Origin of the sequence: Mesorhizobium album (genome assembly GCF_033977205.1) — a bacterium.
Taxonomy (GTDB): Bacteria; Pseudomonadota; Alphaproteobacteria; order Rhizobiales; family Rhizobiaceae; genus Mesorhizobium; species Mesorhizobium album.
The window spans coordinates 1-54,408 of record NZ_JAVIIW010000011.1 but is presented as its reverse complement, the minus strand read 5'-3'; the positions used below and the strand labels follow the sequence as shown (position 1 = coordinate 54,408).

The 54,408-nt window shown below is 64.4% G+C and carries 58 protein-coding genes and 1 pseudogene (1 of these 59 only partly in view); 26 read left to right on the top strand and 33 right to left on the bottom strand.

Annotation, left to right across the window (positions count from 1 at the left end; all coding sequences use genetic code 11):
* Both RFN28_RS11685 and RFN28_RS11680 read left to right on the top strand, forming a co-directional pair.
* Window positions 1-1,116, top strand: the 3' portion of a protein-coding gene (locus RFN28_RS11685; protein WP_320287494.1) for a sensor histidine kinase. Its footprint begins 453 nt before the window's first position; only the last 1,116 of its 1,569 coding nucleotides appear in the window; the start codon falls outside the window, past its left edge; it ends in the stop codon at window positions 1,114-1,116.
* A gap of 25 nt (window positions 1,117-1,141) precedes the next feature.
* Window positions 1,142-2,308 (top strand): NAD(P)/FAD-dependent oxidoreductase, encoded by a 1,167-nt coding sequence (locus RFN28_RS11680; RefSeq protein ID WP_320287493.1) that lies wholly within the window; start codon window positions 1,142-1,144, stop codon window positions 2,306-2,308.
* 236 nt (window positions 2,309-2,544) lie between these two features.
* On the opposite strand, the gene RFN28_RS11675 is transcribed toward RFN28_RS11680, so the two are convergent.
* The 3 genes from RFN28_RS11675 to RFN28_RS11665 form a co-directional block, all read right to left on the bottom strand.
* Window positions 2,545-2,982, bottom strand: a complete 438-nt coding sequence (locus RFN28_RS11675; protein WP_320287492.1) for an SRPBCC family protein — start codon at window positions 2,980-2,982, stop codon at window positions 2,545-2,547.
* A 92-nt stretch (window positions 2,983-3,074) separates the two neighbouring features.
* Window positions 3,075-3,524, bottom strand: a complete 450-nt coding sequence (locus RFN28_RS11670) for an SRPBCC family protein (protein ID WP_320287491.1) — start codon at window positions 3,522-3,524, stop codon at window positions 3,075-3,077.
* A complete protein-coding gene (locus RFN28_RS11665; RefSeq protein ID WP_320287490.1) occupies window positions 3,521-3,841 on the bottom strand; it encodes an ArsR/SmtB family transcription factor in 321 nt (106 codons plus the stop codon). Before RFN28_RS11665 ends, RFN28_RS11670 begins: the two co-directional genes overlap by 4 nt.
* 167 nt (window positions 3,842-4,008) lie before the next feature.
* On the opposite strand from RFN28_RS11665, the gene leuD reads away from it, so the two are divergent.
* The 5 genes from leuD to leuB all read left to right on the top strand — a co-directional run bounded on the left by leuD (window position 4,009) and on the right by leuB (window position 8,136).
* Window positions 4,009-4,614: a 3-isopropylmalate dehydratase small subunit gene (gene leuD / locus RFN28_RS11660; RefSeq protein ID WP_278205772.1), complete on the top strand. Its 606-nt coding sequence runs from the start codon at window positions 4,009-4,011 to the stop codon at window positions 4,612-4,614.
* 72 nt (window positions 4,615-4,686) lie between these two features.
* Window positions 4,687-5,613: an Ivy family c-type lysozyme inhibitor gene (locus tag RFN28_RS11655; RefSeq protein ID WP_320287489.1), complete on the top strand. Its 927-nt coding sequence runs from the start codon at window positions 4,687-4,689 to the stop codon at window positions 5,611-5,613.
* Between the two features lie 340 nt (window positions 5,614-5,953).
* Window positions 5,954-6,337 carry a RidA family protein gene (locus tag RFN28_RS11650; RefSeq protein WP_320287488.1) on the top strand — a complete coding sequence of 128 codons (384 nt, stop codon included), beginning with the start codon at window positions 5,954-5,956 and terminating at the stop codon, window positions 6,335-6,337.
* Window positions 6,338-6,400: 63 nt separating this feature from the next.
* Window positions 6,401-6,751 carry a VOC family protein gene (locus tag RFN28_RS11645; RefSeq protein WP_320287592.1) on the top strand — a complete coding sequence of 117 codons (351 nt, stop codon included), beginning with the start codon at window positions 6,401-6,403 and terminating at the stop codon, window positions 6,749-6,751.
* A gap of 281 nt (window positions 6,752-7,032) precedes the next feature.
* A complete protein-coding gene (gene leuB / locus RFN28_RS11640; protein ID WP_320287487.1) occupies window positions 7,033-8,136 on the top strand; it encodes a 3-isopropylmalate dehydrogenase in 1,104 nt (367 codons plus the stop codon).
* Between the two features lie 73 nt (window positions 8,137-8,209).
* Here leuB and RFN28_RS11635 read toward each other — a convergent pair whose 3' ends face one another.
* The 3 genes from RFN28_RS11635 to RFN28_RS11625 form a co-directional block, all read right to left on the bottom strand.
* A complete protein-coding gene (locus tag RFN28_RS11635) occupies window positions 8,210-8,836 on the bottom strand; it encodes a DUF805 domain-containing protein (protein ID WP_320287486.1) in 627 nt (208 codons plus the stop codon).
* 74 nt (window positions 8,837-8,910) lie between these two features.
* Window positions 8,911-9,621: a DUF805 domain-containing protein gene (locus RFN28_RS11630; RefSeq protein WP_320287485.1), complete on the bottom strand. Its 711-nt coding sequence runs from the start codon at window positions 9,619-9,621 to the stop codon at window positions 8,911-8,913.
* 102 nt (window positions 9,622-9,723) lie between these two features.
* Window positions 9,724-11,577 (bottom strand): DEAD/DEAH box helicase, encoded by a 1,854-nt coding sequence (locus tag RFN28_RS11625; RefSeq protein ID WP_320287484.1) that lies wholly within the window; start codon window positions 11,575-11,577, stop codon window positions 9,724-9,726.
* Window positions 11,578-12,170: 593 nt separating this feature from the next.
* Here RFN28_RS11625 and RFN28_RS11620 point away from each other — a divergent pair.
* Both RFN28_RS11620 and RFN28_RS11615 read left to right on the top strand, forming a co-directional pair.
* Entirely contained in the window at window positions 12,171-13,205 is a 1,035-nt protein-coding gene (locus RFN28_RS11620; protein WP_040974685.1) for an aspartate-semialdehyde dehydrogenase, read from the top strand.
* A gap of 223 nt (window positions 13,206-13,428) precedes the next feature.
* Window positions 13,429-13,881: a GNAT family N-acetyltransferase gene (locus RFN28_RS11615; protein ID WP_320287483.1), complete on the top strand. Its 453-nt coding sequence runs from the start codon at window positions 13,429-13,431 to the stop codon at window positions 13,879-13,881.
* Here RFN28_RS11615 and RFN28_RS11610 read toward each other — a convergent pair.
* The gene (locus RFN28_RS11610) at window positions 13,878-14,285 is read right to left on the bottom strand and encodes an ACT domain-containing protein (RefSeq protein WP_320287482.1); all 408 of its coding nucleotides are present in this window, start codon (window positions 14,283-14,285) and stop codon (window positions 13,878-13,880) included. The two genes, RFN28_RS11615 and RFN28_RS11610, sit on opposite strands and share 4 nt — an antisense overlap.
* A gap of 240 nt (window positions 14,286-14,525) precedes the next feature.
* On the opposite strand from RFN28_RS11610, the gene RFN28_RS11605 reads away from it, so the two are divergent.
* The 4 genes from RFN28_RS11605 (at window position 14,526) to RFN28_RS11590 (ending at window position 17,084) form a co-directional block, all read left to right on the top strand.
* Window positions 14,526-15,431, top strand: coding sequence for a bestrophin family protein (locus RFN28_RS11605; protein WP_320287481.1), 906 nt, complete (start codon window positions 14,526-14,528; stop codon window positions 15,429-15,431).
* Window positions 15,432-15,634: 203 nt separating this feature from the next.
* Window positions 15,635-16,045: a DoxX family protein gene (locus tag RFN28_RS11600; protein WP_320287480.1), complete on the top strand. Its 411-nt coding sequence runs from the start codon at window positions 15,635-15,637 to the stop codon at window positions 16,043-16,045.
* Window positions 16,046-16,116: 71 nt separating this feature from the next.
* Entirely contained in the window at window positions 16,117-16,644 is a 528-nt protein-coding gene (locus tag RFN28_RS11595; RefSeq protein WP_320287479.1) for an SRPBCC family protein, read from the top strand.
* 176 nt (window positions 16,645-16,820) lie between these two features.
* The gene (locus RFN28_RS11590) at window positions 16,821-17,084 is read left to right on the top strand and encodes a YMGG-like glycine zipper-containing protein (RefSeq protein WP_040974682.1); all 264 of its coding nucleotides are present in this window, start codon (window positions 16,821-16,823) and stop codon (window positions 17,082-17,084) included.
* 79 nt (window positions 17,085-17,163) lie between these two features.
* On the opposite strand, the gene rpsP is transcribed toward RFN28_RS11590, so the two are convergent.
* The 6 genes from rpsP to RFN28_RS11560 form a co-directional block, all read right to left on the bottom strand.
* Window positions 17,164-17,562, bottom strand: coding sequence for a 30S ribosomal protein S16 (rpsP, locus tag RFN28_RS11585; protein ID WP_320287478.1), 399 nt, complete (start codon window positions 17,560-17,562; stop codon window positions 17,164-17,166).
* 106 nt (window positions 17,563-17,668) lie between these two features.
* Window positions 17,669-17,995, bottom strand: coding sequence for a chorismate mutase (locus tag RFN28_RS11580; protein WP_320287477.1), 327 nt, complete (start codon window positions 17,993-17,995; stop codon window positions 17,669-17,671).
* Window positions 17,996-18,001: 6 nt separating this feature from the next.
* Window positions 18,002-19,579 carry a signal recognition particle protein gene (gene ffh / locus RFN28_RS11575; RefSeq protein ID WP_320287476.1) on the bottom strand — a complete coding sequence of 526 codons (1,578 nt, stop codon included), beginning with the start codon at window positions 19,577-19,579 and terminating at the stop codon, window positions 18,002-18,004.
* A gap of 285 nt (window positions 19,580-19,864) precedes the next feature.
* Window positions 19,865-20,806, bottom strand: coding sequence for a glycosyltransferase (locus tag RFN28_RS11570; RefSeq protein WP_320287475.1), 942 nt, complete (start codon window positions 20,804-20,806; stop codon window positions 19,865-19,867).
* A 67-nt stretch (window positions 20,807-20,873) separates the two neighbouring features.
* Window positions 20,874-21,815 carry a CPBP family glutamic-type intramembrane protease gene (locus RFN28_RS11565; protein ID WP_320287474.1) on the bottom strand — a complete coding sequence of 314 codons (942 nt, stop codon included), beginning with the start codon at window positions 21,813-21,815 and terminating at the stop codon, window positions 20,874-20,876.
* 157 nt (window positions 21,816-21,972) lie between these two features.
* Window positions 21,973-22,575, bottom strand: coding sequence for a DUF1236 domain-containing protein (locus tag RFN28_RS11560; RefSeq protein WP_320287473.1), 603 nt, complete (start codon window positions 22,573-22,575; stop codon window positions 21,973-21,975).
* A 309-nt stretch (window positions 22,576-22,884) separates the two neighbouring features.
* Between RFN28_RS11560 and RFN28_RS11555 the strand changes: the two genes are divergently transcribed.
* The gene (locus RFN28_RS11555; protein ID WP_320287472.1) at window positions 22,885-23,682 is read left to right on the top strand and encodes a lytic murein transglycosylase; all 798 of its coding nucleotides are present in this window, start codon (window positions 22,885-22,887) and stop codon (window positions 23,680-23,682) included.
* Window positions 23,683-23,794: 112 nt separating this feature from the next.
* Here the strand turns inward: RFN28_RS11555 and RFN28_RS11550 are convergent, their stop codons facing one another.
* Window positions 23,795-24,382, bottom strand: a complete 588-nt coding sequence (locus RFN28_RS11550; RefSeq protein WP_320287471.1) for a hypothetical protein — start codon at window positions 24,380-24,382, stop codon at window positions 23,795-23,797.
* A 152-nt stretch (window positions 24,383-24,534) separates the two neighbouring features.
* Entirely contained in the window at window positions 24,535-25,758 is a 1,224-nt protein-coding gene (locus RFN28_RS11545; protein ID WP_320287470.1) for an argininosuccinate synthase, read from the bottom strand.
* A gap of 182 nt (window positions 25,759-25,940) precedes the next feature.
* Between RFN28_RS11545 and RFN28_RS11540 the strand changes: the two genes are divergently transcribed.
* Complete coding sequence (locus tag RFN28_RS11540) at window positions 25,941-26,582, top strand: LysE family translocator (RefSeq protein ID WP_320287469.1); 642 nt, start codon at window positions 25,941-25,943, stop codon at window positions 26,580-26,582.
* Between the two features lie 15 nt (window positions 26,583-26,597).
* Here RFN28_RS11540 and RFN28_RS11535 read toward each other — a convergent pair whose 3' ends face one another.
* From RFN28_RS11535 to RFN28_RS11515, 5 genes are all read right to left on the bottom strand, one after another.
* Entirely contained in the window at window positions 26,598-27,065 is a 468-nt protein-coding gene (locus tag RFN28_RS11535) for a hypothetical protein (RefSeq protein WP_320287468.1), read from the bottom strand.
* On the bottom strand, window positions 27,062-28,297 hold the full coding sequence (gene rlmN, locus RFN28_RS11530; protein ID WP_320287467.1) for a dual-specificity RNA methyltransferase RlmN: 1,236 nt from the start codon (window positions 28,295-28,297) through the stop codon (window positions 27,062-27,064). Before rlmN ends, RFN28_RS11535 begins: the two co-directional genes overlap by 4 nt.
* 253 nt (window positions 28,298-28,550) lie before the next feature.
* Complete coding sequence (locus RFN28_RS11525; protein ID WP_320287466.1) at window positions 28,551-29,057, bottom strand: invasion associated locus B family protein; 507 nt, start codon at window positions 29,055-29,057, stop codon at window positions 28,551-28,553.
* Window positions 29,058-29,331: 274 nt separating this feature from the next.
* Complete coding sequence (locus tag RFN28_RS11520; protein WP_320287465.1) at window positions 29,332-29,694, bottom strand: YkvA family protein; 363 nt, start codon at window positions 29,692-29,694, stop codon at window positions 29,332-29,334.
* Between the two features lie 288 nt (window positions 29,695-29,982).
* Window positions 29,983-30,276, bottom strand: coding sequence for a 4a-hydroxytetrahydrobiopterin dehydratase (locus RFN28_RS11515; protein ID WP_126097111.1), 294 nt, complete (start codon window positions 30,274-30,276; stop codon window positions 29,983-29,985).
* Between the two features lie 49 nt (window positions 30,277-30,325).
* Between RFN28_RS11515 and RFN28_RS11510 the strand changes: the two genes are divergently transcribed.
* On the top strand, window positions 30,326-30,844 hold the full coding sequence (locus RFN28_RS11510) for a low molecular weight protein-tyrosine-phosphatase (RefSeq protein WP_320287464.1): 519 nt from the start codon (window positions 30,326-30,328) through the stop codon (window positions 30,842-30,844).
* Here the strand turns inward: RFN28_RS11510 and thpR are convergent.
* Window positions 30,748-31,344, bottom strand: coding sequence for an RNA 2',3'-cyclic phosphodiesterase (gene thpR / locus RFN28_RS11505; RefSeq protein WP_320287463.1), 597 nt, complete (start codon window positions 31,342-31,344; stop codon window positions 30,748-30,750). The two genes, RFN28_RS11510 and thpR, sit on opposite strands and share 97 nt — an antisense overlap.
* Window positions 31,345-31,462: 118 nt before the next feature.
* Window positions 31,463-32,107 carry an arylesterase gene (locus RFN28_RS11500; protein WP_320287462.1) on the bottom strand — a complete coding sequence of 215 codons (645 nt, stop codon included), beginning with the start codon at window positions 32,105-32,107 and terminating at the stop codon, window positions 31,463-31,465.
* 76 nt (window positions 32,108-32,183) lie between these two features.
* Between RFN28_RS11500 and RFN28_RS11495 the strand changes: the two genes are divergently transcribed.
* From RFN28_RS11495 to RFN28_RS11480, 4 genes are all read left to right on the top strand, one after another.
* Window positions 32,184-32,882: an ABC transporter ATP-binding protein gene (locus tag RFN28_RS11495; RefSeq protein ID WP_320287461.1), complete on the top strand. Its 699-nt coding sequence runs from the start codon at window positions 32,184-32,186 to the stop codon at window positions 32,880-32,882.
* Window positions 32,882-35,422: an ABC transporter permease gene (locus RFN28_RS11490; RefSeq protein ID WP_320287460.1), complete on the top strand. Its 2,541-nt coding sequence runs from the start codon at window positions 32,882-32,884 to the stop codon at window positions 35,420-35,422. The genes RFN28_RS11495 and RFN28_RS11490 overlap by 1 nt, the downstream gene beginning before the upstream one ends.
* Window positions 35,423-35,668: 246 nt before the next feature.
* Complete coding sequence (locus tag RFN28_RS11485) at window positions 35,669-36,409, top strand: Bax inhibitor-1/YccA family protein (protein ID WP_320287459.1); 741 nt, start codon at window positions 35,669-35,671, stop codon at window positions 36,407-36,409.
* 117 nt (window positions 36,410-36,526) lie between these two features.
* A complete protein-coding gene (locus RFN28_RS11480; RefSeq protein ID WP_430677793.1) occupies window positions 36,527-37,102 on the top strand; it encodes a GNAT family N-acetyltransferase in 576 nt (191 codons plus the stop codon).
* Between the two features lie 102 nt (window positions 37,103-37,204).
* On the opposite strand, the gene RFN28_RS11475 is transcribed toward RFN28_RS11480, so the two are convergent.
* The 3 genes from RFN28_RS11475 to acnA all read right to left on the bottom strand — a co-directional run bounded on the left by RFN28_RS11475 (window position 37,205) and on the right by acnA (window position 41,899).
* Window positions 37,205-37,591, bottom strand: coding sequence for a DUF2794 domain-containing protein (locus RFN28_RS11475; protein ID WP_320287458.1), 387 nt, complete (start codon window positions 37,589-37,591; stop codon window positions 37,205-37,207).
* Window positions 37,592-37,995: 404 nt separating this feature from the next.
* The gene (locus RFN28_RS11470) at window positions 37,996-38,799 is read right to left on the bottom strand and encodes a DUF1223 domain-containing protein (RefSeq protein ID WP_320287457.1); all 804 of its coding nucleotides are present in this window, start codon (window positions 38,797-38,799) and stop codon (window positions 37,996-37,998) included.
* Window positions 38,800-39,208: 409 nt separating this feature from the next.
* A complete protein-coding gene (gene acnA / locus RFN28_RS11465; RefSeq protein WP_320287456.1) occupies window positions 39,209-41,899 on the bottom strand; it encodes an aconitate hydratase AcnA in 2,691 nt (896 codons plus the stop codon).
* 285 nt (window positions 41,900-42,184) lie between these two features.
* On the opposite strand from acnA, the gene ccmA reads away from it, so the two are divergent.
* From ccmA to RFN28_RS11440, 5 genes are all read left to right on the top strand, one after another.
* Window positions 42,185-42,793 (top strand): heme ABC exporter ATP-binding protein CcmA, encoded by a 609-nt coding sequence (gene ccmA, locus RFN28_RS11460; protein WP_320287455.1) that lies wholly within the window; start codon window positions 42,185-42,187, stop codon window positions 42,791-42,793.
* A gap of 223 nt (window positions 42,794-43,016) precedes the next feature.
* Window positions 43,017-43,682 carry a heme exporter protein CcmB gene (ccmB, locus tag RFN28_RS11455; protein WP_320287454.1) on the top strand — a complete coding sequence of 222 codons (666 nt, stop codon included), beginning with the start codon at window positions 43,017-43,019 and terminating at the stop codon, window positions 43,680-43,682.
* Entirely contained in the window at window positions 43,682-44,059 is a 378-nt protein-coding gene (locus RFN28_RS11450; protein WP_320287453.1) for an Imm50 family immunity protein, read from the top strand. Before ccmB ends, RFN28_RS11450 begins: the two co-directional genes overlap by 1 nt.
* Window positions 44,060-44,140: 81 nt before the next feature.
* The gene (ccmD, locus tag RFN28_RS11445; RefSeq protein WP_320287452.1) at window positions 44,141-44,314 is read left to right on the top strand and encodes a heme exporter protein CcmD; all 174 of its coding nucleotides are present in this window, start codon (window positions 44,141-44,143) and stop codon (window positions 44,312-44,314) included.
* On the top strand, window positions 44,311-44,889 hold the full coding sequence (locus RFN28_RS11440; RefSeq protein ID WP_320287451.1) for a DsbE family thiol:disulfide interchange protein: 579 nt from the start codon (window positions 44,311-44,313) through the stop codon (window positions 44,887-44,889). Before ccmD ends, RFN28_RS11440 begins: the two co-directional genes overlap by 4 nt.
* A gap of 47 nt (window positions 44,890-44,936) precedes the next feature.
* On the opposite strand, the gene RFN28_RS11435 is transcribed toward RFN28_RS11440, so the two are convergent.
* The 7 genes from RFN28_RS11435 to tesB form a co-directional block, all read right to left on the bottom strand.
* Window positions 44,937-45,743: an exodeoxyribonuclease III gene (locus RFN28_RS11435; protein WP_320287450.1), complete on the bottom strand. Its 807-nt coding sequence runs from the start codon at window positions 45,741-45,743 to the stop codon at window positions 44,937-44,939.
* A 101-nt stretch (window positions 45,744-45,844) separates the two neighbouring features.
* Complete coding sequence (locus RFN28_RS11430) at window positions 45,845-46,519, bottom strand: outer membrane lipoprotein carrier protein LolA (protein ID WP_320287449.1); 675 nt, start codon at window positions 46,517-46,519, stop codon at window positions 45,845-45,847.
* A gap of 130 nt (window positions 46,520-46,649) precedes the next feature.
* A complete protein-coding gene (locus tag RFN28_RS11425) occupies window positions 46,650-49,295 on the bottom strand; it encodes a DNA translocase FtsK (RefSeq protein WP_320287448.1) in 2,646 nt (881 codons plus the stop codon).
* Window positions 49,296-49,507: 212 nt separating this feature from the next.
* Complete coding sequence (locus tag RFN28_RS11420; RefSeq protein WP_320287447.1) at window positions 49,508-49,783, bottom strand: hypothetical protein; 276 nt, start codon at window positions 49,781-49,783, stop codon at window positions 49,508-49,510.
* A gap of 287 nt (window positions 49,784-50,070) precedes the next feature.
* A complete protein-coding gene (locus RFN28_RS11415) occupies window positions 50,071-51,417 on the bottom strand; it encodes an ammonium transporter (RefSeq protein WP_320287446.1) in 1,347 nt (448 codons plus the stop codon).
* Between the two features lie 33 nt (window positions 51,418-51,450).
* Window positions 51,451-51,789, bottom strand: coding sequence for a P-II family nitrogen regulator (locus RFN28_RS11410; RefSeq protein ID WP_320287445.1), 339 nt, complete (start codon window positions 51,787-51,789; stop codon window positions 51,451-51,453).
* Window positions 51,790-52,035: 246 nt separating this feature from the next.
* Complete coding sequence (gene tesB / locus RFN28_RS11405; protein WP_320287444.1) at window positions 52,036-52,899, bottom strand: acyl-CoA thioesterase II; 864 nt, start codon at window positions 52,897-52,899, stop codon at window positions 52,036-52,038.
* A 106-nt stretch (window positions 52,900-53,005) separates the two neighbouring features.
* Here tesB and RFN28_RS11400 point away from each other — a divergent pair, with 106 nt between their 5' ends.
* Window positions 53,006-54,262 (top strand): ubiquinone biosynthesis hydroxylase, encoded by a 1,257-nt coding sequence (locus RFN28_RS11400; protein ID WP_320287443.1) that lies wholly within the window; start codon window positions 53,006-53,008, stop codon window positions 54,260-54,262.
* A 42-nt stretch (window positions 54,263-54,304) separates the two neighbouring features.
* Here the strand turns inward: RFN28_RS11400 and RFN28_RS34845 are convergent.
* A pseudogene (locus RFN28_RS34845) lies at window positions 54,305-54,408 on the bottom strand (IS110 family transposase); the annotation flags it as partial.

Here is a 54,408-nt window from a genome sequence, read left to right as displayed (position 1 = left end):
ATTGCTGGCGGCGGCGAGGTGGGCTTGTCGCTCGGCCAGGTCGAGGAGGTGCGCAGAGCGCTTGCCGGCGTCTATGCCAGCGAGCTGAGACTGAGGATCCCCGACCAGCCGCCGCCGCCGCTCTATTCGGTGAGCCGCGGCACCAAGGTGCGCGTCTTCGTCGCCCTGCCGGTCGAAGTCGAAGGCAGGGTCGCCGGGGTGGTCTATCTCTCGCGGACGCCGAACAACATCGTCAAACATCTCTATGGCGAGCGCGGCAAGGTGACACTGGCGGCGATCACCATCGTCGGCGGCACGCTGCTGATCGCGCTGGTGTTCATCCGCACCGTCAGCCGGCCGATCTATGCGCTGATCGAGCGTACGAAACGCATCGCCGCCGGCGACCGCGAGGCGATGCGCCCGCTCGATCACCATGGCACGCGCGAGATGGCGGCGCTGTCGGCCGCCTTCCTCGACATGGCGCAAAAACTGCAGGCGCGCTCGGACAGCATCCAGACCTTCGCCACCCACGTCTCGCATGAACTGAAATCGCCGCTGACGGCGATCCAGGGAGCGGCCGAGCTTTTGAGGGATTCCGGCGGGACGATGGACGAAGATGAGCGGCGGCGTTTCTCTAACAACATTGTCACAGATGCCGGGCGGCTCAATCTCCTGGTGCGCCGACTGCTCGAACTGGCACGCGCCGAAAACCTCGCGCCGAGCGGCGAAAAGACGACGCTCAATGCGGCGCTGGCGCTGCTGCCGGTCGACACCAGGCTGAAGGTGCGCATCGAAGCGGGTAGCGAAGTCGGCCTCGGCATCTCCGGCGAGAACCTCGCCATCGTGCTTGCCAACCTGATCGACAATTCGGCAAGGCATGGCGCGAAGCAGGTCGCGATCGGTGCCGTGGGTGCGGGCGACAGGGTGGCAGTCCTTGTCGGCGACGATGGCGACGGCATTTCGGCCAGCAATCGGGCAAAAGTGTTCGAGCCATTTTTTACCACAAGGCGCGAGACCGGCGGCACGGGCATGGGGCTGGGCATCGTGCTGGCCCTCCTGAAAGCGCATGATGGCACGATCAGGCTGGTTGACAGCGAGCGCGGCACACGCTTCGAGATCGATCTGCCGGCCGCGTGAGGGCTGGCGAATTTCGGAGAGACAAGTGCGCTACGACATCGTCATCATCGGCGGGGCCATCGTCGGGTCCTCGGTCGCCTATTACCTGCGCGAAGAGGGCTTCACGGGCTTGATCGCGCTGATCGAGCGCGATCCGCAATTCTCCCATGCGGCGACGACGCTGTCCCTGGCCTCGATCCGCCAGCAATTCTCAATTCCGGAAAACATCCGCCTGTCGCAGTTCACGCTGAAATTGTTCCGGCGGCTGAAGGAGACCTTCGGCGCCGACGCCGATATCGGTTTCCGCGAGGGCGGCTATCTCATCCTTGCCGGCGAGGCCGGGCTGCCGATCCTCAAGGCCAACCACGAAGCGCAGATCGCCGAAGGCGCAGACATTGTTCTCGAGGACGCCGAGCAGCTGACGCGCCGCTTCCCGTGGCTGTCGACCGAGGGCATTTCCGCCGGCGCCTTTGGCCGGAGCGGCGAGGGCTGGTTCGATGCGCATGCGCTGCTGATGCTGTTCCGCAAGGCGCTGCGCGACAAGAAGATCGATTTCATCGCCGCCTCGGTCACCGGTGTCGTGCGCGACGGCAACCGCGTCATCGGCGTAAGCCTCGACAATGGTGAGACGCTGGAAGCCGGCATTGTCGTCAACGCCGCCGGGCCGAATGCCGGCAATGTGGCGGCCTTTGCCGGTCTCGCGCTGCCGGTCGAGCCGCGCAAGCGCAACGTCTTCGTCTTCGAGGCGCGGGAAAAATATGCCGACATGCCGCTGCTGGTCGATCCGTCCGGCATCTATGTGCGGCCGGAAGGCTCGGTCTACCTCACCGGCGGCGCCGAGCCGGAGGAAGGCGATCATGCTCCCGACCCCAAGGATTTCGAGGTCGAGTGGCCGCTGTTCGAAGAGGTGATCTGGCCGGTGCTCGCAACGCGCATCCCGGCCTTCGAGGCGATCAAGCCGACGCGCGCCTGGGTCGGGCACTACGATTACAACACGCTCGACCAGAACGGGGTGATCGGGCCGCATCCGGAGGTCGAGAATTTCCTCTTCGCCAACGGCTTCTCCGGCCACGGCCTGCAGCAGGCGCCTGCCGTCGGCAAGGCGCTCGCCGAGCTCATCGTGCATGGCGGCTACCGGACGATCGACTGCACGGCGTTCGGGTATGGGCGCGTTGCGGAGGGACGGGCGTTCCGGGAGCTGAATGTGATTTGAAGGTGGCAGGCGGAGCATCGCGTTCTGTCGAGTTCCCGCCCACCCCCCTCTGGCCTGCCGGCCATCTCCCCCGCAAGCAAGGGGGGAGATCAGCAGCTTCGGCGCCGAGCCTCTCCTACCACGTTCGAGATTGGCGGAACCCGTCGAGCGCACAATCTCCCCCCTTGCGGGGGAGATGGCCGGCAGGCCAGAGGGGGGTGCTGTCCCTCCGACATCTCGGCGATATTCTTCATAAACTAAGCTGCTACCAGTCTTCCTGCATAAGCCTGCAGCCACCCAAGCACCCGCGCCCAGCCGTCGGCATGCTCTGCCGCCGCATCTGCCAATCCGGCGAAACCGCCGTGGCAGATGGTGAGCCGCGTGCCGCAGGCGGTCGGCTCCAGCAGGTAGGCGACCGTGGTTTCCTTGCGGCCGAGCGTCGGATGATCCCAATCGTAGCGCCGAGTCTGGACGATCCGGCGCGGCGTCTCGATTTCGACGAAGGCGCCGTCGGCGGGCAGGCGCCTGCCGTCGGCCGTCCTCACGATGACGCTCCAGGTTCCGCCGACGCGAAGATCGGCGGCCCAGCCGGTCATGCGGTAGGTGTCGGGGGAGCCCCACCAGCGCTCGACCTCGTCCGTGACGAGGGCGGCGAGAACCCGCTCGGGAGCGGCAAGGATCTCGGCTGAAGCCATGGCCGTCTCGCCATTTGCCATGGCCTGCGGCCAGGAATGCCGGAGCATCATAGCGACCTCTCAGATAAAAGTTTCGGAATCGAAACGAGGCTTCAGACCTTTGACGGCGGGCGCTCGAAACCCTTGCCGGTCTCGAGCAAGCTCTTCAGGCTCGCCAGCACCAGCGGCCAGCCCTTGGCAACATTCGGGATAAGGCTGTGCGGTCCGTCGGCCTCGTGGGTGACGGCGAGCTTCATCAACTCGCCATCCTGCTCGATGGTGAAGGTGCAGCGGGTGTAGCCGTCTTCCTTCACCTCGGGCATCCATTCGTTGCGCCATTTGATGACCAGGCGTTTCGGTGGGTCGATTTCCAGGATCTCGCCCGAGTCGGCGACGCGGCCGTCGGGGAAGATCAGCTTCCAGCTCGAGCCTACCTTCCAGTCGCTCTCTTGGTAGGAGCAGAGGAAGAACTGCCGATTGAATTCCGGATCGGTCAGGGCCGTCCAAAGCTTTTCGGGCGTGGTGCGGATGTAGGTGACGTAGACGAAGGTGTTGTCGCTCATGGCTCTTCCCTTTCAAGCCGCTTCTTCAGGTCGCTCAATGCATCCAGCCGATGGCGCTCGAACTTGCCGATCCAGCGCTCGGCGATCTCGTTGATCGGAACGGGGTTGAGGTAGTGCTCCTTCTCGCGCCCGTTGCGGACGGTGGTGACGAGGTTCGCTTCCTCCAGGATCGCCAGATGCTTGGTCACCGCCTGACGCGTCATGTCCACCCGTTCGCAGAGCGCGTTCAGCGTCTGCCCGTTCCTGGCATAGAGGCTGTCCAGCAATTGCCGGCGGGTCGGGTCGGCCAAAGCGCGAAAGACGGCATCCATGCTCATGGCTTTAATATGCAACCATTTGGTTGCATGTCAATGGGCGACGCAAAAGTTTTCGGCACCGGCCGTGGATGCCCAAGCGCGGCTGCCAACAGTCGCCTTTCATTTGCCCGCCGCTTTGTGTAAAGCGTGCGCCAGCAATTCCCGCAGAACCGAGACGGGCAAGGACCATGGACAAATTCACCAAGCTCACCGGCGTCGCCGCGCCCATGCCGATCGTCAACATCGACACCGACATGATCATCCCGAAGGATTATCTGAAGACGATCAAGCGCACCGGGCTTGGCACCGGCCTGTTCGCCGAGATGCGCTACAAGGAAGACGGCTCGGAGAACCCGGATTTCGTGCTCAACAAGCCGGCCTATCGCAAGGCGCAGATCCTGGTCGCTGGCGACAATTTCGGCTGCGGATCGAGCCGCGAGCATGCGCCGTGGGCGCTGCTCGATTTCGGCATTCGCTGCGTGATCTCGACCTCGTTCGCCGACATTTTCTATAACAATTGCTTCAAGAACGGCATCCTGCCGATCACAGTCAGCCCGGAAGACCTGGACAAGCTGATGGACGACGCCTCGCGCGGCTCGAACGCCACGCTGTCGGTCGATCTCGAGGCGAAGGAAATCCGCGGGCCGGACGGCGGCGTGGTCAAATTCGATCTCGACGACTTCAAGCGCCATTGCCTCCTGAACGGCCTCGACGATATCGGGCTGACCATGGAGAAGGCCGGCGCCATCGCTTCATTCGAGAAGAAGAACGCCGAGCTGCGCCCCTGGGCCTGATCGGCATGGCGTGAATAGACAGGCCCGGCCATTCCAGGCCGGGTTCGTGGCGGCTGAACGGGAGGAACAGTCATGACACGCTTGCTTCTGGCCGGCGCCTCGGCGGCAATTCTTCTGGCCATCACCGGCGCCAATGCGCAGACCAGCGCGCCGGCCACGCAGCAGGCGCCCGCGGCTTCCGATCAGCCGGCCGCCGATCAGGGAGCGACCGACCAGGCCGCTTCTGACGAGGAAAAGCAGGGCCCTATTCCCTTCGAAGGCGGGCAGTTCACCATTACGCAGCCGGAACAGGATGGCGAGAAGGTGCTGGCGTATGACGGCAAGCAGCTCGCCAGCAACTACGACGTCTTCTTCGAGAAGATCGTCGAGGTCGGCGGCGTCAAGGTTGCGCTGTTCGATGTCGGCGATGGCGGCAACCAGTGCGGACCGGCCAGCGTGATCGCCTGGAAGCCGGAGGGCGGCGAGATCCAGACCACCACCGTCGAGCAGGACGAGTGCGGCGCGCCGCCGGCGGCAGCCTCCGACAGCGCCATCTACTACGTGCCCTACCTCCTGCCGGGCGAGACCAGGCCGGCGCTGCAATGGTCGCCAACAGGCGGCCTGACCACCTCCGGCAACCTCACCTACACGCCGGAACCGGGCACCGACTGGAAGGATATCGATCCGTCGAAATACGACAACGTCATCGACGCCTTCCACAACGAGGCCGTCTACAAGGCGGCCGAAGCGCTGCTCGGCAAGGACATGCCCGATATGGCGACCAGCCTGCTGGTCGGCGGCGGCACCGAAAAGACGGCGTCCGGCGCCTTCTACGCCACCGGCTGCGTGCCGCATGACTGCGGCGGCAACGACGGCTTCATGGCGGTCGATCCGGTCAAGCACAAGCTCTATTTCGCCCGCCGCGGCGACAATGGCGAACCGCAAGCCTGGCCCGACGTGAAGAGCTGGCCGGCCGACATCAAGAAGGCGCTGGACGAAGCGCAGAGCTCGGGGAATTAGGGTTTCTGCACGGCGGCGGTCATCGCGGCTTCGTCATCCACGGGCGGAGCGACGCGAAGCGGAGCGCAGACCCGAGGATCCATGCCGTGACGGTTGCCGTAGAGTGCATCCGAGCAGAATTCTGCCTGCTGGCGGCGCTTCGGCGTAACGGCATGGATTCCAGGGTCTGCGCGCGTCGCTTCGCTCCTTGCTCCGCCCTGGAATGGCGACGGCAGGGAGGCTCCGGCCAATCTCCGAGGGCTTGGGCCGGCCATCCTGACAACAGTCCGCCCGGCTTGGCCCACGACCGATCCGCGCTTCTCCTGCTAGATGCATGCCGACAAATGCAACGAGGCACTCCATGCGCAAGCTCATCTCCACCGGCTCCCCCTTCGAGAAAACCGCCGGCTATTCGCGAGCGGTGGTGCAAGGCGACTGGTGTTTCGTGTCCGGAACGACCGGCTACGACTATGCCACCATGACGATGCCGGAGACGGTCGAAGAACAGACGCGCAATTGCCTTGCAACAATCGCCAAGGCATTGCGCGACGGTGGCTTCGACATGGCCGATGTGGTGCGGGCGCATTACTACATCACCGACCAGGCCTATGTTGACGCGGTCTTCCCGATCCTCGGCGAGGTGTTTGGCGACATCCGCCCGGCGGCGACGATGATCGTCTGCCAGCTCAACAAGCCGGAGATGAAGATTGAGATCGAGGTGACGGCGCTCCGGCGCACGGCCTGATGCCAGTCCCAAAAGTGCGAAGCGGAGCAACAACGACACGGTTAGAGCAAGGATTAGCCGATGGTGAAGGTCAGGCGTATCGTCGCCAATATCGCCACTCAGGACATCGCGGCGGCGAAAAGCTTCTATCATGACGTGCTCGGCCTCGATGTCGTCATGGACCTAGGCTGGATCGCCACTTATGGCTCGCAAGAGACAATGACTGTCCAGATCAGCTTCATGGCGCAAGGCGGCTCGGGCACGCCGGTGCCGGATCTGTCGATCGAGGTCGACGATGTCGATGCGGCGCTCGACCGCATGCGCAAGGCTGGCTTCGCCGTCGAATACGGCCCTGCCGACGAACCCTGGGGCGTGCGGCGCTTCTTTGTGCGCGACCCGTTCGGGCGGCTGGTCAATATTCTGTCGCACCGGTGATGGTTGTAGGTCACTTTTGAGACGCTGGCGGGACAGCACCCCCCTCTGGCCTGCCGGCCATCTCCCCCGCAAGGGGGGAGATTGAGCGCTCGACCACTTTCGCCAATCTCGAACGCTGAGGAACGAGCGAGGCGCCGAAGCAGCCAATCTCCCCCCTTGCGGGGGAAATGCCCGGCAGGGCAGAGGGGGGTGCGAAGGATCTCGACGCTCGTACCCTTGCGCCCAGCCCGCTTGGCGTTTAGCAAGGCCGCGGTTCAAAAACATTCTCGGGACGGTTCTCCATGGCTTCGAAAAATCTCTTCTTGCTCGCCGGCGATGGCATCGGCCCCGAGGCCATGGCCGAGGTGAAGAAGCTGATCGCAGCCATGAACGAGAAACTCGGCAGCGGCTTTGCCACCGACGAGGGGTTGGTCGGCGGCTGCGCCTACGACGCGCATGGCGCGGCGATTTCCGACGCCGACATGGAAAAGGCGATGGCGGCGGATGCGGTGCTATTCGGCGCCGTCGGCGGGCCGAAATGGGACAAGGTGCCTTACGAGGTGCGGCCTGAGGCCGGGCTGCTGCGTCTGCGCAAGGACATGGAGCTGTTCGCCAATCTGCGCCCCGCCATCTGCTACCCGGCGCTCGCCGCATCCTCCTCGCTCAAGCAGGAAGTGGTCGAAGGACTTGATATCCTTATCGTGCGCGAGCTCACCGGCGGCGTTTATTTCGGCGAACCGAAGCAGATCATCGATCTCGGCAACGGCCAGAAGCGCGGCATCGACACCCAGGTCTACGACACGTTCGAGATCGAGCGCATCTCGGGCGTCGCCTTCGAGCTGGCGCGCACCCGCAAGAACCACGTCACCTCGATGGAAAAGCGCAACGTCATGAAATCGGGCGTGCTGTGGAACGAGGTGGTCACCCAGACGCACAAGGCCAAATACAGCGACGTCAAGCTCGACCATATGCTGGCCGATGCCGGCGGCATGCAGTTGGTGCGCTGGCCGAAGCAGTTCGACGTCATCGTCACCGACAATCTGTTCGGCGATATGCTCTCCGACATTGCCGCCATGCTGACCGGCTCGATCGGCATGCTGCCCTCGGCCTCGCTCGGCGCGCCGGATGCCAAGACCAAGAAGCGCAAGGCGCTCTACGAGCCGGTGCATGGCTCGGCGCCCGACATCGCCGGCAAGGGCATCGCCAACCCGATCGCGATGATTGCGTCCTTCGCCATGTGCCTGCGTTATTCCTTCGGCATGGTCGCGGAAGCCGACAAGCTCGAAGCGGCGATCGCGGCGGTGCTCGATGACGGCCTGCGCACCAAGGACATCATGTCCGAAGGCATGACCGAGGTAGGCACGGTTGCGATGGGCGATGCGATCATCGCCAAGTTCCTTGGCTGACCCCCGGACACAACGTCTCGGAGAGCAGTTTTCTTTGCCCTCAGGCCGGGCCGGCGCCAGCCGGCATCGGCCCCTACCGGTTCTTCCCGAATTGAGAGGGAAGAAGCCCGAAGACGAGAAAGGCAACAGCGCCCAAAGCCGGAGTGTAGCAAAGCAAGACAAGCCAGCCGGTCAGACCGATGTCGTGCAGACGCCGCACGACGACTGCGATCGACGGCAGGATTGCTATCAGCACGAAAAGCAGGAATGGAATGTGCCCGATCGAAGTCGTTGGACCGTCATCGAAACCGCTTATCGCCAGGTTGAGCAGAATGCCGAAACCGAACAGCGCGACGAACACGACGGAGAACCAGAGATAGAACGCCCAAAACTCCTTGCGCCGGGCGCGGCCGCTGAAATTGCGATAGTCGTCGATGAGCGCGCGTAAGAAGTAGGCCCAAAGCCCCATCGGCCTGGCAGAGTGGTTTTCGGCGATGCGGCCGCGCTGCTGAAGACTGCCGTCCAATGACGGTGCGGTGGGTTTCGCGGCGATGACGTCGTGCGCCGTCCCGTCGTCCGGTGTGAATTCGACGGGCATGCCTCTGGCAATATTCATGTCCTCGGTCAGGTCGGCACGGCTAAAGATGTAGCGCTTGCCGTCAACGCCGCTGATATAGCCGTAGTCGTGGTCGGCGTCGTAGTGAAACACTGCGCCGCGCATTACTTCCCCCTCTTGCGTAGCAACGGCGGCAAACTATCTAAAGTTGCATAAGACTGCAATATGCACGTTTTGCTCTAGAGCCTGACGCCTGCCGGCACCGGTCCCCACTTGTTCTCGCCGAATTGAGAGGGGATCAGCGCGAAGACCAGTGTGGCGAGCCCGCCGACATAGGGCAGGAAGCAGAGGATGGCGAGCCAGCCGGTCAGGCCGAGATCGTGCAGGCGGCGCACGATCAGGGCGACCCATGGCAGGAACGTCAGCAGGAAGAAGAGGCCGATCAGCCCGAGCATGACGATCGGCACGTCGCCGCCCCCCTCGACGTCACCTCGCGACAGGTCCACGGACAGCCCGACGCCGATGATGACGACGAGGCCGATCGTCCAGAACAGGCAAAAGCCCCAGAACTCCTTGCGCCGGGCACGGCCGGAGAAGTTGACGTAGTTCGTCGTCAGGCCGCGCTGGAAATAGCTCCACAGGCCGGTGGATTCCGCGGTTCCAGTCTCGGCGCTGCGGCCGAAATGCGCCGGCGACGGAGGGGCGCTGGCCGGCAAGGGTGGGGTGGCAGCGCCGGGAGTGGTGCTCTCCGCCGGGCCGGTCATGCGGGCGCGGACCGAAAAGATGTTGCTCGCCCGATCACCGTTCGGCTGGAATTCGACCTCGGCGCCCCTGGCAAGCGCCATCTCGCGGCGCAGGTCCTCGCGCGCGAAACTGTAGCGCTTGCCGTCGGCGCCGGTAATGAAACCGAAGCCTTGCTCCTGGTCGTAATGAAGAACTTCGCCGCGCATTGCCCTGTCCCCCGTTGCCGCGCCTGCCCAGACTGTTCAAAGTCGCGGCGGACCGCAAGAGGCATGGTGCGAAACGGCTGAACGGCTCGACTGCCGGGGCGATCAGTCCGGCCGTTTCTTAGCCTTCTTGTGTTTTGCCGGCCCATCAAATTTCGGCTTGCCGGGCTTTTTCGCCCAAGGTTTTGCTTCAGACGCTGCGGGCTGCGGCTGACCGGCCTTGGACGGCATGCGCCTCTCAAGTTTCGGCTTGGGCCCATTCTGGTCGAACGGGCGCTTGCCGCGATGCGGCTTCTTCTCCGGTTTCGGCGGCTGGTAACCGGCCCGCGACAGATCGGGCGTGCCGTCCAGCCGCTTGACGGCGATGCTGCCCTGCAATTTGCGGTCGGGGCCGATCGCGGCGAGGAAGCGGTCAGCCCAATCGGCGGCGATCTGCACGAAGGTTTCCTCCGGCTGCATCTTAATGGCGCCGATCTCGCGCTTGGACATGCCGGCGGTGCGGCACAGCATCGGGATCAGCCAGCGCGGTTCGGCATTCTGCCGGCGGCCCACCGACAGCGAGAACCAGACGCTGTCGCCGAAATCGTCGCGGCGGCCGGGCGCATCGTCTCTGCGAGCGAACTTTTCTTTCGACGGCGCGAATGGCGCGACATCGATCAGATCCTCGGGCGCCGAGCGGCTGCCGCGGCAAAGCCGCACGAAGGCTGCCGCCACCAGTTCGGCCCCGTGTTTCTCGAGCAGCGTGTCGATGAAACCGCGCTCCTCCTCGCTCACCGGTTCGCTGAAGGCCGGATCGGCCAGGATGCGCTCGTCGTCACGGCGCAGCACCTCGTCGGCCGAGGGCGGGCTCGCCCAGGTCGCGGTCAGGCCGGCATTGGCCAGCAGGCGCTCGGTGCGGCGGCGAGCGTTGCCCGGTACGATCAGCGCGCTGACGCCTTTTCGTCCGGCGCGCCCGGTGCGGCCGCTGCGATGCAGCAGCGTCTCCGGATTGGTCGGCAGGTCCGCGTGGATAACCAGGTCGAGATTGGGCAGGTCGATGCCGCGCGCCGCCACGTCGGTGGCGATGCAGACTTTGGCGCGGCCGTCGCGCATCGCCTGCAGCGCGTGGCTGCGCTCGTTCTGGCTGAGCTCGCCGGAAAGCGCCACGACGGAAAAATTGCGGTTGTTGAAGCGCGCGGTGAGATGGTTGACGGCGGCGCGCGTGTTGCAGAACACCATCGCGTTCTGTGCCTCGTAGTAGCGCAGCACGTTGATGATGGCGTTCTCGCGATCGGCCGGCGCCACGGAAAGCGCCCGGTACTCGATGTCGATATGCTGCTTTGCCTCGCCGCCGGCCGAGATGCGCACGGCATTGCGCTGGTAGCTCTTCGCTAGCGTGGCGATGGAGCGCGGCACGGTGGCGGAAAACATCAGCGTGCGCCGCTCGGCGGGCGCGGCGTCGAGGATGAATTCGAGGTCCTCGCGAAAACCGAGGTCGAGCATCTCGTCGGCCTCGTCCAGCACCACGGCCTTCAGCGCCGACATGTCGAGCGAGTTGCGCGAAATGTGGTCGCGCAGCCGGCCCGGCGTTCCGACGACGATGTGGGCGCCGCGCTCCAGCGAGCGCCGCTCGCCGCGCATGTCCATGCCGCCGACACAGGACGCTACAGTCGCGCCGGTCAGCGCATAGAGCCATTCAAGCTCTCGCCTGACTTGCAGCGCCAGCTCGCGCGTCGGCGCCACCACCAGTCCTAGCGGCGCGCCGGCGTCGGTGAAACGCTCAGCGCCGCCGAGCAGGCTCGGCGCCAGGGCAAGGCCGAAGGCGACAGTCTTGCCGGAGCCGGTCTGAGCCGAAACCAGCGCGTCGGCCATGCCAAGCTCGGGCGCCAGCACCGCCTGCTGCACCGCGGTGAGCGCTAAATAACCGCGCTTTTCCAGCGCCTCTGCGAGCGCAGGCACGATGACTTCGAAACTGGACATCTTGTTCTTTCGGAATTCGGGGTTCTGTGCTCGTCGTGGAGCACAAGGCCGGCACTGCGCCAGACACGCGAAATTTGGGCGTTCGTACTTCCTGCAGCCGCCGTTGTACAGAGCAGGTGGCACCGCCTTTTCCTTCTCCCCTTGTGGGCCCCTTGGGGGAGAAGGTGGATCGGCGCGACAGCGCCGAGACGGATGCGAGGTATTCCAGCGGAGTGAGACGTCTGCGGTCCCTGGAGCACCCCTGATCCGCCGCCTTCGGCGACACCTTCTCCCACAAGGGGAGAAGGGTGAGCGGCGCCGATTGACTCTTGACGCAAAGCGCGTAAAAGCCGGCTGCGAACGGGATCGTCTTCGATGCGCGGCCTTCTGATGGCTCTTCTTGCATACGATGCCCCCAGCCACGATGCACAGCGTCGGGCCGGGCGCTTCGGTGCGTCCGCCCGTTCCTACAAAACTATGGCCAAAACCACCACCAAAACGGTGTGATTCCCTTGGCCCAATCACCCTCTCCCGGGTTCGGCCCGGGGGACGGAACCCGCATGAGGCCGGCGGGTTTTCTCCAACAACCAAGCGGAGAGGGACAGGAGATCTAGATGAGTTTCAAGGTTGCGGTAGTCGGCGCCACGGGCAATGTGGGCCGCGAAATGCTCAACATTCTGGACGAGCGCGGCTTTCCGGCGAGCGAAGTGGTGGCGCTGGCCTCGCGGCGCAGCCAGGGCACCGAAGTGTCCTTCGGCGACCGCACGCTGAAGGTCAAGGCGCTCGACACCTATGACTTTTCCGACACCGACATCTGCGTCATGTCGGCCGGCGGCAATGTTTCCAAGGAATGGTCGCCCAAGATCGGCAAGCAGGGCTGCGTCGTCATCGACAATTCCTCGGCCTTCCGTTACGACCCGGACGTGCCGCTGATCGTGCCGGAAGTGAACCCGGATGCGGTCGAGCTGTTCTCGCGCAAGAATATCATCGCCAATCCGAACTGCTCGACGGCGCAGCTCGTGGTGGCGATGAAGCCGCTGCATGACGCCGCCACCATCAAGCGCATCGTCGTTGCCACCTACCAGTCGGTCTCCGGCGCCGGCAAGGAAGGCATGGACGAACTCTTTACCCAGACGCGCGCGGTCTTCGTCGCCGATCAGGTCGACGTCAAGAAGTTCACCAAGCGCATCGCCTTCAACGTCATTCCGCATATCGACGTCTTCCTCGACGACGGCTCGACCAAGGAAGAGTGGAAGATGGTGGCCGAGACCAAGAAGATGCTCGATCCCAAGATCAAGCTGACGGCGACCTGCGTGCGCGTGCCGGTGTTCATCGGCCATTCGGAAGCCGTCAACATCGAGTTCGAGAAGCCGATCACGGCCGACGAGGCGCGCGAGATCCTGCGCGAGGCGCCGGGCTGCCAGGTGCTCGATAAGCGCGAGAACGGCGGCTACATCACGCCGCTTGAATCGGCCGGCGAGGACGCCACCTTCATCTCGCGCATCCGCGAGGATTCGACCATCGACAATGGGTTGTCGATGTGGATCGTCTCGGACAATCTGCGCAAGGGCGCTGCGCTGAACGCCATCCAGATCGCCGAGCTGCTGGTGGAGCGGGGCCTGATCCAGCCGAAGAAGAAGGCGGCCTGACGGCAATTCTGTTCTCGCTCACGGGCCGCACCGCCGCTGCCGCGGCTGGCCCTCCGCGGGGGCGCCGGACGACCGGCGGCCCGCGGTCGCGGGCTCGGCCTTCGGCCGTGAGGCTTGCCTTCTCCCCCGTTCACGGGGAGAAGGTCCCGGCAGGGGGATGAGGGGCGGCGCCAACCTATCCGATTTCCTGCAAAAACCGATGGTCCACGGTCGCGAGCTTACAATGAGCGATGACCTTGAAATCATCCTGCGTCCAGCCACAAGCTCGGACGCCGGTGCCATCGCTAAGGTCATGCGCGCGTCGCTCAATTCCTTCGACTGGATGCCCGTGATCCATACGCCGGACGAGGATTTCACTTTCATCCGCGATATCGTTCTGCCCAAGCAGCAGGTGATGGTGGTCGAGGCTGGTGAACGTATCGTCGGCTTCATTGCCGTCAACGGCGATTGGGTCGAGCAGCTCTATCTCGATCCCACCAGGACAGGACAAGGCATCGGCAGCCGGCTGTTCGTTCAGGCGACCGCCGCTCTGCAAGTGGTCAAGCTGCGTTGCTTCCAGGCCAACAGCGGCGCCCGCCGGTTCTACGAACGCCATGGATTTCGCGCCGAAGCTTTTGGCAACGGCTCGACCAATGAGGAAGGCCTGCCTGATATTCTCTATGTGCTCAGGCGTTAGCCGCTGCTTTCCGCTGCCAGCTGCCGCAGGATGGCGAGCGCCTCTTCTGCCCGCTCCGCCGGAACGAAGAGATGGTCATGATAGAAAGCCGAGACCGGATTGACGCCCATGCCGGCCGCGGCCAGCCGCGTGGTGATGGCGGCGAGGAAGCCTACCGCCTCCAGCGAGGAGTGGATGTCGAGCGTGATCATCCGGCAGCGGAACGTGCCGGCGAGGCCGGCCGCTTTCGCCTCGTCCTCCGTCACGATCAGCGTCAGGCCTTCCCGCTCGCGAAACTGCATCACCGGGTCGAGCCCATCCGGCACGGCTGCGCCCGGCGCCAGCGTGGCGAAGACATGAACGCAGGGCAGCAATTGCGGCGCCATCGACGCCAGCAGTCTTTGCAGGTACGTCTCGCCGGTCATTTTCTCTCCCTCGGTGGTGCGCCCACGGTCCGGTGCTTGGACGACGTCCGCTCCCTAGAACGGCCGGCTGGGTGCCGCTAGCCTTCCCCTGCTTAAACGACATCGCAATGTCGCGAGCGGCCGAGCTTGCGAAGCTGATGAATAGCACAATACACAAGATCAGGGCCGCCGCCTCAGGCGCGGTATCGGACTGTCTCGCGGAAGCGCGCCGTTTCCTGGAATTGCTCTTGAGGTGTCTAGATGATCGTCCGCCCGCGTCCGGGATTCCTGCACCTGTTCTTCATCATGCGCGGCTCGGTGGTGCCGCGCATCCTGCCGCAGATTTTCGGGTTTGCCGCCTATGGTGCGCTGGTGGTGATGATCGTGCGGGCGCTGAAGCTTGATTTCGGCAATGCTGGCACCGCGCCTTTTGCTTTGCTCGGCGTCGCGCTGTCGATCTATCTCGGCTTTCGCAACAATGCCGCCTATGACCGCTGGTGGGAGGCGCGCAAGCTTTGGGGTCAGCTCGTCTTCGATATCCGCAATCTGGCGCGCGCCTCGACCGGCCTGATCGAGGACCGCGGCGAGCTGCGCGGCTTGCTGATGGACGCCATCGCCTTCTGCCATTTCCTACGCGGATCGTTGCGGCGGGTGGACGCTGTGCCGGAGGCGCGCGGCTTCATCGGCGACGAGGTCGAAGCGGTGGCGAAGGCCCTCAACGCTCCCGACGCCATGGTGCGCAGCATGGGAGCGCGCGTCGCGGTGCTGCGCAAGAGCGGTGCGCTCGACCCGATCGGCTACCGCATCCTCGACGAGCGGCTGTCGGAAATCGCCGCCGCCCAGGCCGGCTGCGAGCGCATCATGGGCACGCCGCTGCCCTTCGCCTACACGCTGCTCCTGCAACGGACGGCTTATGTCTTCTGCCTGCTTTTGCCATTCGGGCTGGCCTCGGCCACCGGCTGGGCAACGCCCTTGTTCACGGCGCTGATCGCCTACACCTTCTTCGGCCTCGATGCGCTTTCGGAGGAACTCGAGGATCCGTTTGGCACCCAACCCAACGACCTTGCCCTCGATGGCCTTTGCCGCGTGTGCGAAATCTCCGTGTTCGAGGCGCTAGGCGAGACGCCGCCGAAGATGATCCCGGCCGACAGGTTTTATTTCTCGTAGGATGGCCATGTGCGGCAGGTGCTGTTTTGGAGATCTGGTCGAAACGCCTCCTTCTTCGTCAATCTTGGGGTCAAAGCCCGAAGACGAAGGCATGGTTAGCGGCACCTGGGCCAAAAGAGTCCGGACCCTGTAGGATCGCGGCTCTAAAGCGCGTCCTTGGTTCGACCTCAGCAGAGGGGTTCGAACTTCAGGAGGGAACAGCAATGAGCAATTCGGAAGCCGCGGCCGTCTCGAACGGCGCTCTGTGGACCGGGCGCGTGCTCAGCGCCGTCGTGGTCCTGTTCATGGTCTTCGACGGCGTCATCAAGCTGCCGCCGCTCTCCATTGTCACGGAGACGATGGTTGAGCTCGGCTGGCCGGCCGACGCCAACATCGCGCGGCTACTCGGCATCATCGGGCTGGTCTCGACCGCGCTCTACGCGCTGCCGCGCACTTCCGTGCTCGGCGCCATCTTGCTCACCGCCTATATGGGCGGCGCCATCTCCACCCATGTGCGCATCGGCAATCCGCTGTTCTCGCATACGCTGTTCGGCGTCTATCTCGGCGTTATCCTGTGGGGCGGGCTCTATCTGCGCGACGCAAAAGTGCGTGCGCTGATTCCGTTCAGCCGGTAGCGGTTTGTTTTTATGCAATTCCGGACGAAAATCGCTGCGCACTGGAATTGCTGTAAGCGTGGGGAGAAAAGATGCTTGGCACGATCCTCATCATCCTGGTCGTCATCATCGCCGCGGTGCTTGTCTTTGCCGCGACACAGCCGAACGATTTCGTCGTCAGCCGGTCCGCCCGCATCAAGGCGCCGGCCGAAGCGATTTTCCCGCTGATCGACGACTTCAGGCGCTGGCCCGAATGGTCGCCTTTTGAGAAGCTCGATCCGAACATCAAACGCACGCTCTCCGGCGCCGAAAGCGGCAAGGGCGCGGCCTATGCCTGGGAAGGCAACAGCAAGGCCGGGAAGGGCCGCATGGAGATCGTCAATTCGACACCCCCGTCGCTGATTGCGTTGAAGCTCGACTTCGAGAAGCCGTTCAGGGCCAACAACAGCGTCGACTTTACTTTGACGCCTTCGGATGAAGGCACGACCGTCACCTGGGCGATGCATGGCGCCCGGCCGTTTATCGCCAAGCTGATGGGCCTGTTCATGAATTTCGACAGGCTGATCGGCAAGGATTTCGAGGCCGGCCTCGACAATCTGAGACGGGCCACCGAGAAATAGGGCGGCGAAGCAAGGCCACCAGGCGAAAGGCCGTAGTCCTCCGAAGGGATTAACCGCGGGGCTCGGGGCCCGTCGTTGCTCAAGACCGCTGCGCATCTCCAAGTGGGATCAATTCACGCTTTCGTGCGTTATCGACCCAGGCGTGTGGAGGCGTTTCCCTTTCGGGAGGAGTGACGATGACAAAGATGATGGTCCTGGCGGCCGTGGTGGCTGCGCTGACCGCATGCTCGCAAACAGAAAAAGGGGCGGCGATTGGCGGCCTGGGCGGCGCAGCCGTCGGCGCTGCCGTTGCCAACAATCCGACCCAGGGGGCCGTCGTCGGCGGTGCCGTCGGTGCCATAGCCGGCGCGCTGATCGGTCATGCCAGCGAAAGCGGCCAGTGCCGCTACCGCGACCGTTACGGGCGCGTCTACATCGCGCGCTGCCCGGCTGGCTATTGAGTACCGACAACCGGATCCAAAAAAGAACGGCGGGCAAAGGCCCGCCGTTCTTTTGGCCAGCAAAAAACGGAAGCCGGGATTACTCGGCGGTAGCGGCTTCTTCGGCCGGCGCTGCGGTCGCGGCCGCAACGGCGGCAGCGGCGTCTTCCTGCGCCTTCTTCAGCAGGGCGGCGCGCTCCTGCGCCTTCTTGCCGGGCAGGGCCTTCTGCGGGTTCGAGCGGGCCGAACGCTTGGCGATGCCCGCCTCGTCGAGGAAGCGCAGAACGCGATCGGTCGGCTGGGCGCCGTGCGAGAGCCAATGCTTGACGCGGTCGGCATCGACCTTCACGCGTTCGCCGTCCTTCGGCAGCAGCGGGTTCCACGAGCCGAGCGCCTCGATGAAACGACCGTCGCGCGGCGAACGGGCGTCGGCGACGACGACATGGTAGTAGGGACGCTTCTTCGAGCCCGCACGGGCCAGTCTGATCTTCAGTGCCATTGTTTATCTCCTAAAAAGCTCTGAGTTCGTTGATCGGGTTGAGGCTTTGTCTTGTGCAAGTCGTTGTCCCAAAACCGCTGCGCACTTTTGGGCGACATGCACGTCCTCAGCCGGCTTTCGTCACGCCGTTGTTAGCGGCGATCTGTTCGTGGTGACGGATCACTTCGCGGATGACGAAGTTCAAGAACTTCTCCGCGAAATCCGGATCGAGATGCGCATCCTTCGCCAGTTGGCGCAGGCGGGCGATCTGCTGCTGCTCGCGCGCCGGATCGGCGGGCGGCAGGCCATGCTCGGCCTTCAGCACGCCGACCGCCTTGGTGCAGCGGAAGCGCTCGGCCAGCATATGGATGAGGGCGGCGTCGATGTTGTCGATCGAAGCGCGGTAGCCCGCCAGAATGGCGCGTGCCTCGGCCATGTCCTTCTCCTCGTTCATCGCCCCTCACTTCTTCTTGCCAAGGCCTGGCAGCCCACCGCCGCCGAGGCCGGGAAGACCCGGCAACTTCATGCCGCCGGGCAGGCCCGGCAGACCGCCACCGGGCAATCCGCCCGGCAAGCTCTTGCCGAGACCGGCAGCCTGGGCCTGCTTCTGCAAGGCCTCGAGCTGCTTCGGATCCATCTTGGAGAGGTCCGGCATGCCGCCGCCCGGCATCATGCCGCCAAGGCCCATCTTGGAGGCAAGGCCGCCCATCATGCCGCGCATCAGGCCGCCGCCCTTACCCTTGCCGCCCATTGCCTTCATCATGTCGGCCATGCCGCGATGCATCTTGAGCAGCTTGTTGATCTCGGCCGCGTCGGTGCCGGAGCCGGAAGCGATGCGCTTCTTGCGCGAGTGTTTCAGAATGTCGGGGTTTGCCCGCTCCTCCCTGGTCATCGAGGAGATGATGGCGAGCTGGCGACGGAACATCTTGTCGTCGAAGCCGGCCGCGGCAAGCTGGTCCTTCATCTTGCCCATGCCGGGCATCATACCCATGATGCCGCCCATGCCGCCCATCTTCGACATCTGCTGAAGCTGCTGGGCCAGGTCGTTCAGATCGAACTTGCCCGACTGCATCTTCTTGGCCATCGCCGCCGCCTGCTCGGCGTCGATGGTCTCGGCGGCCTTCTCGACAAGGCTGACGATGTCGCCCATGCCGAGGATGCGGTCGGCGATGCGCTTGGGGTGGAATTCCTCCAGCCCGTCCATCTTCTCGCCGGTGCCGATCAGCTTGATCGGCTTGCCGGTGACGGCGCGCATGGAAAGGGCTGCGCCGCCGCGGCCGTCGCCATCCATGCGGGTGAGCACCAGGCCGGTAATGCCGACGCGCTCGTCGAAGCTCTTGGCGAGGTTGACGGCGTCCTGGCCGGTCAGCGAGTCGGCGACCAGCAGGATCTCATGCGGCGCCGACACCTTCTTGATGTCGGCCATCTCGACCATCAGCGGCTCGTCGATATGGGTGCGGCCGGCGGTGTCGAGGATGACCACATCATGGCCGCCGAGCTTCGCCGCCTGCACGGCGCGGCGCGCGATGTCGACCGGGCTCTGGCCGGCGATGATCGGCAGCGTGGCGACCTTCACCTGCTCGCCGAGCTGGCGCAGCTGCTCCTGCGCGGCGGGGCGCCGCGTGTCGAGCGAGGCCATCAGGACCTTCTTGTTCTGCCGCTCGGTCAGGCGCTTGGCGATCTTGGCCGAGGTCGTCGTCTTGCCGGAGCCCTGCAGGCCGACCATCATCACGACGACGGGCGCCGGCGCGTTGAGGTCGATGGCGACGCCTTCGGCGCCAAGCATGTCGACCAGCTCGTCATGGACGATCTTGACGACCATCTGTCCGGGCTTGATCGACTTCAGCACCGCGGCGCCGACCGCCTTCTCGCGTACCTTGTCGGTGAAGGAGCGCACCACTTCCAGCGCCACGTCCGCCTCTAGCAGCGCACGGCGCACCTCGCGCAGCGCCGCCGAGACATCCGCCTCGGACAGCGCGCCGCGGCCGGTCAGGCCGTTCAGGATGGAGCCAAGGCGCTCCTGAAGGGATTCAAACATCTATCGTCCTTCGATCTCGGTTCGGGTTCGACCCGAGAGGTAGTGCGTTCGCGCCGGGTCGCCAAGCAAAAGCGCAAAGCCAAAAAGCACCCGGGGGCGCATCGCGCTGCCGGGTGTTGACCTCCAGGATCGGTTTACAGCTCTTGCCTCAAAGAGGCTTCGGCGTCCTGGTCGGCTTTCGCGGAGGAGTACTCGTCGCGGAATTCGTGCGCGTCTAGACAGGAAATCGGGGCCGGAGTCAAGGCTTGGGCCGTTTTGAGAGCCAAACGCCGCGATCAAGGCGGTTCAGGGCAGCCTTTCGCCGTCCAGAATGCGTTTGTAAAGCTCGAGATACCCTTGTGCCGTCCTGGCGATGGGAAATCGGTCGGCCGCGGATTCCCGACACCGCTCGGGCGAGAGCGCGGCGATCTCGGCCAAGGCTTGCGCGAACTCGGCGTCGGTGTCGAAGAGGCGTCCGGTGGCATCATCGACGATTTCCGGCAGCGCGCCGCGCGGCGTCGTCAGCACCGGCGTGCCGCAGAGCATCGCCTCGACCGGCGCCATGCCGAATGGCTCCTCCCAGGCGATCGGGTTGAGGAAGGCCTTGGCCTCTCCGAGCAGGCGCAGCTTCTCATCGCCATCGACGGTGCCGTGGTAACTGAAGCGACGGCTGAGACTCTTGAAGAAGACACCCTGGCGACGAACCTTCGTGCGCTGCAGAAGCAGCCAGCGCGAGCCGCCGGCGATGTCGAGCTGGAAATCGAAGGCTCTGGCGAGATCGACGGCCCGGTTGAGGTTCTTGCCGGCCCGCGCGATACCGGCCAGAAACAGCAGCCGGTTCGTCTTGGCGGCGGCGAGGCGATAGGCATCGATCGGAAAGCCGTTGTAGACGAAGGTTTCCCATCCATGGTTGCGCGCATGGCTGGCGCTGACGAAGCTCCAGTTCCACCCCCGTTTCGGGAATCCCGGGGCAAAGCCGTGCATCGTGTAGAGCGCCGGGTGTGACGTTTCGATGTACCAGCCATTGAAATGCACGATATCGGTGTCGGCCGGAATCGCGGCGCGGCACTCGGCCGCCGAAGACGCATGGCGCACTTCACAAAGCGGATGGCTGGAGCCGCGGCCGGCGATCAGGACAATCCGGTGGCCGAGGCGCGAAAGCTCTTTAGCAAGCCAGTCGACCTGCCGCTCGGTGCCGCCATAGCCCTTGCAGGGAATGGCGCGCTCCGCCACCAGCGTGATGCGCATCAGATGAGCCCGCCCGCTTTCCGATAGACCATGATCTTATCCGAAAACCGGTTTCCCGTCTTTGGGATCATGGTCGCTCCGTCCCGACCTTCAATGGCGAGCGTGGATGCAACAGCAAGAGCATCGTCAAAAGCGTGCTTACGATGCCGATCGCGGCGATGAGAACGGCGTCCCAATTCGTCCAGCCCGGGCCTTCGAGCGGCTTGGCGTTGAACAAAGCGAAGGCATTGTAGCTCTGCTGGTGCGAGATCAGCAGGAAGCCGGTCAGGTTGTTGCCGAGATGGGCGCCGAAGGCTGCACCCAGATTGCCGGTCACATAAACCAACAGCGTGAGGAGCAGCGCGAAGGCGGCGATCGAGACCAGCACGCAGGCATTGATGGCAAGCGTCGAGGCCGGGCTCCAGTGCAGAGCGGTGAACAAAAGCCCGGGCAGCGCGCCCCAGATCAGCGGGCTGGCAAACCGGCTGGCGAGGCCGCGCAGCAGATAACCGCGGAACAGAGCCTCTTCCGAGGATGTCTGCAGGAAGGTGAGCAGCACGATCGGCACGAGGAAGGAGAGCCATGATGGAAACGCGATCGATCCGCGGGAGATCTCCGGCTGCAACCAATAGAGCAGGACCTCCGAGAACAACGAGGTGATCAGAACCGCGACCAGGCCCTTCAGGAAACCGCCGCGCGAGATGCGGCGGTCTGCGCCGATCAGCGCCGCGAGCGGCTCGCCATGGACGAAGCGCATCGCCACCCAAAGACCGATCCAGATGCCGGCAAAGGAGACCAGAGCCGTGAGGATGCCGACGGGCGAAGCGAGGAAGTCCTGCATGTACTGCCCGGTCGAAGGACCAGGCAAACGCCAGACGATGTAGGCATAGGTGCCGACAAAGAGCACGAGGCCTGTCATGGCGAGCCAGAAGAAAACGACGATCACCGTGCCCAGCAGAAGCCGCGGCAGAGTGGTTTTCTCGTTCGGCGAACGCCGGTAGCGCCCGAAGGCAGCACTGTCGATGGTCACGCGGGTCCCCAGCCGAATACTTTAGGGTCGCATGAAATAGGAGATCGGCGTCTCGCGCGCAATCGCCCTCATCGCAGGGCACGTTTCTAGGTTGCCGTCTCACCGAAAAAGGCGGCCGCCAATCGCCGGCGGCCGGCCTCACACTATAAACGCCTGGTCAGCGCATCACATAGACGATGCGGCGCGTGCCCGGATCGACCAGCGCCGGCTGGTTGTTCACATAGACGTAGCGGTAGTTGTAGTCTGGAATTGCATTCAACTCGACCGTGTCGGGAAGAGTGGCACCCGTCACGACTTCGCCTTCGAGGTAGACTGGTTCGACGCGATGCGTGGCGACATAGGTGCCCACCTCGGCCGGCGGCCTGACGATCGGCTCAACCGGTTCGCCTGTCACAATGGCGCCGGTGTAGTCGTCCTGCGTATAGACGTCGTCGGCGGGCGGCGACACCACGGCAATGCCGGCATCGGCCGGCCGGCGCGTCACGACGACCCGACTGCCGCCGAAATCGCCGGTCACATAGTCGGAATAGACCCAGCCATTGCCACCGGCTTCAGCGATAGTGCACCATTTGCTGTTTTCGATGCAGCCTCTGAGCGTGGCCGACTGGCCGGCCGCCAGCACGCCGATGACTGGATATTGCGGACCGGGGCCGGCGCGGACGTTCAGGTCCGTCACGGCCGAGACGGGCGTATCGGCAAGGGCTGTGCCCGACATGGCGAGCAGCGCACCGGCAAGCGCCGGAAACAATACGCTCTTCATGGTTTTTCTCCGTTTTCAACGCTCCCTCGGGCTCGAAAACGAAACCAGACATTATGCGTTCCGGCTAAAGTGCTCACGAATTGTTCCACCTTCTTTCGGCAAACCGGTCGAAGGGCGCAAGGAAGCGCCAGCTTGCGCCCGACGTCCTCCTTGAGGCAGGCCTGCCATAATAAATGCTTGATCGTGCGCAAATTGCCCGGCATTCGCCAGCATCGGGCGCTGCGTGTCCTCCCGTGAGGGCGGTGACAACCAGGCGTTTCACTGGCAAATTCGCAACCGGGACGTGATTCAGGCAATCAGGAGAGCAACATGGCATTTCTTGCCAAGGGAAGGATTTTCGTGGCCGCCGCGGCGGCGGTGCTCGGGCTGGCGACAGCCGCGCAGGCAGGAGGCAGCTGCGGCAAGAACGGTGCCGGCTTCGACACCTGGAAGCAGCAGTTTGCCGCGGAAGCACAAGCCGAGGGCGTAGGCCAGAGGGGTCTGTCGGCGCTGGCCGGCGCGACCTACGCAACAAGGACGATCGCCGCCGACCGCGCCATCCACAAGGCTTTCAGCGGCTCGGTGGAAGAATTCATGAAGCGCCGCGGCGCGTCCGCGATCATCTCCAGGGGCCGGGCGCTGAAGAAGTCGAACGCGGCGATGTTCGCCAATATCGAGCGGACCTATGGCGTGCCGCCGGGCGTGCTGCTCGCCATCTGGGGCATGGAGACCGGCTTCGGCGCCTCCATGGGCAACCAGAACACGGTCTCAGCCATCGTGACGCTGGCCTATGATTGCCGCCGCCCAGATTATTTTACCCCGCATGCCATCGCGGCCCTGAAGCTGGTTGACCGCGGCGCGTTGAGCGCCTCGTCGGTCGGCGCCATGCATGGCGAGATCGGCCACACCCAGTTCCTGCCCGGCAACGTCTTGAAGTACGGCGTCGGCAGCGGCAATCTGCGCGACAGAAACACGGCGCTCGCCTCCACCGCCAACTTCCTCAAAGGTCATGGCTGGCAGGCCGGCGCGAGCTATGAGGCGAATATGGGCGCCATTGCCGGATGGAATTCCGCCAGCGTTTACCAGCAGGCCATTGCCCGCATCGCCGAGGCGATCGACTCCGACTGACGGACACCTCCGTTCCACAGAGAGCCCGGCCATGCGCCGGGCTTTTGTTTATGGAGCAGGGGTCGAAACCCGATCACTCGGGACGACCAGGTTCGACCTCATCACATCGCTCTCAATAATGCGCGTAGCCGCTCAACGGGCATTTCTGGGAGATGGGAACCTGGAAGGTGCCGGCAATACCAGTGCAGTTGCGGAAGTTGGACGACCGCGGCGCCGCCGAGGCCGTCTTTGACCTGGCCTGAATGTCCGTTTCGGACGGCTGCTCGAAATGCCCGTAGCCGCCCGCCGGGCATTTCCGGGAAGCGGGAACTTGGAAGATGCCGTCTCTACCGGTGCAATTGCGGAAGTTGGACGTCCGCGGCGCCGGGGCTTGCGTAACCGCGGCCGGCTCTGGCTTGCCCTTAATGACCAACCAGATTTCGGTCGGTTGGTCGAGCTGCAGCCTGTTTATGTCGGAGTAGCTGATGCGCCCGCTGCGTATCCCTTCGGCAAGGCGCTGGCAGAACAGGGCCGGCATGCGTTCCAGCGATACGCCCATGAAAGAGGCGGTATCGTGCTTTAATGTGATGTTCCATGCTTGGACGGCCGCGACGCATTTGTCCAAATTCGGCTTCGGGTCACGCTTAGCGGCCGCCTGTGAGGGTTGGCACGCCATGGCAGCGACGACCGCCGCAAGCAGTAGAGAAATACCGTTTTTCAAAGTTAAGCCCCCTCGATCCCGCGAGGGAGCCTAGATGAAGTCGCCGAAAGGTCAACAGCAATCCTTTCTCGGCGAGTAACTTCGACTATATTAGAAATGCCGAATAAGGACCCGGCGCAGGCGCCGGGTTCCTCATGGCTGTCTTTCTTAGATCATCCCTTGCGATTCCTCGCCGCCAGCGTGCGCAGCCGCAACCCGTTGAGGCGAATAAAGCCTTCGGCGTCCTTCTGGTCGTAGGCGCCGCGGTCGTCCTCGAAGGTGACCAGCGCGTCCGAATAAAGCGTCTTCTTCGACTTGCGGCCGGTGACGATGACGTTTCCCTTGTAGAGCTTCAGCCGCACCGTGCCTTCGACGTCTTCCTGGCTCTTGTCGATCATCGCCTGCAGCATGACGCGCTCGGGCGAGAACCAGAAGCCGTTGTAGATGAGCTCGGCATAGCGCGGCATGAAATCGTCCTTGAGGTGGGCGGCGCCCCGATCGAGCGTGATCGACTCGATCGCCCGGTGGGCAGCGAGCAGAATCGTGCCGCCGGGGGTCTCGTAGACGCCGCGCGATTTCATGCCGACGAAACGGTTCTCGACCAGGTCGAGGCGGCCGATGCCGTTGTCGCGTCCGAGGTCGTTGAGCGCGGCCAGCATATTGGCCGGCGACAGCTTCTTGCCGTTCAGCGCGATCGGATCGCCCTTGAGGAACTCGATCTCGATCTCGGTGACGACGTCGGGCGCATCCATCGGCGAGACGGTGCGCTGGTGCACGAATTCCGGCGGTTCGCTCCACGGGTCCTCCAGCACCTTGCCTTCCGAAGACGAGTGCAGGAGGTTCGCGTCAACCGAGAACGGTGCGTCGCCGCGCTTGTCCTTCGGCACCGGAATCTGGTGCTGCTCGGCGAAATTGATCAGGTCGGTGCGCGACTTAAACGACCAGTCGCGCCACGGTGCGATGACCTTGATGTCGGGGTTCAGCGCATAGGCCGACAGCTCGAAGCGGACCTGGTCGTTGCCCTTGCCGGTGGCGCCATGGGCGATGGCGTCGGCGCCTGTCTCTTTTGCGATCTCGACCAGATGCTTGGAGATCAGCGGCCGGGCGATCGAGGTGCCGAGCAGATAGGTGCCTTCATAGACGGCATTGGCGCGGAACATCGGGAAGACGAAGTCGGCGACGAATTCCTCGCGCACGTCGACGATGCGGATGTCTTTGATGCCCATCATCTCGGCCTTTCGGCGGGCCGGCTCCAGCTCGCCGCCCTGGCCGAGGTCGGCGGTGAAGGTGACCACTTCGGCGCCGAGCTCGGTCTGAAGCCATTTCAGGATGATCGAGGTATCAAGCCCGCCGGAATAAGCGAGCACGACTTTCTTCACGTCTTTGGTCTTGGACATTGTTGGCGGTTCCGCGGGTAAAAGGTTCGGGGGGCGAGTATCACGCCGTTTCCGGCTCATGCAAGAGACGAACGGGCGCAGGGCGCTGGCGGAAGCTGGGCCAGACCTTCCCGTCGGCAGTTGCTGGCGAAGCGGAAGTGGCTGCGCTATAGGGTCTGCGATCCATCCCGCAGGGGCGAGCAATGTCCTTTATTCCCGACACAACCACGCTGATCCAGTTCGCCATCGCCACCGTCATCCTGGCGATCACGCCGGGACCGGACATGACGCTTTTCGTTTCGCGCACGCTGAGCCAGGGCCGAGCCACCGGTTTTGCCTCGATGGCCGGGGCGCTTTGCGGCACGCTGATCCATACCACGCTGGTGGTGGTCGGCGTCTCGGCGCTGATCGTGGCCTCGCCGATGGCCTTCTTCGCGCTCAAGATCTTCGGCGCCGGCTATCTGGTGTTCCTGGCCTGGCAGGCGGTGACGAAAGGCTCGGCCTTCTCGCCGGAGAAGAAGACGGGACCGCGGATATCGCTGTTCCGCAGCTGGGCGGCCGGGCTCGGCGTCAACCTGCTCAACCCGAAGATCATCCTGTTCTTCATGACGTTCCTGCCGCAATTCGTTTCCGCGCATGACCCGAACGCGCCGGGCAAGCTCTTCTTCCTCGGCATGATGTTCATCGTGCTGTCGATACCGGTGACGGCGCCGATGGTGCTGGCGGCGGAGAAATTCGCGGCGGCGATGAAGGCTAGCCCGCGCGTCACGCGCGTGGTCGATTATTGCTTCGGCGGGGTGTTCTCGGCCTTCGCGCTCAAGATCCTGACGGCGCAGGCGAAGTAAACCGCAGCGCAGCGATCAGGATTCTGGGTCGAGCAAGGGCTCGCGGCGCCAGGTGCCGGCCCAGCGGCCGGCGGAAAGCCAGTAGAAGATGCCGCCGACCATGCCGCTGCCGACGATCGCGAGCCTCGCATTGGTGCCGGTGATGTCGAAATCGCCGTCGCTGACATTATGCGCGAAGCCGAGGAAGACGACGGCGATGACGGCGCCGCCCAGCGCGTAGAACAGCCAGTCGCGGCGGCCGAGCACTTCGGCGATCAGGATGACGACGGCCGCCGGCATGAAGCCGAAATAGGCGACGAACAGCGCCACGAAAGGCACCGAAAAATAGAGCGCGGGCGCGATCGTCGGGTGCCCGGGCTCCGGCGCATAGCCGAAATGGCCGAGGAAAAGCGCGTTGAGAAAGGCGCTCGCCGCCAGCGAGGCCACAACATAGCCGATCAGGATGACGGCGAAGCGGACGAGATAGGCGATGATACGCCTCACGCCTCGCCGTGCCCCGCGATCATCATCGCTTCCAGCGCCAGCCGGTCCGCCTTGCGCATGCGTTCCGACTCCGATTTCAGCTGGCCGCAGGCGGCCAGAATGTCGCGGCCGCGCGGCGTGCGGATCGGCGAGGCGTAGCCGGCATTGTTGATGTAGTCGGCGAACTTCTCGATCGTCTCCCAGTCCGAGCACTGATAATTGGTGCCGGGCCACGGATTGAACGGGATCAAATTGATCTTGGCCGGAATGCCCTTGAGCAGCTTCACCAGCGCCTTGGCGTCGTCCAGCGAATCGTTGACGTCCTTCAGCATCACGTACTCGAAGGTGATGCGGCGGGCGTTGGAGAGGCCGGGGTAAGCGCGGCAGGCAGCGATCAGTTCCTTCAGCGGATATTTCTTGTTGATCGGCACCAGGAGATCGCGCAGATCGTCATTGGTGGCATGCAGCGAGATCGCCAGCATGACGCCGATCTCCTCGCCGGTGCGGGCGATCTCCGGCACCACGCCCGAGGTCGAGAGCGTGATGCGGCGCTTCGACAGGGACAGGCCGTCGCCGTCGGAGGCGATCAGCAGCGCCTTCTTGACCGCCTCGAAATTGTAGAGCGGCTCGCCCATGCCCATCATGACGATGTTGGACACTTTTCTGCCCTCGGCCGGGACGATGGCACCGTCCGGCGTGTCGCGGTCGGGGAAGTCGCCCAGCCGGTCGCGCGCGGTGAGCAGCTGCGCCAGGATTTCTTCCGTCGTCAGGTTGCGCACCAGCTTCTGCGTGCCGGTGTGGCAGAAGGAACAGGTCAGCGTGCAGCCGACCTGCGAGGAGATGCAGAGCGTGCCGCGCCCTTCTTCGGGGATGTAGACGGTCTCGATCTCGACCGGTCGGCCGGCGCCGCGCGGCGGGAAGCGGAACAGCCATTTGCGCGTGCCGTCGGAGGAGATCTGCTCCTCGACGATCTCCGGCCGCGCGACGGTGAAATGCCTGTCGAGCTCGGCGCGCGATTCCTTGGAGATGTTGAACATATGCGCGAAGTCGGAGACGCCGCGCACATACATCCAGTGCCAGAGCTGCTGGGCGCGCATCCTGGCCTGGCGCTCCGGCACGATGCCGGCCTCGACGAGGACTGCGCCGAGCTCGGCGCGGGTCAGGCCGATCAGCGACGGTTTCTCGGCCGGCGCGGAGCGGGCGCGCAAGGCGTCGCGTGCGCCCTCGGCGGTCAGATCGAATGAAAGGGTCATGGTTGCGCCAATATAAGCGGTTTGCGGCCGATTTCAGCATCGTGCCCGAAATGAAGCGCGGCGCATAGCACAGGTTGCGGCCGGAGTCATGCGGGTGGGTTCTTCCGGGAGAAGGTGGATCGGCGCGGAGCGCCGAGACGGTTGAGGGTGATGGAAGAAATGAGGCGTCGGCGTTCCCTGGAACACCCCTTCCGGCCGCTTCGCGGCCACCTTCTCCCACAAGATCCTATGAGGGGAGAAGGGAAGGCCTTGCCTATTTACACTTGGCGATCGAGGCCAGCGCGGCCGAGATGCCTTTCAGCGAAAAGACATAGGATGTCGGGTTGCCGCGGCCGGACTTCGCCTGCACCTTCATGTCGGTGCCGGTCTTCATGGCAGCGATCAGCACCGGCTCTTCGGCCGCATTCTCGACCCAGGCCGACTTGCCGCGGGTGAACATCGAGAAGGTCTTCTTGTCGATGGTGACGGTGGCCTTGGAGCCTTCCTGGAAATTGTAGCCGGCGATGAACTGCGGTTCGTACGAGACCTGCTGCCCAGGGCGCTGGCTGACGAAGAAGAACATGTCGCCGTGGTCGAGCGTCGGCGGCTGCTTGTCGGTCGGCACCGTCAGCACGTAGCAGACCTTGCCGCCCGCCGACTGATAGCTGTAGGTGCCCCAGGCATTGTGCTGGCCGATCTTGGTCGCCTGCTGCGCCAGCGCCGGCGCCGCGAAGGCGGCCGCAAGGACCAGGCTGGAAACTGTAGCAATCAATCCGCGCATCGTTCTTCCCGTATTCCAACTGGTGCGGAGGCGGCCGCGTGGCGTCCTGCCGTCGCTTCATTTTGATTTAATCAGGGTTACCAAACGGTGAATTTTCCTTAAGAAAAGGAGCTCACCCCCAGGAAACCGCCACCTTTCGCGCCGCCGCTTCCACGCGGCAGTCCCGATGTCCCGGCGCGAACTTGGAGGCTACGAAAACGGCAAGAGTTTGTCTTTTCGCGCGGGCGGTTTCGCGGTCTCGTTGCACCGGCCTGAAGTCAGCTGCGCCTCGGTGTCAGCGCTTGTCGGCCAAGGCGTCCCTGGCGGCCTGCCGGTGCGCGGGTGTGATGTGAGCGCTGACGGCGGTGATCGCGGCGGTCAGCACGGCGAGGTCGTCGGTGAAACCGAGACCGACAACGAAGTCGGGGATGAAGTCCACCGGCAGCACGAAATAGCCGAGCGCGGCAAGCAGGATGCCCTTGGCGCGCAGCGGCGTGTCCTTGTCCAGCGCGCAATAATAAGCGGCGACGACCTCGTCCATGAACGGTATCTGCCGTGCAGCCTTCTTGGCGGTGCGCCAGAATTTCTCGCGCACCTCGCCCTCGCCGGCGAGCTTGTCGCCGAAGCCGAAGAAATCAAAACCGGATTCCTGCGCCATCAATGTCTCCCTGGCCGCGCGTGTCCTTGTACGTCGGTTCGCCGCGGGAGATGTGGGGGAAGCGCCAGCTTGCTGCAAGAGTTCGGGCGGATCTCGGCTCGGAAAATCGGACGGGGAACGTCGGCCAGCAAGTAAGCTGAGTTGGCAATTGCCTTGGTCTGGTAATTAGCCGAGGCATCCCTCCGATCGTCATCCTATGTTCTGCGCCGCGTCGCTTCGCTCCTTGCTCCGCCCGAGGATGACGACGCTGGAGCGGTTGCAGTCACACTGCCGGCGGACTCCCCAGCCCTACCCGAAATAGCGGTTCATCCGCTTCGCCAATTCGATGTCGAGCGCCGTGATCCCGCCGGCGTCGTGCGTGTTCAGCGTCACGTCGACGGTCTTGTAGACATTCGACCAGTCGGGGTGGTGGTCCATCTTCTCGGCGGCAAGCGCCACCCGGGTCATGAAGGCGAAGGCTTCGGAGAAGTTCTTGAAGCCGAAGCTGCGCTTGATCGATGCGCCATCGGCGGCCAGCGACCAGCCTTCGAGTTCGGCGAGCGCGGCGGCGATCGCTTCTTTGCTGAGTTTCTCTCTGGTCATGTCGGGTTCCTGTGCTATTCGAAATTGAATCAACCATAGCGCCGGATCGATGAGCGCAAAGCCCATAAAATCCATTCTGTTCGTCTGCCTCGGCAACATCTGCCGCTCGCCGCTGGCCGAGGGTGTCTTCCGCGCCGTGTGGGCCGAGCGCGGAGAGGGCCGCGGCATGGTGCTCGATTCGGCCGCGACCAGTGGCTGGGAAGTCGGCTCCGCTCCCGATCCGCGTTCGATCGCGGTCGCCACAAGCCATGGCATCGACATTTCCGGGCAAAGGGCGCGTAGAATAGCGCCGGAGGATTTTACGCGCTTCGACCTGATCCTCGGCATGGACCGCTCGAATGTGCGCGATCTCAAGGCGCTGGCGCCTCAGGCCGCGCGCGACCGCATCCACCTCTATCTGGAATTTGCGACCGGAACGGGACGGGACGTGCCGGATCCCTATTACGAGGACCAGCAGGCCTTCGCCGCCGTCTACCGCATGATCCGCGAAGCGTCGGAGGCGCTGGCGAAGCGGCTGGAGGCGCGCGCGTCGGCGCCGGCCAATGGCCAGGCTTCCTCGACGATATAAGGACCGCCGCCCACCGAATCGCGCGACGACATCAGGACGAAGCGGCCGACGCGGAAGGGCAGTGCGGAAAAATTGCCGCGCGCCGAAAGATATTGCGCTACGTCCGCCGGGCTCGAGTTGCGCAGGCGCGCGAGCGTCACATGCGGCATGAACTTGCGCGGATCGGCGGGCAGGCCGAGCCGCTGGCAGATGCGGTCGATCTCGCTCTGCAGCGCCACCAGGTCCGGCGAGGCGGATACGCCGGCCCACACCGCATGCGGCTTCTTTCCGCCGAAGGCGCCGACGCCGGAGAGCGTCAGGGGAAAGGAAGGACGGTGGATGCGGTCGAGCGCGCCGGCGATCTCGTCGGCGACATGGCCTTCGACATCGCCGATGAAGCGCAGCGTCAGATGGTAGTTTTCGACATCGATCCAGCGGGCTCCCGGAAGCCCGCCCCGGAGCAGGGACAGCGAAAGAGCGGCATCACGCGGAATTTCGAGGGCGGTGAAAAGACGTGGCATGGGAAGCCTCCTGTCCTCGAATCGAAACTCTCGCCCCTAGCGAATCATCGATAGCCATGCGGAGCAAGCGCTTTGTTGTCCACAAGCTTTCCCCAACGGAAAGCGTTACCCACCCGCCTCACGACGGACCACCATTTGCGGCAATGGCCTTCCTGACGGCCGGCAGAATGCGCTCGACCATCACGTCGACGCCCTTGGGGTTGGGATGCAGGCCGTCTTCCAGCTGCAGGTCGGGGTGCGCGGCGACGCCGTCGAGAAAGAACGGGTAGAGCGGAGCATCATATTTGGCGGCAAGCCTGGGATAGATCGCATCGAAGGTCTTCTGGTAGTCGGCGCCGAGATTGGGCGCGGCGCGCATGCCGGCCAGGAGCACCGGGATGCCACGCTGCTTGAGCTTACCCAGCATCGTGTCGAGGTTCTTTTCGGCAATGCCGGGCGAAACGCCGCGCAGCATGTCGTTGGCGCCGAGCTCGAGGATGACGAGCCTGGTGCCGTCCGGCACCGACCAGTCGAGCCTTGCCAACCCGCCGCTGGTGGTGTCGCCGGAGACGCCGGCATTGGCGACGGTGACGTCCAGGCCCTTTGCCTTCAGTGCCGCCTGCAGCCGGTCGGTGAAGCCCTGACCGGGTGCGAGGTTGAAGCCCGCCATCAGGCTGTCGCCGAAGCCGACGATGGAGAAGGTCTGAGCCCGCGCCGACGAAATGGCGCCGCAAACCGCTAGGAAAAGGAGTAGGGCTGCGGCGAGTGAGTGTTTGAAAGCCATGCGGCGAGCCCCATATGACCGAAACATTCGCGGGGAAGACTCGTCTCCCTTATCCACCATATAGGACGCTTTCATTGTGACAGAAGCCGTCATCGCATTGAGGGATGTCTCCCTGACGCTCGGCGAGGGCGCTTCCTCCGTCCATGTGCTGAAAGGCGTCAGCCTCGATGTGGCGGGCGGCGAGGCCACCGGCATCGTCGGCCCGTCAGGATCCGGCAAGTCCACCTTGCTGATGGTCCTGGCCGGGCTGGAAAGGGTTGACTCGGGCACAGTGCGAATCGCCGGCGAATTGCTCAATGGCAAAAGCGAGGATCAGATTGCTTCGTTTCGGGGGCGAAACATCGGCATCGTCTTCCAGTCCTTCCACCTCATCCCCAACATGACGGCGCTCGAAAATGTCGCGGTGCCTCTGGAGCTGGCCGGCCATGCCGACCCGTTCGGCGTGGCGGCGCGAGAGCTCGCGGCGGTCGGCCTGAGCGACCGTGTGACGCACTATCCCGGCGAGCTCTCGGGCGGCGAGCAGCAGCGCGTGGCGATCGCCCGGGCGCTGGCGCCCTCGCCGCGCATCCTGATTGCCGACGAGCCGACCGGCAATCTCGACCAGGCTACCGGCAAGCAGATCGCCGACCTTCTCTTCGCCAAGGCTGCCGAGCGCGGCATGACGCTGGTTCTGGTCACGCATGATCCGGCGCTTGCCGCCCGCTGCTCGCGCCAGGTGTCAATGCGCTCGGGGCGCATCGAGGATGCGCCGAAGTCCGTCAGGGTGCCGGCCTGATGCGGACGTTGAAGCTCGCCATGCGCTTTTCGCTGCGCGAGATGCGCGGCGGCCTGTCCGGCTTCATGATTTTCCTCGCCTGCATTGCGCTCGGCGTCGCGGCGATCGGCGGCGTCAATTCGGTGGCGCAGGCGATCACCGCCGGTGTCGCCAATCAGGGTCAGACGCTGCTCGGCGGCGACCTGCGCTTCCAGATCAACCAGCGCAGCGCCTCGGATGCCGAGCTCGGCTTCATCAAGAGCCTTGGCCCGGTCTCGCTGAATGCCGGCATGCGCTCGATGGCCCGCCTCGAGGACGGCTCGGACCAGGCGCTGGTCGAGGCCAAGGCGGTCGACGACGCCTATCCGCTCTACGGCGTGCTGGAAACCGACCCGTCGTTGCCGAAGAAGGAGCTGTTCGGCGAGCGATCGGGTGTCTTCGGCGCCGCTGCGCCCGAGCTGTTGTTCGATCGGCTCAATCTGCATGTCGGCGATCGGCTGAAACTCGGCGGCGCCACCTTCGAGCTGAGGGCCAGGCTGATCAGCGAGCCGGACGCGATATCGGACGGCTTCGGCTTCGCGCCGCGGCTGCTGATCTCAAGCGAGGGGCTTGCTGCATCCGGCCTGGTCCAGACCGGCAGCCTGGTCGAGAACGCCTACAAGGTCCGCCTGCCCGAGGGCGCAGGCGAAGCGCGGCTGAAGCAGATCCAGGCTGAAGCCGCGAAGGACTTTCCGCAGGCCGGCTGGTCGATCCGCACGCGCAGCAACGCAGCACCTGCGCTTTCCTCCAACATCCAGCGCTTCTCGCAGTTCCTGACGGTGGTCGGGCTGACGGCGCTGGTGGTCGGCGGCGTCGGCGTGGCCAATGCCGTGCGCGCCTATCTCGACGGCAAGCGCGGTGTCATCGCCACCTTCAAGAGTCTCGGCGCTTCGGGCGGCTTCGTCTTCACGGTCTATCTCGTGCAGATCCTCTTGATTGCCGGCCTCGGCATCGTGCTCGGCCTGATCCTGGGTGCTGCGATGCCGTTCGCGGCGAGCGCGCTGCTGCAATCGGTCATTCCGGTGCCGGCGGAAGGTGGCTTCTATCCCGGCGCGCTTGCGATGGCGGCGCTGTTCGGCTTCTTGGTGACACTGGCCTTTGCGCTGCTGCCGCTCGGCCGCGCCCGCGATGTGCCGGCAACGGCGCTGTTCCGCGAGATGGGTTTCGAGAGCCGCGGCCTGCCACGCCTGCCATATGCGGTCGCGGCTCTGGCGATCGTGCTGGTGCTGGCGGCGCTCGCCATCCTTTCCGCCGACGACCGGCGCATCGCCTCGATCTTCGTCGGCGCGACGGTCTTTGCCTTCCTGGTGCTGCGGCTGGTGGCGGCGCTGGTGCAATGGGCGGCCAGGCGCAGTCCACGCATGCGCTCGGTCTCGCTGAGACTCGCGCTCGGCAACATCCACCGTCCAGGCGCGCTGACGCCTTCGGTGGTGCTGTCGCTCGGGCTCGGCCTGACGCTCCTGGCGACGCTGGCGCTGATCGACGGCAATCTCAGGCGGCAAATTTCCGGCAGCCTGCCGGAGCGGGCGCCCAACTTCTTCTTCGTCGATATCCAGAGCAGCGATGTCGATGCCTTTGCTAAGCTGGTCGAGAAGGAGGCGCCGCAAGGGACGCTGGTCAAGGTGCCGATGCTGCGCGGCCGGATCATGGCGCTCAACGGCGTCGACGTCGACAAGGTGAAGATTCCCGCCGACGGCGCCTGGGTGCTGCGCGGCGACCGCGGCCTCACCTATGACGCGAGGCAGCCGGAGAACGCGACGCTGACCGAAGGCGCGTGGTGGCCGCAGAATTATTCCGGCGAGCCGCTGGTGTCGTTCTCGGCCGAGGAAGGCAAGGCGATCGGGCTGAAGCTCGGCGACACCGTCACCGTCAACGTGCTCGGCCGCAACGTGACGGCGAGGGTCGCCAATTTCCGCCAGGTCGAGTGGGAAACCATGGGCATCAATTTCGTCATGGTGTTCTCGCCCAACACCTTTGCCGGGGCGCCGCATGGCTGGCTGGCGACGCTGACCGACAAAAAAGCCACCACCGCCGACGATGCGCGGCTGCCCAACGCAGTCACCCGCGCCTTTCCGGCGGTGACGACGGTTCGCGTCAAGGACGCGCTCGACATCGTCAACCGGCTCGTCGCGCAGTTGGGGACGGCGATCCGCGCCGCCGCGGGCGTGGCGCTGATCGCCTCGGTGCTAGTGCTCTCGGGCGCTTTAGCCGCCGGCAACCGGGCGCGCATCCACGATGCGGTGGTGCTGAAGACGCTCGGTGCGACAAGGCGAACACTGATCACCGCCTTCTCGCTGGAATATGTGCTGATCGGCCTTGCCACCGCGCTGTTTGCGCTGGCGGCGGGCGGCGTCGCCGCTTGGTTCGTCGTCGCGCATATCATGACGCTGCCGTCGCACTTCATGCCGGAAGTGGCGGTGACGACGATCCTCGTCTCGCTGGCGGTCACCGTCGGCATCGGCCTCGCCGGCACCTGGCGGGTGCTCGGCCACAAGGCGGCGCCGGTGCTGCGCAACCTCTGACCCCGACGAGCGCCGGGAGCAGGCTCGGCCTCGTTAAATCTTTGTAAGAATGCCGGCCGAAACGGCCGAAAACCGGGCTTTTGCCTTCTCACGAAGCGTTACGCCCCGTTACCGTCTTGTCCTTAACGTCAAGAACCATCATATTTCTGCGCAGGCATGCTGGAGCCCGGCCAGCGGCGCCTGGTCCCAACAGAGTGAATCTGGGGACCTGTCACCGGACGGGGCAGGAGCAACAGAGGATTTCCAATGGCTGATCCCATTCGCAACTACCAGACGTCCGCCGCTCCCGGCGCGCGCGTCGATATCGATCAGGGCCTGCGGGCCTATATGATCAAAGTCTACAACCTGATGGGGCTTGGCCTGCTCATCACCGGCCTCGCCGCCTGGGGTGCGTTCCAGCTTGCCGTCACCGGCGACGGCCAGCTGACCGCCTTCGGCCAACTCATCTATGCAAGCGCGTTCCGCTGGGTCGTCATCCTGGCGCCGCTGGCTGCCGTGATGTTCCTGTCGTTCAGGATCCAGTCGATGAGCGTGGCGGCGGCGCAGACCACGTTCTGGGTCTATGCCGGCCTTGTCGGCCTGTCGCTGTCGACGATCTTCCTCGTCTACACCGGCACCAGCATCACCCAGACCTTCTTCGCTACGGCCGCGGCCTTCGGCGGGCTGTCGCTTTATGGCTACACGACCAGGCGCGACCTGACGGCCTTCGGCTCGTTCCTGATCATGGGTGTGATCGGCCTGCTGATCGCGCTGCTGATCAACATCTTCCTGCAGTCGTCGGCGCTCGCCTTCGCCATCTCGGCGATCGGCGTATTGGTGTTCGCGGGCCTGACCGCCTACGACACGCAGCGGATCAAGGAGATGTATTTCGAGGGTGACGTCGCGGACGTTGCTGGCCGCAAGGCGATCATGGGCGCGCTGCAGCTCTATCTCGACTTCATCAACCTGTTCATGTTCCTGCTGCAGTTCATGGGCGATCGTCGCTAAGGCGCGCAGTCCGGTCCGGCTGGACCATAGACTTCGGAAAGGGCGGCCCAACGGCCGCCCTTTCCTTTTGCGCGCTCCTCTGCTGTTATCGAGGCAGAAGAACGAACTGCACAAATTATGAGCAACATCGCAATCAGAGCGGCCACCGCTGCCGACCTCGACCGAATCACCAAAATCTATGCCGACGCGGTCAGGAACGGCACGGCGAGCTACGAGCTGGAGCCGCCCAGCCGCGCCGAAATGGGCAATCGATTCGACACCTTAGCGGCAGGCGGCTTTCCCTATCTCGTGGCGGAAAAGAACGGCGCCGTGCTCGGTTATGCCTATGCCGGACCGTTCCGGCCGCGTCCCGCCTACCGTTTCGTCGTTGAGGACTCGGTCTATATCGCGCCCGAGGCCAAGGGTCAGGGCGTCGGCCTCCTGTTGATGCAGGCGCTGATCGAGGCGGCGCGCGCCGCGGGCTTTCGCCAGATCATTGCAGTGATCGGCGACGGGCACGCAGACAGCGCGTCCGTGCGGCTGCATGAGAAGCTCGGCTTCCATCATTCCGGGCGCCTGGAAGGGTCGGGCTACAAGCACGGACGCTGGCTGGACACCGTGTTCATGCAGCTGCCGCTCAACGGCGGCGCAGCGCTGCCGCCCGATCCGGATTCGCTGCCGGAGCGGAGATTTCGCGAGGGAAAGAGGAACTGAGGAATTGAAGAATTGAAGAATTGAAGAAAAAGGCGCTCAGCGCCTGGTGTAGCCGCCGTCTTCCTTCGTTCTTCAGTTTCCTCAGTTCTTCAGTTCCCTGGCTCAAGCCTCGACCAGCTTAAGCTTGGAATCGAACACGCCGAGCACGCGGCCGAGCTCCTGGCCGCGCTTCAGGATGCGCCCGCCGGCGGCGATGACGGCGAAGGCGCCTTGCCGGCGCGCCAGCTTAGGGTCCTTGACGATCTGGAACAGCGGCACTTCGCTGGCGCGGCGGAAGACAGAAAAGACAGCGCGATCAGAGAGATGGTCGATCGCATAGTCGCGCCATTCGTTGGCCGCCACCATGCGTCCGTAAAGCCTCAGAATCTGGTCGAGTTCGCGTCGATCGAAGCGAACCGGCTGGTCGAGGCGCGCGCGGCGCGCCTCGTGCAGCGGGATCAATATTCCGGATGCTTCCCCATCCTCCATCCCGCTGCTGTGATCGGTCATGCCTCGATCCTTCGATTGAATCTGCACGCGATAAGGTTCGCGCTTTCGCGGCCGAATTGCAAGGGCCGGCTAAGCTAGCCGGCCCTGCGCCGTTTCCGAAAGGTCCAGTCACGTTTGCGAAACGCGTGTTGTCATTGGTGATGCTCCGCCACAATGTCGCCACAAATTATCCGCGCTCATGCCCCAATGTCCGACGAGTTTACCCGCGTTGCCTGAGACGGTTCGGTCCGGCACCGGCTCGTAAACCCCAAGCCCCCCGCCCACGGGTCAGCGTCGGATCGAACCAACCTCGGTTTTTCCTTGGAAAAATCAGGTGCGACGATCCCAAAACCTGAATGACCGGCGTCAGAAGCAAGCTGACGCCGGTTTTTTATTTTCCTTCTCCCACAGGGGAGAAGGGGGAGCTAAAGCCGATCGGGCTTGCGGATGAAGGCGGCGCCGAGGATGGGGCCGGGCATGCCGTCTCTGCCGACGGACTGCAGCAGCACCGCGCAGCCGCCCTTCTTGGCGATCTCGGTCATCGGCAGTTCGTAGCGCTGCGCTTTGCCGTGCCACATGCCGGCCGTCTGGATGTCGGAGACGGCATTCCAATAGGTCAGGCTGCGGCCGCTGTTCTCGCCCTGGCCGATCTTCACCATGTGCGGCGGATCGAAATAGACGATCACCACATGGGCGTCGGTCGGGCCGTTGCCGGCGTCGCCGGCGTCGATCACGACGCGGTCGCTGGTGCGGCTCACCTTGATGCCGACCCGCATGCCCTCGCCAGCCCTGTCCATTCGGGCCAGCGCGCCGTCGACATCCTTGCGGCTGGCGCCATTGACATGGCTGCGGCCGTTGATGACGGCCTGCGGGGTGTAGACCGAGCGGCTGCCGAAGGCGCGCATATAGTCATACTGCCGGTCGGTGTTTTCCTTCGTGCTCAGCGTATCCTGCCAGCCCAGATAGTCCCAGTAGTTCACATGGTAGGCGAGCGCGACGATGTTTTCCTTGGCGGCAAGCTCGGCGAAGAACTCGTCGGCCGGCGGGCAGGAGCTGCAGCCCTGGCTGGTGAAGAGCTCGACCACGCCCAAGGGTTTGTCGGCCTGAGTCCTGTCGGTTTGAGTCTTATCGATTGGCGGCTTCTCGGGCTCGTTTGCCAGCGCGGCACCGGCAAAAGTTGAAACGGCCAGCGCAAGTGCCGCAAGCCGCAATGATCCTCGAGATGCCATGACGTTCCGATTCCCGCCGGTGACGCCGGCCTTGTTCTGATTGCTAAAATATGTGGCAGAACCGACAGTCAACGGGAAGTCACGTTGCGGTGAAATTGTGGCGTCGCAACCGCAGATAAGGCGGCACCAGGGGCGTGGCTGCATTTTTCGATGCGGTTCGATTTCGGAGCCGCATCATCGCCATGTGGCAAAGTTTCCTGATGCCGGACGATCTCTATTGCGAGCGAACAGGATCGGGACTTCGGGCGAACCGGCTAATGCTTGGCGGGCGGCGGTTTAATTGGGGGAATAGGGGAGTAAGGGAGTAGGGCGGTAGGGCAGTAGGGCGGTAGGGCAGTAGGGCAGTAGGGCAGTAGGGCAGTAGGGATGCCTGTTCCCTACTCCCTTACTCCCCTATTCCCTTACTCCCTTAGGCTGCCAGATCGCGCAGCACGTATTGCAGGATGCCGCCATTCTTGAAGTAGTCGAGCTCGTCCAGCGTATCGATGCGGCAGACGATCGGCACGTTCTTCACCGTGCCGTCGCCATAGGTGACCTTGGCCACCATCTTCTGGCGCGGCTTGATCGCGTCCAGCCCGTCGATCTCGACCAGCTCGTCGCCCTTGAGATTGAGGGAGGCCCATGAGGTGCCGTCCTCGAAGACGAAGGGGATCACGCCCATGCCGACCAGGTTCGAGCGGTGGATGCGCTCGAAGGACTGGGCGATGACCGCGCGGACACCAAGGAGATTCGTTCCCTTGGCGGCCCAGTCGCGCGAGGAGCCGTTGCCGTATTCGACGCCGGCGAAGATCACCAGCGGCACGCCTTCCTTCTTGTACTCCATCGCGGCGTCGTAGATCGACATCTCCTCCTTCGAGGGATAGTGGATCGTATAGCCGCCCTCGCGGCCGTTCTCACCCAGCATGTGGTTGCGGATGCGGATGTTGGCGAAGGTGCCGCGCATCATCACCTCATGATTGCCGCGCCGCGTGCCGTACTGGTTGAAGTCGGCGACGCCGACACCGTGCTCGGTGAGATACTTGCCGGCCGGCGAAGCGGCCTTGATCGAGCCCGCCGGCGAGATGTGGTCGGTGGTGATCTTGTCGCCGAAGAGACCCAGCACGCGCGCGCCCTTGATATCGCCGATCTTGCCGAAGCTGCGCGCCATGCCGGCGAAATAGGGCGGGTTCTGCACATAGGTCGAATGATCGTCCCAGGCATAGGTCTGGCCTGCCGGCGCCTTGACCTTCTGCCAGTACGCGTCGCCCTTGAAGACGTCGGCATATTTGCGGGCGAACAGCTCGCGTGTGACGTTCTTTTCGATGAACTCCTGGATCTCGGCCGCGGTCGGCCAGATGTCCTTGAGATAGACCGGCTTGCCGTCGCTGCCCTCGCCGAGCGGCTCGGTGGTGAGGTCCTTGGTGACGGTGCCGGCCAGCGCGTGCGCCACCACCAGCGGCGGCGAGGCGAGGTAGTTGGCCTGCACATCCGGAGAGACGCGGCCTTCGAAGTTGCGGTTGCCGGACAAGACCGCGGCAGCAATCAAACCTTTATCGTTGATGGTCTTGGAGATCGGGCCCGGCAGCGGGCCGGAATTGCCGATGCAGGTGGTGCAGCCGAAGCCGACCAGGTTGAAACCGATCTGGTCAAGTTCCTTCTGCAGGCCGGACTTCTCCAGATATTCGGCCACCACCTGGCTGCCGGGGGCGAGCGAGGTCTTAACCCAGGGCTTCTGCTTCAGGCCGCGCCGATTGGCGTTGCGAGCAAGCAGGCCGGCGCCGATCAGCACGCTCGGGTTCGAGGTGTTGGTGCAGGAGGTGATGGCGGCGATGACGACGTCGCCATGGCCGAGGTCGTAGGAAGCGCCTTCCACCGCGTAGCGCTTCGAGATCTCGGCGGCCTTCTTGTACTCGGTCTCCATCGCCTTGGCGAAGCCGGCCGGAATGTCCTCCAGGGCGACGCGGCCCTCGGGGCGCTTCGGGCCGGCCATCGACGGCACGACATCGCCGAGGTCGAGCTCGAGCAGGTCCGTGAAAACCGGATCGGCCGAGCCGGCGTCGCGCCACATGCCTTGCGCCTTCGAATAGGCCTCGACCAGCGCTATGCGGTTCTCCTCGCGGCCGGACATCGTCAGATAGCGGATGGTCTCGCTGTCGACCGGGAAGAAGCCGCAGGTGGCGCCGTATTCCGGCGCCATGTTGCCGATGGTGGCACGGTCGGCCAGCGTCATGTTGGAGAGGCCGGGGCCGAAGAACTCGACGAACTTGCCGACGACGCCCTTCTTGCGCAGCATCTGGGTGACGGTGAGCACCAGGTCGGTGGCGGTGACGCCTTCCTTCAGCTTGCCGGTAAGGCGGAAGCCGATGACCTCGGGCAGAAGCATGGAGACCGGCTGTCCGAGCATCGCGGCCTCGGCCTCGATGCCGCCCACGCCCCAGCCGAGCACGCCAAGGCCGTTGATCATGGTGGTGTGCGAATCGGTGCCGACGCAGGTGTCGGGATAGGCGATGGTCTCGCCGTCCTCGCTGTTGGTCCACACCACCTGTCCGAGATATTCGAGGTTGACCTGGTGGCAGATGCCGGTGCCGGGCGGCACGACGCGGAAGTTGCGGAAGGCCTGCTGGCCCCATTTCAGGAACTTGTAGCGCTCCTCGTTGCGCTCATATTCGAGCTCAACATTGCGTGCGAAGGCCATCGGCGTGCCGAACTCGTCGACGATGACGGAGTGGTCGATGACGAGGTCGACCGGCACCAGCGGGTTGATCTTTTCCGGATCGCCGCCGAGCGCCTTGATGCCGTCGCGCATGGCGGCCAGATCGACCACGGCCGGGACGCCGGTGAAGTCCTGCATCAGCACGCGCGCCGGGCGGTAGGCGATCTCGACGCCGGCCGTGCCCTTATCACTCAGCCATGCGGCGACCGCCTTGATGCTCTGCTTGGTGACGGAGCGGCCGTCTTCGTTGCGCAGCAGGTTCTCCAGCAGCACCTTCATCGAATAGGGCAGCTGGGCGATGCCGGCGAGGCCGTTCTTCTCGGCCTCGGCGAGGTCGAAGTAGACATAGTCCGCGCCACCCACGGTCAGGGTGCGGCGGCAATTGAAGCTGTCGAGGGATTTTGACACGTGCGATCCGTCCTTGTCTGTTCAGCCTGAAAGGGAACGGACGCCGATGGCATGCAATCACGCGCAAAGGTGCGGGTACGGCCATTTCCGCTGTCCGCTCCCGAGCAACCCGAGCCGTTCAAGGCGGCGCGTGCGCTGGTTCGGCGCTAATTCTTCTCCCGCGCCGACCGCTGGCACGGATGAACCGCATATAGAGAATTTCCTGGAATAGTTCTAGACAGTCGAAAGGCAAATTTGTGCGATGCGGCGGCGGCCGCAAAACGGTGCTTTCGGGACGGGCAAGGGATGCGGCTGATCGCCGAAAATCTGGGCGGCGAGCGCGGCGGCGAGACGGTCTTTTCCGGCATCGGATTCGCGCTCGAAAAGGGCGAGGCGCTTATCGTCACCGGGCCGAACGGCGCCGGCAAATCGACGCTTCTAAGGGTCCTCGCCGGCCTGCTGCCGGCGGCCGAAGGCCGGGTGCGGGTCGAGGGCGGTGGCGAGGAATTTTCATCGGTCGCCTCGACAGCGCATTATCTCGGCCATCTCAACGCGATGAAGACGGCACTCAGCGTCGACGAGAATCTGGGCTTCTGGCGCGCCTTCCAAGGCGAGCCGGGGCTCGTTGTGGAGGAGGCGCTGGAGACCGTCGGGCTGGGAGGGCTCGGACACCTGCCCTTCGGCTATCTCTCGACCGGGCAAAAGCGTCGCGCCTCGATCGCCAAGCTCCTGGTCAGCCGGCGGCCGATCTGGCTGCTCGACGAGCCGACGGCGGGGCTGGACAAGGCGTCGGAGGAGAGGTTCGCGGGGTTGATGAAGGGGCATCTGGAGGATGGAGGGATCGTGGTTGCGGCGACGCACCTGCCGCTGGGGCTGGAGGGGGCGAAGGCGTTGAGGATGGGGATGGCTGGATGACGTTCGCACTCCGTCCCACCCCCCTCTGGCCTGCCGGCCATCTCCCCCGCAAGGGGGGAGATTGGCAGTTCCCCCGTCGGCGCTCCAGCGTTGGAGATTGGCGAAAGCCAGAGCGACATCCGATCTCCCCCCTTGCGGGGGAGATGTCCGGCAGGACAGAGGGGGGTGTGAAGGAACGCGACGTTTGTAAAGACGGCGATCGAGCCATAGAGGCTTCTCGCCCATGCTAGCCCTCTTCCTACGCGACATCCGCCTCTCCATCCGCGCCGGCGGTGGGGCGCTGATCGGCGTCATCTTCTTCCTGGCGGTGATCGCTACCATCCCATTCGGCGTCGGACCCGACCTCAACCTGTTGTCACGCATCGGCCCGGCGATCCTTTGGATCGCTGCCCTGCTCGCCTGCCTGCTCGGACTCGACCGGCTGTTCCAGGCCGACCGTGAGGACGGCTCGCTCGACCTGCTTGTGCTCAACGGCGATCGCCAGATGCTGGCGCTGACGGTGCTGACCAAATGCCTGGCGCATTGGACGGGCAGCGTGCTGCCGCTGGTGGTCGCGGCCCCGCTGCTTGGCCTGTTCATGAACATGGAGCCACTCGGGATCGGCGCCACGGCGCTGACGCTTCTCGTCGGCACGCCGGCCATCACCTTCATCGGTGCCGCCGGTGCCGCGGTGGCGGTGGCGCTGCCGCGCGGCGGGCTGCTGATCTCGGTGCTGGTGCTGCCGCTCACCATTCCGGTGCTGATCTTCGGCGTCTCGGCAAGCTACGGCGCAGTAGCCTATCCGGCGCCGTTCCTGCAGCCCTTCCTCATTCTTGCCGCGCTGACGCTGTTTCTTGCCGTGCTCGGACCGCTGGCGGCGGCGCTGGCGTTGCGCCACGGGACGGATTGATGTGGCCGCTGCGGATCGAGAACCCGATCTTTCTCCAGACCATCTATGGTCACTACCCGGACCTGTCCTCCGTCGAGATCACTTCGGCCACGATGAGTCGCGACGGTCCGGTCATGCATCTGTCCTTTATTTCGACGGTGCTGCCCTACCGGCCGCCGGCCAAATGGGGAGAGTTCAATGCAGTGTCCTTCGGATTGGAGTTCCTCGATGTCGAGTCGGTCAGCCTGCGCAAATTCGAGAGCCATGGGACGAGCTCGATCAGGATGTGGGACGATGCGGGCAAGATCCTGCTGACATGTGAAGGGGCCGTCAGACTGTCGCTGACATCCAAGTTCATGCGCGTCGGCAGCATCTCGGGGTTCCTGCAGTCATTGTGACCGCAAATCTGCCGCACGCGTCGTTCATTGCGACTGAAGACCGAGGCGACTATTAGAACGCCATAAGTGATTGATCGAGAAATGAGCGCGCACGCCCTGTTTGTCACCGCCGCCTATGCCATCACGGCCGTCGTGCTCGCCGGGCTGATCGGCTGGATCCTGCTCGATCAGCGGGCGCGCAAGCGGGAACTTGCGGCGCTCGAGGCCGCAGGCGTGCGGCGCCGCTCCGACAAGGCCGGGACGACGAAGCCGTGAGCAGCGAAACCCAAACGCCGGCGCCCCGCCGCCGCCTGTTCGTGCTTCTTCCGCTGCTGGTCTTTTTGGGCCTGGCCGGACTGTTTTTGTCGCAGCTTCTCTCCGGCCGCGATGTTTCGGAAATTCCCTCGGCCCTGATCGGCCTGCCGGCGCCGCAGACGAACCTGCCGCCGCTCGAAGGGTCGAACCTGCCGGGACTCGATTCCAAATCCTTCGCCGGCAAGGTGACGCTGGTCAACGTCTTCGCGTCATGGTGCGCGCCGTGCCGGGAAGAGCATCCGGTGCTGCTGGCGCTGTCGCAGGACAAGCGCTTCACGCTTGCCGCGCTGAACTACAAGGATGAGCCGGAAAATGCCCGCCGCTTCCTCGGCGATCTCGGCAATCCCTACCAGGCGATCGGCGTCGATCCGGCCGGCCGCACGGCGATCGACTGGGGCGTCTACGGCGTGCCGGAGACCTTCGTCATCGGCAAGGACGGCAAGGTCGCCTACAAGCATGTCGGGCCGCTGACGCCGGAATCGGCCAAGGATCTGCTGTTGCCGCAGATCGAGAAGGCACTCAACGCACCGGGCTGACGGCCCTCGAGCCTCTGCCGCCCTCAACCGCGGCTCCCGCCCCAAGCTTACTCCAGATCGAACCGCGCTATCACCGGCACATGGTCCGATGGCTTTTCCCAGCCGCGCGCCGCTTTCAGAATCTCGTAGCCGGCAAAGCTCGGCACCAGATTGGCTGACGACCAGACATGATCGAGCCGGCGGCCCCGGTCCGATGCTTCCCAGTCCTTCGCTCGGTAGCTCCACCATGTGTAGAGCTTTTGCTCGGCGGGCACGTTGAGCCGCATCAGATCGATCCAGCCGCCGGTCTGCCGCATCGCCTCGAAGTTTTCCGTCTCGACCGGCGTGTGGCTGACGACGTTGAGCAGCTGCTTGTGCGACCAGACATCATGCTCCTGCGGCGCGATGTTCAGGTCGCCGACCAGGATCGAGGCGGATTGATCGTCCTGGCTCGCCGGCACGCCGTTCATCTCATAGACGAAATCGAGCTTGTGGCGGAATTTCCGGTTGATCTCCGGATCGGGCTCGTCACCGCCGGCCGGAACATAGAAATTATGCAGCAGGATCGACCTGCCGCCGGCTTGCACCTTGACCGACAGATGCCGGCTGTCGTCGATCTCGCAGAAGCGGCGCTTCTCGACCAGCTCGATCGGCCGGCGCGCTACCGTTGCGACGCCGTGATAGCCCTTCTGGCCGTGGAAAAGGATGTGCTCGTAGCCCGCCTTGCGAAAAGCCTTCTCGGGGAAAAGCTCGTCCGGAACCTTGGTTTCCTGCAGGCAGAGCACGTCCGGCGCATGCTCTTGCAACAGCCGCTCGACGATCGGCATGCGCAAGCGCACGGAGTTGATGTTCCAGGTAGCGATGGTGAAGGGCATGCGGCAGGTCCGGCAAAAGTTCGCCGATCTACTGCCAGTCAAGCGCTATAAAGACAAGCTGGTCGGCGCTTTCTGCCGGCCCCACCTGAATATCGGCGGACCTACCTCGTCTTGGTGTTGAGCTCGCGGTTCGCCGTATAGTCGATGTCGAAAGTGTCGGGCGGGATGGAGACGCCTTCCTTGACGTTGAAGATCATCACCGTCGTGTCCTTGCCCTGCGCGTCGGTGATCGTCCACTGGCGCAGCTCGTAGCTCTTCGGGTCGAACATCATGGTGATCCGGGCATTGCCGAATACCGACTTGTCGGAGAGCTGAATCGTCGTCAGGTCGTCCTCTTCCTTGACCGCTTTCACCCGCCCGCCGGAGAGGTCGATCCGGTCGTCGAGCAGCAATTTGAGCGGCGTCTTCGACAGCGGATAAAGGTCGGAGGTGTTCATCTTCTTGTTGAGGATCACCACCGACTTGCCGTCTGCAATCACCCGGAAATTCGACGATCCGTCATAGTTGAAGCGGATCTTGCCGGGGCGTTCGAGGAAGAACTTGCCGCCGGTCTGCTCGCCCTTCGGCCCGAACTGCACGAATTCGCCGCTCATCGATTTGACCGAGGAGAAGTGGTCCGCGATCTTCTGCGCTGCCGGCGGAACCGCCGCCTGCGCCCTCGCCAGAAGCTGGAAGCCCGGCACGACATTGATGGCGGCCGTACCCGCCAGCACCAGGCCAAGGCCGAGCACCTGCCGGCGGGTCGGAGCGAATTCTGAGTGGACGAAGGTCTTCATGCCGGTCACTTCCTGTTTTCCGTGTCGTCGCAGTCTCTGGACCCCCAGTTGGGCCTAAGTTTGGCGGGTCGCGCGGCGCTCCGTCGCATGAACGCGCCGGAAGGTTCGAAGTTGCCGCGCTCGACCAGGCCTAGAATTTGTCCTCTTCCGTCGGCACCAATATCTCACGTTTGCCGGCGTGGTTGGCCGGGCCGACAATGCCTTCCTTCTCCATCTTCTCGATGATCGAGGCGGCGCGGTTGTAGCCGATGCCGAGCCGGCGCTGGATGTAGCTGGTCGAAGCCTTGCCGTCGCGCAGCACCACGGCCACCGCCTGGTCGTAGGGATCGTCTGAATCCTCAAAATTGCCGCCGCCACCGCCGCCCGAGCCGCCCCTGCCTGAGGCGCCGTCCTCGTCGTCTTCCTCGTCGTCCTCGGTGATGGCGTCGAGATATTCCGGCACGCCCTGCAGCTTGAGATGCCCGACGATCCTCTCGACCTCGTCGTCCGAGACGAACGGGCCGTGGACGCGCTGGATGCGGCCGCCGCCGGCCATGTAGAGCATGTCGCCCATGCCGAGCAGCTGCTCGGCGCCCTGCTCGCCCAGGATGGTGCGGCTGTCGATCTTCGATGTCACCTGGAAGGAGATGCGGGTCGGGAAATTGGCCTTGATGGTCCCGGTGATGACGTCGACCGACGGGCGCTGCGTCGCCATGATGACATGGATGCCGGCGGCGCGCGCCATCTGCGCCAGGCGCTGCACCGCGCCTTCGATGTCCTTGCCGGCCACCATCATCAGGTCGGCCATCTCGTCGATGATGACCACGATATAGGGCATCGGCTCGAGGTCGAGATCCTCAGTCTCGTAGATCGCCTCGCCGGTCTGGCGATCGAAGCCGGTCTGCACCGTGCGCGAGATCTTCTCGCCCTTTTTCTCGGCTTGGCTGACGCGGGCGTTGAAACCGTCGATGTTGCGCACGCCTACCTTGGACATCTTGCGGTAGCGGTCCTCCATCTCGCGCACCGTCCATTTCAGCGCCACCACCGCCTTCTTCGGATCGGTGACGACGGGCGTGAGCAGATGCGGGATGCCGTCATAGACCGAGAGTTCGAGCATCTTCGGGTCGATCATGATCAGCCGGCATTCCTGCGGCGTCAGCCGGTAGAGCAGCGACAGAATCATGGTGTTGATGGCGACCGACTTGCCCGAGCCGGTGGTGCCCGCGACCAGCACGTGCGGCATCTTGGCGATGTCGACGATGACCGCCTCGCCGTTGATGGTCTTGCCGAGCGCCAGCGCCAGCTTCGCCTTGGTAGTCTCGAAATCGCGGCTCGCCATGATTTCACGCAGGTAGACCGTTTCGCGCTTGGCGTTCGGCAGCTCGATGCCGATGGCGTTGCGGCCGGGCACCACGGCGACGCGGCAGGCGATCGCGCTCATCGAGCGGGCTATGTCGTCGGAAAGGCCGATGACGCGCGAGGACTTGATGCCTGGCGCGGGTTCCAGCTCATAGAGCGTGACGACCGGGCCCGGGCGGACATGGATGATCTCGCCCTTGACGCCGAAATCCTCCAGCACGCCTTCCAGCAGCCGCGCGTTCTGCTCCAGCGCATCCTTCGACAGGCTCGGGTCGCGCGCGACGTTCTTCGGTTCGGACAGAAAATGCAGCGACGGCATCTCGAACCTGCCGGAGCCGATCAGCGAGGTCTGCGCCTCGCGCTGGACGCGCGCGCCCTGCACTGGGCGCGGCGCAGGCGCCTCGACGCGGGTCGCCGCGTCGGAACGGAAGTTGCGTACGGTGGCGCGGCGCTGGACAGGTTCCTCGTCGTCGAGATCGACATCTTCGTCGAAGTCATCATCATCGACCGGATCGACCGAGGCACTGCGGTCGTTGACCATCGCGGCGAAGAATTCCGGCTCGACGCGGGCGCGGCCGCCGGGGCTCATCCGGGACTCGGCAAACTCGGCCGATTCGACGCGCTCAGCGGCGCGCCGCCAGGCGCTCGCCCGCTGCTCCATCTGGGGCTCGAACTCGTCGCGCTCCTGCCTGCGGCGCACGGCGCGGCGATGCAGGAAGGCGCGGAACGACAGCCACCAATGGGTGATGGCACCGAGCGCCAGTATACCCTCATCGTCCTCGTCCTCATCCTCCTCGAACAGAAGATTGTCCTGCTCGCGCGGATCGGGCTCGGCGGCGCGCTCCATGACGGCAAAGCCGTTCTTGCGCGCAATCAGCGCCGAGCCGTAGGCGAACAGCCAGAGGGCCGGCCCAGCCAGGACGACCGCGATTATGCTGGCGAAAAGACCCTTCGGGTAGCCGCCGACGGCGATGCCCGGGATTTTCAGCACCATGTCGCCGAACACGCCGCCAAGGCCGGTCGGCAGCGGCCAGGTGTTGGGCGGCGTGACACAGCCGGCGATCGCCGCTGCGAGCAGCGCAAAGCCGAACCAGGCCAGTCCGCGCTTGGGCAATCTGTCGACGCCGCGCGCGGAGAACAGAAGGAAGCCCCAGATCACCGCCGGCACCAGTCCGGCGACCGCGGCAAGGCCGAAGAACTGCATGGCGAGGTCGGAAAACACCGCACCCGCATAGCCCATGGCGTTGGTGACGATATTGTTGGTGGCGTGCGAGAAGCTCGGATCGGCGACGTTCCAGGTAGCGAGGCTGGCGACGCCGAAGGCGGTGAAGACGAACAGGCCGGCGCCGACCAACCGCCCGACCTGCCGCCGCGCGAAAGCATGGATGCCGTGCCCCGTATCGGTCAGCGCGAGCGGTGCTGAAGCGCCTGAACGCATGCCTCTTCCCCGTAAGTCGTTGCCTGGCCGGGTGCGTGACGCATCCCGGCAGATTCGAACGCCAGACTATCGGTGGGAAGGTTAAGGCCGCATTAACCATGGCCTTTTACCGAGATGCCCTCCGGAAAAGGAGATGGCGGGCCGTCGAGCCCGCCATCTCTCACTGGCAACGGCGAAACGATCGGACCCGTCCGGATCCGACCCTCCGCAAATCACTTGTGACCGGCGTACATCATCAGGTTGGCGCAGAACTCGGCGTGGGGCTTGCTCATCGCCGCGTCCTGGCACTCCTTCATCATCATGTCCTGCTTGTCCTTCGCCGTCGCAGCCCAGGCCGCCTTGAAATCGGCCTCGGACTTCATGGTCTTCATGCTGGAATCGGTGAAGAACGGCGCCATGTTGTCAGGCTCGTCGAGAGCGCCAGCAAGTGCAACGCCGCTGACCATCGACAGAGCCATCGCTCCCAGGAAGATATTCTTGAAGTTCATTAGTCGGTTCCTTCCCTGATATTTGGCGAGCGCCACGATGGCGATCGCAATCCCGGTACGGGACCGGAAGGGCCGACGTTTCACACATGCGCGATCAAGTGAATGTGATCAAAACGCCGCGACTCATAACCGATAAAAAGGAGGCCCGGATTGTTTCCGGGCCTCAAGGCGTGAGCCCCTTTTAGAGAGCGTCACGACGGGATCTTGGGAGTAGATCCGGAAGAACCGCTCGGCGGCGAATCCGGGCCGGCGGCGGGAAGTCCGCCGGCCCTTGGCAAAAGCCCGCCTTACGGCACCACTTCGCCGTGCTGGGTAACGTCGAGACCTTCGACCTCTTCCTGGCTGCTCGGGCGCAGGCCGACCAGCGCCTTGACGATGAAGAGGATGATGAAGGTCGCGATCGCCGTCCACAGGATGGTGAAGACGATACCGTAGACCTGCGTGCCGACCGAAGCGCCCTTACCGAGCGCGTTGATCGCCGGATCGGCGAGCGCGCCGGTGAGCAGCGCACCGATGACGCCGCCGACGCCGTGTACGCCGAAGGCGTCGAGCGAGTCGTCATAGCCGAACATGTGCTTCACCTTGACGGCCGAGATGTAGCAGAGCACGCCGGCGACGATGCCGACGATGAAGGCGCCGGTCGGGTTGACGAAGCCGGAAGCGGGCGTCACCGCGACGAGGCCGGCGACGGCGCCGGAGATGATGCCGAGCACCGAGGGCTTCTTGGCGACGATCCATTCGGCGAACATCCAGGCCAGCGCCGCGGCGGCGGTGGCAACCTGGGTATTCAACATTGCGGCGCCGGCAAGGCCGTCGGCTGCCAGCTCCGAGCCGGCGTTGAAGCCGAACCAGCCGACCCACAGCAGCGAAGCGCCGATCACCGAATAGACGAGGTTGTGCGGCGCCATGTTGACGGTGCCATAGCCCTCGCGCTTGCCGAGAACGAGCGCGCAGACGAGACCCGCGACACCGGCATTGATGTGGACGACCGTGCCGCCGGCGAAGTCGAGAACGCCGGCCGAGCCGAGGAAGCCGCCGCCCCACACCCAGTGTGCGATCGGCGCATAGACGAAGACCAGCCACAGGCCCATGAAGATCAGCAGCGCCGAGAACTTCATGCGCTCGGCGAAGGCGCCGGCGATCAGCGCCGGCGTGATGATGGCGAAGGTCAGCTGGAACATCGAGAAGACGAGTTCAGGAATGTTCGCCACGCCCGGCAGCCACAGCGTCGCGGTGGTGATGCCGTGGTGGAAGAATTTCGAGAAGCCGCCGATATAGGCGTTCGTGCTGCCGCCATCGGAGAAGGCGAGCGAATAGCCGAACATGAACCACAGCACCGTCACCAGGCAGGTAATGGCGAAGCTCTGCATGATGGTGGCGAGCACATTCTTCTTGCGCACCATGCCGCCGTAGAACAGCGCCAGGCCGGGAATGGTCATCATCAGCACCAGCGCCGTCGAGGTCAGCATCCAGGCGGTGTTGCCGGTATCAAGCACCGGGGTCGGCGCGGCGGGTGCGGCCGGCGCCGCCGCGGGAGCAGCTTCCTGCGCGAAGGCGGCGACCGTGCTCAGCGCTACGAGAGCGAGCGAGGCGGCCACTCGTCCCGTAGTCTTCAAGGTGGAAGGTATATTCATAGAACTCTCCGTTGGAATAGCTGATCGCGGCTTTTAGAGCGCGTCGGTGTCTGTTTCGCCGGTGCGGATGCGCACCGCCTGGTCGATGCCGAAGACGAAGATCTTGCCGTCGCCGATCTGGCCGGTCTTGGCGGCCGCAGTGATGGCGTCGACGGCCTTGTCGACCATGTCGGCGCCGACGGCGACTTCGATCTTGATCTTGGGCAGGAAGCTCACCGCGTATTCCGCGCCGCGATAGATTTCCGTATGTCCCTTCTGACGCCCGTAGCCTTTGACTTCGGTGACGGTCAGGCCCTGGATGCCGACGGCGGTAAGCGCTTCGCGCACCTCGTCGAGCTTGAACGGCTTGATGATTGCCATCACGATTTTCATAAGGTTTCACCCTTTGCTGTTGCGGTCCCCCGCGTTTGCACACCTTCACCGATCCCGAGGAGCCGGAGAGTGCAGGATAGGATTCAAGCTCCGTGCCAGTTGCCGAGGCAGGGCGTTAACCTGTTGTAAACAAAGGGGATGCGCGAACCGTGCCCAATAATCGTGCGCGGGTCCGTCAAGCCGTCTGATTAAAAGATAGGCAGAATTTAAAAAATGCCCGATTTCTAGGCGCTAACTCGAGCCGACTTACCGTTTCAGCCGGATGAGGCCTTCCTGGGCGACCGAGGCGATGAGGGTCCCGTCGCGCGCGAACAGCGAGCCGCGCGTGAAACCGCGCGAACCTTGCGTGGAGGGACTGTCCTGCGTGTAGAGGATCCAGTCGTCCAGGGAATGGCTGCGGTGGAACCACATCGCATGGTCGAGGCTGGCCGCCTGGATGTCGCGGTCGAAGATGGCGCGGCCATGCGCGAAGGTCGAGGTGTCGAGCAGCGTCATGTCCGAGAGATAGGCAAGCACGGCGGCTTGAATGGCGCGGTTTTCCGGCACCGGACCGGTGGTGCGGATCCAGATATTCTGCTCCGGCTCCAGCTTCTCGCGGCTGGTATAGTGCTTGAGCATCACCGGCTTCATCTCGATGGGCCGGTCGCGCTCCCAGTAGCGCCTGATGCCTTCCGGCACCGCCTCGCCGAACTTGCCGAGCAGCTCGCGCTGCGACAGCAGCGTGTCGGGCGCCGGCACGTCGCGCGGCATCGGCAGCTGATGCTCCAGCCCCACCTCGTCCTGCTGGAATGAGGCTTCGAGCGAGAAGATCGCCTGCCCGTGCTGGATCGCCACCACACGGCGCGTGGTGAAGGAGCCGCCGTCGCGGATGCGGTCGACCTCGTAGACGATCGGCACCTTGGTGTCGCCGGGCCGCATGAAATAGCCATGCAGCGAATGCACATGGCGCTCGGGCTCGACCGTGCGCTGGGCGGCGACCAGCGCCTGGGCGATCGTCTGGCCGCCGAACACACGCTGCCAGTCGAGCTTGGGACTGCGACCACGATACAGGTTGTGTTCGAGCTGCTCGAGGTCGAGAATGCCGAGAAGCTCGTCCATGGCCGCCGTCATGTTCCATGTCCTTCAAAGATGTGTCATGGCGGGTTTCGGACAGGACAGGCAGGCAGTCAAGCCGCTGCGGCCAGCGCGGGGTCGCAAGCCGCGAAAGGAAAGTGCCATGGTCAAGGCGGATGGAACTGGCGAGGCCTCGCTGGACGTTCTGGTGGCGGGCGCCGGCTATGTCGGCTTGACCACCGCCGTGTCGCTGAAGCAGGCCCGCCCAGGCCTTGGGATCGCCATTGTCGATGCGGCGCCCGCCGGCGTCTGGCGGAAGGACGGCCGCGCCTCGGCCATCGCCGCCGCGGCCTGCCGCATGCTGGAGCAGCTCGGCGTCTGGGAAGAGATCGCGCCGGAAGCGCAGGCGATCACCGAGATGATCATCACCGATTCGCGCACCGCCGATCCGGTACGCCCGGTGTTTTTGACCTTCGACGGCGAGGTGGCGCCCGGCGAGCCCTTCGCGCATATGGTCGCCAACCGGGTTCTGAACGGGGCGCTGCGCCGGCGCGCCGAAAAGCTCGGCATCGACATCATCGAGGGCATGGCCGTCAGCGCCTTCGACACCGGCAGCGCCGGTGTCGAAGTGCATCTGGCCGATGGTGCGGCGCTCAAGGCGCGGCTGCTGATCGCTGCCGACGGCGTCAATTCGAAGCTGCGCGACATGGCCGGCATCAAGACGGTGAAATGGGAATACGGCCAGTCCGGCATCGTCTGCACGGTGGCGCATGAGCGCCCGCACAATGGCCGCGCCGAAGAGCATTTTCTGCCCGCCGGCCCCTTCGCCACGCTGCCGCTAAAGCCCGACAAGGACGGCACCAACCGTTCGTCGATCGTCTGGGTCGAGCGCACGGCAGATGCCAAAGCGCTGGTGGAAGGCGACGAGTTCGTCTTCGAGCATGAGCTGGAACAGCGTTTCGGCTTGAAGCTCGGCGAGATCCACGTTGCCGACAAGCCGCGCGCCTGGCCGCTCGGGCTGACCCTTGCCCGCGCTTTCGTCGCGCCCCGTATCGCGCTCGCCGGCGACGCCGCGCACGGCATCCACCCGATCGCCGGCCAGGGCCTCAACCTCGGCTTCAAGGATGTCGCGGCGCTTGCCGAAGTCCTGGTCGAGGCCGACCGGCTCGGCCAGGACATCGGCGCCCTCGACGTGCTTGAGCGCTACCAGCAATGGCGGCGCTTCGACACGCTGCAGATGGGCGTCACCACCGACGTACTGAACCGGCTGTTTTCCAACGACATCGGCCCGCTGCGCGCCGTGCGCGACATCGGCCTTGGCGTTGTCGAGCGCATGCCAAGGCTCAAGGACTTCTTCATCCGCCAGGCTTCGGGTCTGTCAGGTGACACGCCACGGTTGCTCAAGGGGGAGGCGATCTGACGCCTGGCTTGGAGAATAGCCGCAGCGCCCATCGCGTCGTCATCAACTCTGAGGAATGGCGGCGTCTCGTAGCCTAGCGTTGAGGGTGACGATGATCTTTCGCATGACGGCGGCGATGGCCACCATTGGCTTTTTGCCGTTGGCGC

Bases quoted from the DNA above. Each gene is read 5' to 3' on its own strand.
- RFN28_RS11610 (WP_320287482.1), bottom strand. From the start codon at position 14,285: ATGACCGGCGAGACGTACCTGCAAAGACTGCTGGCGTCGATGGCGCCG.
- RFN28_RS11510 (WP_320287464.1), top strand. From the start codon at position 30,326: ATGAGCGCAAAGCCCATAAAATCCATTCTGTTCGTCTGCCTCGGCAAC.
- RFN28_RS11650 (WP_320287488.1), top strand. From the start codon at position 5,954: ATGCGCAAGCTCATCTCCACCGGCTCCCCCTTCGAGAAAACCGCCGGC.
- RFN28_RS11590 (WP_040974682.1), top strand. From the start codon at position 16,821: ATGACAAAGATGATGGTCCTGGCGGCCGTGGTGGCTGCGCTGACCGCA.
- RFN28_RS11545 (WP_320287470.1), bottom strand. From the start codon at position 25,758: ATGTCCAAGACCAAAGACGTGAAGAAAGTCGTGCTCGCTTATTCCGGC.
- RFN28_RS11420 (WP_320287447.1), bottom strand. From the start codon at position 49,783: ATGAACTTCAAGAATATCTTCCTGGGAGCGATGGCTCTGTCGATGGTC.
- rlmN (WP_320287467.1), bottom strand. From the start codon at position 28,297: ATGACCCTTTCATTCGATCTGACCGCCGAGGGCGCACGCGACGCCTTG.
- RFN28_RS11470 (WP_320287457.1), bottom strand. From the start codon at position 38,799: ATGGCATCTCGAGGATCATTGCGGCTTGCGGCACTTGCGCTGGCCGTT.
- tesB (WP_320287444.1), bottom strand. From the start codon at position 52,899: ATGACGGCGGCCATGGACGAGCTTCTCGGCATTCTCGACCTCGAGCAG.
- RFN28_RS11655 (WP_320287489.1), top strand. From the start codon at position 4,687: ATGACACGCTTGCTTCTGGCCGGCGCCTCGGCGGCAATTCTTCTGGCC.
- RFN28_RS11400 (WP_320287443.1), top strand. From the start codon at position 53,006: ATGGTCAAGGCGGATGGAACTGGCGAGGCCTCGCTGGACGTTCTGGTG.
- RFN28_RS11435 (WP_320287450.1), bottom strand. From the start codon at position 45,743: ATGCCCTTCACCATCGCTACCTGGAACATCAACTCCGTGCGCTTGCGC.
- leuB (WP_320287487.1), top strand. From the start codon at position 7,033: ATGGCTTCGAAAAATCTCTTCTTGCTCGCCGGCGATGGCATCGGCCCC.
- ccmA (WP_320287455.1), top strand. From the start codon at position 42,185: ATGCGGCTGATCGCCGAAAATCTGGGCGGCGAGCGCGGCGGCGAGACG.
- RFN28_RS11675 (WP_320287492.1), bottom strand. From the start codon at position 2,982: ATGGCTTCAGCCGAGATCCTTGCCGCTCCCGAGCGGGTTCTCGCCGCC.
- RFN28_RS11430 (WP_320287449.1), bottom strand. From the start codon at position 46,519: ATGAAGACCTTCGTCCACTCAGAATTCGCTCCGACCCGCCGGCAGGTG.
- RFN28_RS11500 (WP_320287462.1), bottom strand. From the start codon at position 32,107: ATGGCTTTCAAACACTCACTCGCCGCAGCCCTACTCCTTTTCCTAGCG.
- RFN28_RS11450 (WP_320287453.1), top strand. From the start codon at position 43,682: ATGTGGCCGCTGCGGATCGAGAACCCGATCTTTCTCCAGACCATCTAT.
- leuD (WP_278205772.1), top strand. From the start codon at position 4,009: ATGGACAAATTCACCAAGCTCACCGGCGTCGCCGCGCCCATGCCGATC.
- RFN28_RS11615 (WP_320287483.1), top strand. From the start codon at position 13,429: ATGAGCGATGACCTTGAAATCATCCTGCGTCCAGCCACAAGCTCGGAC.
- RFN28_RS11625 (WP_320287484.1), bottom strand. From the start codon at position 11,577: ATGTCCAGTTTCGAAGTCATCGTGCCTGCGCTCGCAGAGGCGCTGGAA.
- RFN28_RS11490 (WP_320287460.1), top strand. From the start codon at position 32,882: ATGCGGACGTTGAAGCTCGCCATGCGCTTTTCGCTGCGCGAGATGCGC.
- ffh (WP_320287476.1), bottom strand. From the start codon at position 19,579: ATGTTTGAATCCCTTCAGGAGCGCCTTGGCTCCATCCTGAACGGCCTG.
- RFN28_RS11410 (WP_320287445.1), bottom strand. From the start codon at position 51,789: ATGAAAATCGTGATGGCAATCATCAAGCCGTTCAAGCTCGACGAGGTG.
- RFN28_RS11425 (WP_320287448.1), bottom strand. From the start codon at position 49,295: ATGCGTTCAGGCGCTTCAGCACCGCTCGCGCTGACCGATACGGGGCAC.
- RFN28_RS11475 (WP_320287458.1), bottom strand. From the start codon at position 37,591: ATGACCGATCACAGCAGCGGGATGGAGGATGGGGAAGCATCCGGAATA.
- RFN28_RS11670 (WP_320287491.1), bottom strand. From the start codon at position 3,524: ATGAGCGACAACACCTTCGTCTACGTCACCTACATCCGCACCACGCCC.
- ccmD (WP_320287452.1), top strand. From the start codon at position 44,141: ATGAGCGCGCACGCCCTGTTTGTCACCGCCGCCTATGCCATCACGGCC.
- RFN28_RS11555 (WP_320287472.1), top strand. From the start codon at position 22,885: ATGGCATTTCTTGCCAAGGGAAGGATTTTCGTGGCCGCCGCGGCGGCG.
- RFN28_RS11580 (WP_320287477.1), bottom strand. From the start codon at position 17,995: ATGAACGAGGAGAAGGACATGGCCGAGGCACGCGCCATTCTGGCGGGC.
- RFN28_RS11605 (WP_320287481.1), top strand. From the start codon at position 14,526: ATGATCGTCCGCCCGCGTCCGGGATTCCTGCACCTGTTCTTCATCATG.
- RFN28_RS11560 (WP_320287473.1), bottom strand. From the start codon at position 22,575: ATGAAGAGCGTATTGTTTCCGGCGCTTGCCGGTGCGCTGCTCGCCATG.
- RFN28_RS11595 (WP_320287479.1), top strand. From the start codon at position 16,117: ATGCTTGGCACGATCCTCATCATCCTGGTCGTCATCATCGCCGCGGTG.
- RFN28_RS11665 (WP_320287490.1), bottom strand. From the start codon at position 3,841: ATGAGCATGGATGCCGTCTTTCGCGCTTTGGCCGACCCGACCCGCCGG.
- ccmB (WP_320287454.1), top strand. From the start codon at position 43,017: ATGCTAGCCCTCTTCCTACGCGACATCCGCCTCTCCATCCGCGCCGGC.
- RFN28_RS11520 (WP_320287465.1), bottom strand. From the start codon at position 29,694: ATGGCGCAGGAATCCGGTTTTGATTTCTTCGGCTTCGGCGACAAGCTC.
- RFN28_RS11485 (WP_320287459.1), top strand. From the start codon at position 35,669: ATGGCTGATCCCATTCGCAACTACCAGACGTCCGCCGCTCCCGGCGCG.
- RFN28_RS11540 (WP_320287469.1), top strand. From the start codon at position 25,941: ATGTCCTTTATTCCCGACACAACCACGCTGATCCAGTTCGCCATCGCC.
- RFN28_RS11415 (WP_320287446.1), bottom strand. From the start codon at position 51,417: ATGAATATACCTTCCACCTTGAAGACTACGGGACGAGTGGCCGCCTCG.
- thpR (WP_320287463.1), bottom strand. From the start codon at position 31,344: ATGCCACGTCTTTTCACCGCCCTCGAAATTCCGCGTGATGCCGCTCTT.
- RFN28_RS11630 (WP_320287485.1), bottom strand. From the start codon at position 9,621: ATGCGCGGCGAAGTTCTTCATTACGACCAGGAGCAAGGCTTCGGTTTC.
- RFN28_RS11635 (WP_320287486.1), bottom strand. From the start codon at position 8,836: ATGCGCGGCGCAGTGTTTCACTACGACGCCGACCACGACTACGGCTAT.
- RFN28_RS11620 (WP_040974685.1), top strand. From the start codon at position 12,171: ATGAGTTTCAAGGTTGCGGTAGTCGGCGCCACGGGCAATGTGGGCCGC.
- RFN28_RS11600 (WP_320287480.1), top strand. From the start codon at position 15,635: ATGAGCAATTCGGAAGCCGCGGCCGTCTCGAACGGCGCTCTGTGGACC.
- RFN28_RS11480 (WP_430677793.1), top strand. From the start codon at position 36,527: ATGAGCAACATCGCAATCAGAGCGGCCACCGCTGCCGACCTCGACCGA.
- RFN28_RS11570 (WP_320287475.1), bottom strand. From the start codon at position 20,806: ATGCGCATCACGCTGGTGGCGGAGCGCGCCATTCCCTGCAAGGGCTAT.
- RFN28_RS11515 (WP_126097111.1), bottom strand. From the start codon at position 30,276: ATGACCAGAGAGAAACTCAGCAAAGAAGCGATCGCCGCCGCGCTCGCC.
- RFN28_RS11525 (WP_320287466.1), bottom strand. From the start codon at position 29,057: ATGCGCGGATTGATTGCTACAGTTTCCAGCCTGGTCCTTGCGGCCGCC.
- rpsP (WP_320287478.1), bottom strand. From the start codon at position 17,562: ATGGCACTGAAGATCAGACTGGCCCGTGCGGGCTCGAAGAAGCGTCCC.